Origin of the sequence: Anaerotignum sp. (assembly GCF_030625865.1) — a bacterium.
In the GTDB taxonomy this organism is placed as follows: domain Bacteria; phylum Bacillota; class Clostridia; order Lachnospirales; family Anaerotignaceae; genus Chakrabartyella.
Genome location: NZ_DAOUQB010000025.1, coordinates 1 through 48,062, shown reverse-complemented (window position 1 = coordinate 48,062; position 48,062 = coordinate 1). Strand labels below are relative to the sequence as shown.

At 38.9% G+C, this 48,062-nt stretch carries 44 protein-coding genes; 9 read left to right on the top strand and 35 right to left on the bottom strand.

Going from position 1 to position 48,062, the window contains the following annotated elements:
- Window positions 1-493: 493 nt before the first annotated feature.
- From P9Q65_RS08785 to P9Q65_RS08765, 5 genes are all read right to left on the bottom strand, one after another.
- Window positions 494-673: a hypothetical protein gene (locus P9Q65_RS08785; protein WP_304509024.1), complete on the bottom strand. Its 180-nt coding sequence runs from the start codon at window positions 671-673 to the stop codon at window positions 494-496.
- A gap of 57 nt (window positions 674-730) precedes the next feature.
- Window positions 731-1,558, bottom strand: a complete 828-nt coding sequence (locus P9Q65_RS08780; RefSeq protein WP_304509023.1) for an EcsC family protein — start codon at window positions 1,556-1,558, stop codon at window positions 731-733.
- A 222-nt stretch (window positions 1,559-1,780) separates the two neighbouring features.
- Window positions 1,781-2,788 carry a flotillin-like protein FloA gene (gene floA / locus P9Q65_RS08775; protein WP_304509022.1) on the bottom strand — a complete coding sequence of 336 codons (1,008 nt, stop codon included), beginning with the start codon at window positions 2,786-2,788 and terminating at the stop codon, window positions 1,781-1,783.
- A gap of 33 nt (window positions 2,789-2,821) precedes the next feature.
- Window positions 2,822-3,289, bottom strand: a complete 468-nt coding sequence (locus tag P9Q65_RS08770) for an NfeD family protein (protein WP_304509021.1) — start codon at window positions 3,287-3,289, stop codon at window positions 2,822-2,824.
- A 481-nt stretch (window positions 3,290-3,770) separates the two neighbouring features.
- Window positions 3,771-4,094 (bottom strand): LysM peptidoglycan-binding domain-containing protein, encoded by a 324-nt coding sequence (locus P9Q65_RS08765; RefSeq protein WP_304509020.1) that lies wholly within the window; start codon window positions 4,092-4,094, stop codon window positions 3,771-3,773.
- Between the two features lie 218 nt (window positions 4,095-4,312).
- On the opposite strand from P9Q65_RS08765, the gene lexA reads away from it, so the two are divergent.
- Window positions 4,313-4,924 carry a transcriptional repressor LexA gene (gene lexA, locus P9Q65_RS08760; RefSeq protein WP_304509018.1) on the top strand — a complete coding sequence of 204 codons (612 nt, stop codon included), beginning with the start codon at window positions 4,313-4,315 and terminating at the stop codon, window positions 4,922-4,924.
- A gap of 12 nt (window positions 4,925-4,936) precedes the next feature.
- Window positions 4,937-6,877: an NAD(+) synthase gene (locus tag P9Q65_RS08755; RefSeq protein WP_304509017.1), complete on the top strand. Its 1,941-nt coding sequence runs from the start codon at window positions 4,937-4,939 to the stop codon at window positions 6,875-6,877.
- Between the two features lie 70 nt (window positions 6,878-6,947).
- On the opposite strand, the gene P9Q65_RS08750 is transcribed toward P9Q65_RS08755, so the two are convergent.
- Window positions 6,948-8,363 (bottom strand): HAMP domain-containing sensor histidine kinase, encoded by a 1,416-nt coding sequence (locus P9Q65_RS08750; protein ID WP_304509015.1) that lies wholly within the window; start codon window positions 8,361-8,363, stop codon window positions 6,948-6,950.
- A 66-nt stretch (window positions 8,364-8,429) separates the two neighbouring features.
- Between P9Q65_RS08750 and P9Q65_RS08745 the strand changes: the two genes are divergently transcribed.
- A complete protein-coding gene (locus P9Q65_RS08745) occupies window positions 8,430-8,834 on the top strand; it encodes a hypothetical protein (RefSeq protein ID WP_304509014.1) in 405 nt (134 codons plus the stop codon).
- Between the two features lie 151 nt (window positions 8,835-8,985).
- On the opposite strand, the gene P9Q65_RS08740 is transcribed toward P9Q65_RS08745, so the two are convergent.
- The 4 genes from P9Q65_RS08740 to P9Q65_RS08725 form a co-directional block, all read right to left on the bottom strand.
- The gene (locus tag P9Q65_RS08740; protein ID WP_304509013.1) at window positions 8,986-9,672 is read right to left on the bottom strand and encodes a response regulator transcription factor; all 687 of its coding nucleotides are present in this window, start codon (window positions 9,670-9,672) and stop codon (window positions 8,986-8,988) included.
- A gap of 22 nt (window positions 9,673-9,694) precedes the next feature.
- Window positions 9,695-12,064 (bottom strand): endonuclease MutS2, encoded by a 2,370-nt coding sequence (locus P9Q65_RS08735; protein ID WP_304509012.1) that lies wholly within the window; start codon window positions 12,062-12,064, stop codon window positions 9,695-9,697.
- 312 nt (window positions 12,065-12,376) lie between these two features.
- Window positions 12,377-14,350, bottom strand: coding sequence for a fructose-1,6-bisphosphatase (locus P9Q65_RS08730; protein WP_304509011.1), 1,974 nt, complete (start codon window positions 14,348-14,350; stop codon window positions 12,377-12,379).
- A 347-nt stretch (window positions 14,351-14,697) separates the two neighbouring features.
- Window positions 14,698-15,528: a hypothetical protein gene (locus tag P9Q65_RS08725; protein WP_304509010.1), complete on the bottom strand. Its 831-nt coding sequence runs from the start codon at window positions 15,526-15,528 to the stop codon at window positions 14,698-14,700.
- A 142-nt stretch (window positions 15,529-15,670) separates the two neighbouring features.
- Here P9Q65_RS08725 and ymfI point away from each other — a divergent pair, with 142 nt between their 5' ends.
- Complete coding sequence (ymfI, locus tag P9Q65_RS08720) at window positions 15,671-16,402, top strand: elongation factor P 5-aminopentanone reductase (RefSeq protein ID WP_442870845.1); 732 nt, start codon at window positions 15,671-15,673, stop codon at window positions 16,400-16,402.
- Window positions 16,402-17,091, top strand: a complete 690-nt coding sequence (locus P9Q65_RS08715; RefSeq protein WP_304509008.1) for a YjjG family noncanonical pyrimidine nucleotidase — start codon at window positions 16,402-16,404, stop codon at window positions 17,089-17,091. The genes ymfI and P9Q65_RS08715 overlap by 1 nt, the downstream gene beginning before the upstream one ends.
- A gap of 154 nt (window positions 17,092-17,245) precedes the next feature.
- Here P9Q65_RS08715 and P9Q65_RS08710 read toward each other — a convergent pair whose 3' ends face one another.
- The 3 genes from P9Q65_RS08710 to P9Q65_RS08700 are packed head-to-tail and all read right to left on the bottom strand — an operon-like array spanning window position 17,246 to window position 19,751.
- Entirely contained in the window at window positions 17,246-17,773 is a 528-nt protein-coding gene (locus P9Q65_RS08710; RefSeq protein ID WP_304509007.1) for a GNAT family N-acetyltransferase, read from the bottom strand.
- 14 nt (window positions 17,774-17,787) lie between these two features.
- On the bottom strand, window positions 17,788-18,816 hold the full coding sequence (gene tsaD / locus P9Q65_RS08705; protein ID WP_304509027.1) for a tRNA (adenosine(37)-N6)-threonylcarbamoyltransferase complex transferase subunit TsaD: 1,029 nt from the start codon (window positions 18,814-18,816) through the stop codon (window positions 17,788-17,790).
- 17 nt (window positions 18,817-18,833) lie between these two features.
- Complete coding sequence (locus P9Q65_RS08700) at window positions 18,834-19,751, bottom strand: ribonuclease Z (RefSeq protein WP_304509006.1); 918 nt, start codon at window positions 19,749-19,751, stop codon at window positions 18,834-18,836.
- A gap of 280 nt (window positions 19,752-20,031) precedes the next feature.
- Between P9Q65_RS08700 and P9Q65_RS08695 the strand changes: the two genes are divergently transcribed.
- The gene (locus P9Q65_RS08695; RefSeq protein WP_304509005.1) at window positions 20,032-20,202 is read left to right on the top strand and encodes a hypothetical protein; all 171 of its coding nucleotides are present in this window, start codon (window positions 20,032-20,034) and stop codon (window positions 20,200-20,202) included.
- 68 nt (window positions 20,203-20,270) lie between these two features.
- On the opposite strand, the gene rpmB is transcribed toward P9Q65_RS08695, so the two are convergent.
- The 16 genes from rpmB to P9Q65_RS08615 form a co-directional block, all read right to left on the bottom strand.
- Entirely contained in the window at window positions 20,271-20,474 is a 204-nt protein-coding gene (gene rpmB, locus P9Q65_RS08690; RefSeq protein WP_304509004.1) for a 50S ribosomal protein L28, read from the bottom strand.
- 117 nt (window positions 20,475-20,591) lie between these two features.
- Complete coding sequence (locus tag P9Q65_RS08685) at window positions 20,592-21,230, bottom strand: thiamine diphosphokinase (protein ID WP_304509002.1); 639 nt, start codon at window positions 21,228-21,230, stop codon at window positions 20,592-20,594.
- A 1-nt stretch (window position 21,231) separates the two neighbouring features.
- Complete coding sequence (gene rpe, locus P9Q65_RS08680; protein ID WP_304509001.1) at window positions 21,232-21,897, bottom strand: ribulose-phosphate 3-epimerase; 666 nt, start codon at window positions 21,895-21,897, stop codon at window positions 21,232-21,234.
- 1 nt (window position 21,898) lies between these two features.
- Window positions 21,899-22,780: a ribosome small subunit-dependent GTPase A gene (gene rsgA, locus P9Q65_RS08675; RefSeq protein ID WP_304509000.1), complete on the bottom strand. Its 882-nt coding sequence runs from the start codon at window positions 22,778-22,780 to the stop codon at window positions 21,899-21,901.
- Window positions 22,781-22,792: 12 nt separating this feature from the next.
- Window positions 22,793-25,177, bottom strand: coding sequence for a protein kinase domain-containing protein (locus P9Q65_RS08670; protein ID WP_304508999.1), 2,385 nt, complete (start codon window positions 25,175-25,177; stop codon window positions 22,793-22,795).
- Window positions 25,177-25,920 carry a Stp1/IreP family PP2C-type Ser/Thr phosphatase gene (locus P9Q65_RS08665; protein ID WP_304508998.1) on the bottom strand — a complete coding sequence of 248 codons (744 nt, stop codon included), beginning with the start codon at window positions 25,918-25,920 and terminating at the stop codon, window positions 25,177-25,179. The genes P9Q65_RS08670 and P9Q65_RS08665 overlap by 1 nt, the downstream gene beginning before the upstream one ends.
- An 86-nt stretch (window positions 25,921-26,006) precedes the next feature.
- Window positions 26,007-27,044, bottom strand: coding sequence for a 23S rRNA (adenine(2503)-C(2))-methyltransferase RlmN (gene rlmN / locus P9Q65_RS08660; RefSeq protein WP_304508997.1), 1,038 nt, complete (start codon window positions 27,042-27,044; stop codon window positions 26,007-26,009).
- Window positions 27,045-27,046: 2 nt separating this feature from the next.
- Window positions 27,047-28,393 (bottom strand): 16S rRNA (cytosine(967)-C(5))-methyltransferase RsmB, encoded by a 1,347-nt coding sequence (gene rsmB / locus P9Q65_RS08655; RefSeq protein WP_304508996.1) that lies wholly within the window; start codon window positions 28,391-28,393, stop codon window positions 27,047-27,049.
- A 173-nt stretch (window positions 28,394-28,566) separates the two neighbouring features.
- A complete protein-coding gene (locus P9Q65_RS08650) occupies window positions 28,567-29,241 on the bottom strand; it encodes a zinc metallopeptidase (protein ID WP_304508995.1) in 675 nt (224 codons plus the stop codon).
- Between the two features lie 40 nt (window positions 29,242-29,281).
- Entirely contained in the window at window positions 29,282-30,211 is a 930-nt protein-coding gene (gene fmt, locus P9Q65_RS08645; RefSeq protein ID WP_304508994.1) for a methionyl-tRNA formyltransferase, read from the bottom strand.
- A gap of 13 nt (window positions 30,212-30,224) precedes the next feature.
- Complete coding sequence (def, locus tag P9Q65_RS08640; protein ID WP_304508993.1) at window positions 30,225-30,686, bottom strand: peptide deformylase; 462 nt, start codon at window positions 30,684-30,686, stop codon at window positions 30,225-30,227.
- Between the two features lie 204 nt (window positions 30,687-30,890).
- On the bottom strand, window positions 30,891-33,341 hold the full coding sequence (gene priA, locus P9Q65_RS08635; RefSeq protein WP_304508992.1) for a primosomal protein N': 2,451 nt from the start codon (window positions 33,339-33,341) through the stop codon (window positions 30,891-30,893).
- Between the two features lie 133 nt (window positions 33,342-33,474).
- Window positions 33,475-33,768, bottom strand: coding sequence for a DNA-directed RNA polymerase subunit omega (rpoZ, locus tag P9Q65_RS08630; RefSeq protein ID WP_304508991.1), 294 nt, complete (start codon window positions 33,766-33,768; stop codon window positions 33,475-33,477).
- Between the two features lies 1 nt (window position 33,769).
- A complete protein-coding gene (gmk, locus tag P9Q65_RS08625) occupies window positions 33,770-34,378 on the bottom strand; it encodes a guanylate kinase (protein ID WP_304508990.1) in 609 nt (202 codons plus the stop codon).
- Between the two features lie 2 nt (window positions 34,379-34,380).
- Window positions 34,381-34,638 carry a DUF370 domain-containing protein gene (locus P9Q65_RS08620; RefSeq protein ID WP_304508989.1) on the bottom strand — a complete coding sequence of 86 codons (258 nt, stop codon included), beginning with the start codon at window positions 34,636-34,638 and terminating at the stop codon, window positions 34,381-34,383.
- 14 nt (window positions 34,639-34,652) lie between these two features.
- Window positions 34,653-35,540: a YicC/YloC family endoribonuclease gene (locus tag P9Q65_RS08615; RefSeq protein ID WP_304508988.1), complete on the bottom strand. Its 888-nt coding sequence runs from the start codon at window positions 35,538-35,540 to the stop codon at window positions 34,653-34,655.
- Window positions 35,541-35,897: 357 nt separating this feature from the next.
- Here P9Q65_RS08615 and P9Q65_RS08610 point away from each other — a divergent pair, with 357 nt between their 5' ends.
- The gene (locus tag P9Q65_RS08610) at window positions 35,898-37,664 is read left to right on the top strand and encodes an Rqc2 family fibronectin-binding protein (RefSeq protein WP_304508987.1); all 1,767 of its coding nucleotides are present in this window, start codon (window positions 35,898-35,900) and stop codon (window positions 37,662-37,664) included.
- 142 nt (window positions 37,665-37,806) lie between these two features.
- Here P9Q65_RS08610 and P9Q65_RS08605 read toward each other — a convergent pair whose 3' ends face one another.
- The 6 genes from P9Q65_RS08605 to P9Q65_RS08580 form a co-directional block, all read right to left on the bottom strand.
- Window positions 37,807-38,175 carry a hypothetical protein gene (locus P9Q65_RS08605; protein WP_304508986.1) on the bottom strand — a complete coding sequence of 123 codons (369 nt, stop codon included), beginning with the start codon at window positions 38,173-38,175 and terminating at the stop codon, window positions 37,807-37,809.
- Window positions 38,176-38,288: 113 nt separating this feature from the next.
- Window positions 38,289-39,827, bottom strand: coding sequence for a ribonuclease Y (gene rny / locus P9Q65_RS08600; protein ID WP_304509026.1), 1,539 nt, complete (start codon window positions 39,825-39,827; stop codon window positions 38,289-38,291).
- Window positions 39,828-40,026: 199 nt separating this feature from the next.
- On the bottom strand, window positions 40,027-41,463 hold the full coding sequence (locus tag P9Q65_RS08595; RefSeq protein ID WP_304508985.1) for an Rne/Rng family ribonuclease: 1,437 nt from the start codon (window positions 41,461-41,463) through the stop codon (window positions 40,027-40,029).
- Window positions 41,464-41,491: 28 nt separating this feature from the next.
- Window positions 41,492-42,331 (bottom strand): hypothetical protein, encoded by an 840-nt coding sequence (locus P9Q65_RS08590; protein WP_304508984.1) that lies wholly within the window; start codon window positions 42,329-42,331, stop codon window positions 41,492-41,494.
- Window positions 42,328-42,804 carry a M23 family metallopeptidase gene (locus tag P9Q65_RS08585; RefSeq protein ID WP_304508983.1) on the bottom strand — a complete coding sequence of 159 codons (477 nt, stop codon included), beginning with the start codon at window positions 42,802-42,804 and terminating at the stop codon, window positions 42,328-42,330. The genes P9Q65_RS08590 and P9Q65_RS08585 overlap by 4 nt, the downstream gene beginning before the upstream one ends.
- A 1-nt stretch (window position 42,805) precedes the next feature.
- Window positions 42,806-43,171: a hypothetical protein gene (locus tag P9Q65_RS08580; protein WP_304508982.1), complete on the bottom strand. Its 366-nt coding sequence runs from the start codon at window positions 43,169-43,171 to the stop codon at window positions 42,806-42,808.
- Window positions 43,172-43,459: 288 nt separating this feature from the next.
- On the opposite strand from P9Q65_RS08580, the gene rsgA (P9Q65_RS08575) reads away from it, so the two are divergent.
- Together rsgA (P9Q65_RS08575) and P9Q65_RS08570 are read left to right on the top strand one after the other, a co-directional pair.
- Window positions 43,460-44,539 carry a ribosome small subunit-dependent GTPase A gene (gene rsgA / locus P9Q65_RS08575; RefSeq protein ID WP_330695314.1) on the top strand — a complete coding sequence of 360 codons (1,080 nt, stop codon included), beginning with the start codon at window positions 43,460-43,462 and terminating at the stop codon, window positions 44,537-44,539.
- A 717-nt stretch (window positions 44,540-45,256) separates the two neighbouring features.
- Window positions 45,257-48,062, top strand: a 2,806-nt coding sequence (locus P9Q65_RS08570; RefSeq protein ID WP_304508981.1) for an S-layer homology domain-containing protein, incomplete at its 3' end; no start/stop codon positions are given.

Below are 48,062 nucleotides of genomic sequence, written 5' to 3'. Positions count from 1 at the left end.
TCTCACCATGCCGCTCCCTCTTTCGCCTTACGGCGTTGGTCGGTCGCTTCATAATCGGTTCAAAGCTCACTAGCTGAATTGACTATGGGTTGTGTGTTTGTATCTCTACTGTTTAGTTTTCAAGGATCAAGTTGATACTTTGTCGCTGTCGTCTTGCGTTGTCAGCGAAGATTATTCTATCAGGTTTGTTTTTGTTTGTCAAGAACTTTTTTCAAAATTTTTAATTTCTACTTCAATTATTCTTTTTCAAAAACACAACTTTTTTTCTTACTTCGTCCTTGCCAATTGGCAGTGACAGTTATTCATTATACACGTTTTTCAAAACTTGTCAATGCTTTTTTCTCCTTTTTTCGAATTATTTTTTGAAATATCGACAAACCTTTTAAAAACAAGGGTTTATCCTTAAAATTTCAACTCAATACTCGGTCTTTACAAGAAAATCCCTTCAAAATTGAAGGGATTTTCCATCAAATTACCTAACACTTAAAACGCTTTACTTTGTATTATTTGTATTGTTTGTTTTATTCATCTTATTTGTTTTATTTACTTTATTTGTCTTGTCACATTTGTTGTTGGACTGAGAACCTGTATCAATGCTATATTCCTGAGCAAATTCAGTTCTGTTTACGTTCTTTTGTGTTCTTTCTGTGGTTTTGTTTGTCTTCTTATCCATACTCAATGCCCTCCCTGGTTTCTTATAGCTTAAATTGTTCGAGGAATTTCCTCGCAGTCATAGTATGGTTTTTCTTTCGTTTTTTATACTTAATCTTTTTTGAATTAAATATCTTTTTTTATACATCCTTGTTACATACCGCATAACCTTCTGATATATAATGGGATTTGCAATACCACCAGCCATACCCACAACAAATATTCCTTGAATAAACTTAGAGAGCAATAATGCCTGAGAAAGAGAATTTGAAGCTTTTTTAATCTCTTCATCTATATTGATAGTAATATCCTCATCTTCTATCAGGTTTATCCAATTTTCTACTTCGGCATCTGCTACGAGCCTTTTATCGGGTTCGCTTAAAGAAGCTGTAATCATTTTCAAAATCAAAACTTGTTCCTTCTCCTTTTTATAGTTATATCCATATCCTATTGCCGTTTCATAGATACCTTTTAATAGAATTGCAAGAAACAGAGGAATATCGGGCAAACCAATCCCCATAGCACCAAGACCGACTCCTTCAGCCATAGTTGCCAAAGTATTGAATCTATTCCCCTTTTTAACTTTCTTATCCAATAGTTTCAGCGATTTACTGTTTGGTCTTTGGTTTACTCGGAAATCATTAACTGCAAAGTCAAGAATTATTTCTTCTTTCTTAAATGTTCTCTCTATTGCATTTGTGCCTTTTGAAAAAATCAATCGAAACGCTTTTTGGAAGCCTTCATTTATTGTAATAATAAGTTTATCCGGAATTTTTTCAGAAATCCCCTGTTTTAATTCAGTGAATTTTGATAAATTTTCTTCTGCCGTTTTTCTTTTTATTTTGTCCAGATTTTTCTCTTCTTTCCTTAAAATCCTTTCCCATTCTTTTTCAAGACTTCTTGACATAAAAATCCCCCTTTTTAGGAAAATAATCTTTTATCAAAAATCATACCTTTCCGATTATATTTTCTATATGTTTTTCTTTTATTAATTTTTAAATAATTTTCCAAATTGCTTGTTATACTCGTGCTGATCGATTCTAAAAGCTATGGAAAATCAACTCCTACATTTAAAAATAAAGACCGCCAATTGGGACGGTCTTCATTCTCATATTTCCACGGACTTTAATTATGCTTTATCTGTGGGTTCAATTTTAGGTTTAATTATATTTGTCAAATCTGCTTTTCCTATATTATTTCTCATGCTGGTATCAGACTGAACATTTTGAATACGATAGTAATCCATTACTCCTAAATTACCGCTGCGTAATGCTTCTGAAAGAGCCATAGGTACTTCTGCCTCTGCTTCCACAACCTTTGCTTTCATATGTTCAACTTCAGCTTTCATTTCCTGCTCTTTTGCAATTGCTGTTGCACGGCGTTCTTCGGCCTTCGCTTGCGCAATTTGTTTGTCAGCCTCTGCCTGCTGAATTTGAAGGTGCGCACCAATATTTCTGCCGATATCTACATCGGCAATGTCAATAGATAAAATCTCAAACGCTGTTCCATTATCAAGACCTTTTGATAAAACAGTTCTAGAAATTAAATCCGGATTTTCCAAAACGCTCTTATGGCTTTGTGATGAACCAACTGTAGTAACAATACCCTCGCCTACTCTGGCAATAATTGTTTCTTCACCAGCACCACCGACCAATCTGGCAAGATTTGCACGAACAGTTACTTTTGCAACAACTTTTACCTCAATCCCATCTATAGCAACTGCAGAAATCCAAGGGGTTTCGATGATTTTTGGGGTTACACTCATCCGAACGGCTTCAAACACATTACGTCCTGCCAAATCAATTGCTGCCGCTCTCTCAAAGGAAAGGTCCAAATTCGCTCTGTGGGCAGCAATAAGTGCATCTACTACATTGTCCACACGCCCACCTGATAATAAATGAGACTCCAGCTGATTTGCATTTACATCCATCCCCGCTTTTTGCGCTTTGATAAGGGGACGAATAATCTTATCCGCACGAACACGACGCAAACGCATACCGATTAATGAGAAAATGCTAACTCTTACCCCAGATGATATAGCCGAAATCCATAAGCCCAATGGTACAAAGCTTAAGAATATCATCACAACAACAATAATAACAATGAGTGGCAGCACCACCGGTATTAAATCAAACATAAATAAATGCCTCCTTATTTCCTTATGATAGTATTACTCCTCATTCCACTCCTTAACTGTAACAATTTTTCCCGAAATTTGAATCACCTTGACTTTTTGATTTTTCTCAATAAAATCTCCCAAAGAACGAACATCAAAGTTTACCCCTTCGATTTCCGCAATACCAAAAGGTCTTAACGTTGTTTGTGTTATTCCAATTTTACCAATTAGACCTGCAAGTTTAGTTTCGTCAAAATCTTGCATCTCCTGCCGATCGTGCAGTACCACCTTATTATACAATCCGCTTTTTTTAGCAATTAAAAGCATGACAAAAAACAAAGCAATCAGCGACACAAGCATGATTAGAAATACAAATACACCATACATTTTGGCTGCTAGAATTGTTGAGCATAATAAAGAGATTATGCCAAAAACACCAAAAACGCCAAAACCGGGTATTAGCATCTCTGCAAAAACAAGCACCAAACCTAATATTGCCAATACTCCGATCCAAGGTAACATATTCTTCCCCTTTCTTATAGCTCTTTTGTTCCAAACAACAGAATCAGGCGGAGCCAAAATACTTTTTTAAATTTTTTTAATTTTACCATATTCAATACCATATAACAATAACTTTAAATAAAAGTAAAAAATGCTTAAGAAATTGACTGCTCATACCATTAAAATATAATAGCACACTGCACTTTAAACTTAATCCAAATTACATTTTACGTTATCATAAGGTTAATATATCTACTTATCGAGCAATCGTGCTTTAATTCAAACACACAAACGCAATAATGATTTTATAGACACATAAACCACCTTTTTCTAACATTTATATGACCTTTAATACCTACTGTTTTATTATGACCAATTTAATTAAAATCTTTGCATTCTCACGCTTCAGTCTCTCTATTTATTTTTATTTTTTTCCATGAGGCTTTATAATTCTCCCATCAAAAATATTTTCATCTTTTTCAAATTGGTTACTCTTGTTAAATTATATTTTTCCTTTTTTGACAGGAACGATCAAACTTTCACCAGCCTTTATGTTCTCAGAACACATTCCATTCACCTTCATAATATCGTAAACCATATGTTCTATATCCTGACTCTCCCCTTTATATTCTTGGGCAATCCCCCAAAGTGTATCACCGGAATGAATCAAAACACACTCATAATACACTTCCATCTCTCTCATGGACTGCGCCCCCATTGCAAAGGTTCCCACGCCTATTATGAATCCTAGTACCAAAAGCAAAAAAACTTTTTCACGAATTGCCTGTGACATTTTAACCAATTCTTTTTCTATATATTTGCCCACACAAAGCACCTCCATACCGAACAAACTTTCTTTTCTTTGTCTTAATAATAACCGAACTTACATTCCTTGTCAATATTATTCTTAATTTTTCCGAACGTAGGTTTGATTTTGTATGTGCTTTATGATATACTATAAAAAATGTAAGAATTTTCTTGTATCGTAATTGTTTTGAATAAATAATTGTTTTTCTACAAAATCTATAAAAAGGAGTGTTATTCATGGCCGATTTGTCATCAAAACAAAGACAAATTTTGGAATATATGAAATCTGAAGTTAGAAAAAAAGGTTATCCACCCTCAGTTAGAGAAATTTGCGAGGCTGTTGGTCTTAAGTCTACATCAACCGTTCATGGTCATCTTGCCAGACTGGAGAAAAAAGGGTTAATACGCCGTGATCCCACCAAGCCCCGTGCAATTGAAATTTTAGCTCCGGACTTTTGTGACTCCCCTCAAAAAGAATTGGTGCAAGTACCTATCATCGGAACGATTACAGCTGGTACACCTATTTTGGCTACGGAAAATATTGAAGATACCTTTCCCATTCCAGTAGAGTATATTCATAATGATACTGTTTTCATGCTTCGCGTAAGAGGAGAAAGCATGATAGAAGCCGGTATATTTGATAAAGACTTAATTCTTGTCCGCCAGCAGAATACCGCAAACAATGGGGATATCGTTGTTGCACTTATTGAAGATTTCGCCACTGTAAAAACCTTTTATAAGGAAAAAGATTTTATCCGTCTTCAGCCGGAAAATGCTTCCATGTCCCCCATTATCGTTCGGGATGTAACTATTTTGGGTAAAGTAATCGGTTTGTTCAGAAAATTCTAAGGAGTGAGAATCATGTTCAACTATGTAAAGGTCGCAGTTGCTGTTCCAAAGCTAAAAGTTGCCGACTGCGTTTTTAATAAAACCGAAATTATGGCAATAATTGACAAAGCCGTGGAGAAAAAAGTAAAAATTCTTACTTTTCCCGAACTTTGCATCACTGCATATACCTGTGCCGATCTCTTTTTTCAAAACCCTTTGTTGGTAGCCGCAGAAAAAACAGTAAGAGAAATTGCAGAAGAAACAAAGGAACTCGATATGCTAATTTTAATTGGCGTACCTGTTTTAACTGATAATCAAACCTTCAACTGTGCTGCTCTTTTACACAAGGGAAAAATTTTAGGTTTGGTTCCGAAAACACTGCTTCCCAACTATAGTGAATTTTATGAAGAAAGATGGTTTGCATCTGCTGACGATTTGATTCATGAAGAAATATCTTATGCAGGACAAGTTGTTCCAATTGGCTCAGATCTTATGTTTACAGCTGAAAATATACCATATCTTAAAGTGGGTGTAGAAATATGCGAAGACTTGTGGGGACCCGTGCCTCCAAGTTCCTATTTAAGCCTGTATGGCGCTACCGTTTTATTAAACCCTTCTGCCAGCAACGAGCTTGCGGCAAAACCGGGTTATCGCCATCAGCTTGTGGCACAACAGTCTTCCCGTTGCATAGCTGCCTATGCATATGCCTCTGCCGGCATTGGGGAGTCCACACAAGATACGGTTTTTAGCGGCCATAGTTTGATTTACGAAAATGGCGTTTTTCTAGGTCAATCAAAACCATTTGCCCGTGATAATCAGCTCATTTGTGCCGATGTGGATTTAGAACTGTTGGCAAGTGAACGACGTAAGCATACAACTTTTATGACTCAGCTCGCAAAATCTGATGCCCAAAGATTCTATCGTGAAATTAAATTTGACATGGCAGAAGGCGAAATGGGTGTATTTTCACGTCCCATTACTGCAAAACCCTTTACTCCCAAAGACGATGCTACTTTAAGCAAGCGTTGCCATGATATTTTTATGATCCAAACAACAGGCTTGGCTCGTCGTATGGAACATGTACATGCCAAAACTCTTGTAATTGGAATTTCCGGTGGCTTAGATTCTACTTTGGCTCTTTTGGTTTGCGTAAAAGCTTGTGATTTTTTAGGTGTCCCTAGAGACCATGTTTTAGGTGTCACCATGCCGGGCTTTGGCACAACTGATCGCACCTATCAAAATGCCCTAAATTTGATGAAGTCACTGGGTGTCAGCATTCGAGAAATTTCTATTCGTGATGCTTCCCTTCAACATTTTAAAGATATTGGTCACAATCCAGATGTCCACGACATTACTTACGAAAATACCCAAGCGAGAGAACGAACACAAATCCTCATGGATATTTCAAATCAAACGGGAGGCATCGTTGTTGGAACGGGTGACTTGTCAGAATTAGCCCTTGGCTGGGCAACCTATAATGGCGACCATATGTCAATGTATGGTATTAATGCCGGCATTCCCAAAACACTGGTTCGTGTTTTAGTTCATTGGGTTGCCAGCACAGGGGAACTGGATAAAGCAGCTTCGGAAATTCTTTTGGACGTTTTAGACACCCCTGTAAGCCCAGAATTGCTTCCTCCTGATGAAAACGGAAATATCAACCAAAAAACGGAGGATTTGGTAGGTCCCTATGAACTACATGACTTTTTCCTGTACCAGATTATCCGATTTGGTTTTTCACCTGCAAAGGTTCTATTCTTGGCAGAGCAGGCCTTTGGTAATAGCTACCCCAGAGAAACCCTTTTGAAATGGCTGAAAAACTTCTACCGTCGTTTCTTCATGCAGCAATTCAAACGTTCCTGCCTGCCCGATGGACCAAAAGTTGGTGCCTTGTGTCTGTCTCCCAGAAGTGATTGGCGTATGCCAACTGATGCTTCTAACCGTGTGTGGATGGATGAAGTAGAAAAACTATAAACAGATTTTCTTGGATTTTTACTATAAAAAAAACAGTGTCTACTGTAGAACTTACAATAGACACTGTTTTTTATTCCTCTGCCAACTTTAGTGAAAATATAAAGGTACTACCTTCCCCTTCCACACTTTTCACCGTGATTCCCTCGTCATGAGCTTGCAAAAATTCTCTTACAATAGCTAGCCCAATCCCACTTCCATGCATATCTTGATTTCTGGTTCTGTCCGCTTTATAAAAGCGATCAAAAATATATTTCTGATCCTCTTGTCTAATACCAATGCCATGATCTTTTATAGAAACCAATACCTTTTTCCGCTCAGTTTTTGTAGTTTCCACCTCTATCAGCCCCCCCACAGGTGAGAATTTCACCGCATTGCTGAGGAGATTTTGTATCACACGGGAAATCTTATCGACATCACCGTGAATAATAGTCACTTGGTCAGCAAAAATTGCTTTTATTACAGCATTTTTCTCATTTAACTGCGGCTCCAATAAATTAATATTATCTCGAATTAGCCCATTCAGGTCAAAGTCCGATTCATCTAAAATAATTTTACTGCTTTCCGCACGGCTTAAATCAACAATTCCCTCTGTTAACCGGGAAAGACGCATGGTTTCCTCCAAAACAATTTGCAAATACCTTTCCTGTTTTTCTATAGGTACGGTACCATCCAGCATTGCTGTTAAAAATCCCTGCATAGAAGTTAGAGGTGAACGCAAATCGTGGGATACATTAGCAATAAAATCTCGTCTTGTCTTATCGTTGTTTTGCAGACTTTCTGCCATATCGTTAAAACTTTTCGCCAGTTCCCCCAACTCGTCTTTGCTTATAATATCCACCCTGTGATCAAAATTCCCACTGGCAATAACCTTAGCTGCTTCGTTCATCTCTTTAATGGGTCGAGTCATTTTTTTTGAGGTAGCATAACTAACAACAATGGCAAAAAGAAATACAACAAAAATACTGACAACCCCCACCTGATACATTTGATATAGGGATTGTTCCATTTCTGGCATAGAGCGACACATAAAAATTCCGGCCATTTCTCCTACAGAAAGGGGATACCCCACTACCAGCATGGGAACATCAAACAATCCAGCGGCCTTGGTTTCCATGGAAACAATGTTGCCATCTTTTACACCTGCCACCAATTCATCATAGGCAAAGGACTGCCCAATCATCATTTCATCAAGTCCCGGGGATGCCAAAACAACAACTCCATTAGAATTGACCATTAAAATTCCTGCTCCCATATACTCCTCTAATACTTGAAGTTCATAGCTTAAATTGCTTAAGTTTCCCGTTCTGTAAGCATTGGAAAAAGCAGCGGAAACCTTTCGCCCTTGTTGGATAAGTTCATTCCGTTTTTCCTTCATATAATGCTGCGTATAGACAACAGAAAGTATTCCTCCTAATATCAGTACACAAATCACAATTGTACCTATGTACTGCAACATTTGTTTTTTTACAATTGACTCTTTCCGCATTATTTTACCTCCAAATAATACATCAAAAATACTTCCAAAATTCTGAAAAAATGTTATAATGAATGAATGTATGTATCCAATGAAGAAAGGAGAGAAACGGTACTACCGTTTTACAACCCCATGAATAAAAACTCAAATCAAAAACCAAACAAAAAAAAGCACGCTGTTACTGATATTATTTTAATGTGTCTTGGTCTTTTCATTTTAATTCGAACACCTTGGTCAAATATGAATAGCTTTTATTATCTTCTTTTTTTCCTCTACATTTTCTGTATTATGATGCGCCTTACAAACATTAGAAAGCAACACGCTAAAAAAATAGAAATGGAGCAAAAAAAAGCTGAAGCAGAAATCAAAGCTCTGGAAGAAAAAACCGATGATGCTCCATCCTCTAATAAAGAAGATGTTAAAGGGGATCCATCCGTAACGCCACAAGAAAATACTGACTCCCCAAAAGATTTACAACCCTAAAATTATCATTCTTGCATTACAAAAGATTCATTTATGTAAGGCGGCTATTGACATTAGCCGCCTTTTTGGTTCCCATAACCCCGTAGCATTAGCACTTACCATTTTTTGTTATTTCTATGGTTCTTTTGTGAAGTGTATAAAATTTTTCAAATCACTTCTTGCCAAATTTATATCCTACACTCCAAACGGTTAATATTCCCCACTCATCATCCTGATGAAGCTTCTCTCGGATTCGCTTTACATGCACATCAACCGTTCTTGTGTCTCCAACATATTCATAGCCCCAAATTTGATCCAAAAGCTGTTCTCTGGTAAATACACGGTTTGGGTGCTCTGCCAAATAATATAAAAGTTCAAATTCTTTTGGCGGAAATTCTAAGCTTTTCCCATGATAAGAAACGGAATAATTCGAAATATTAATCTCCAAATTAGGATACCTCAAAATATTGGCATCCCCAGGTTGCTTTGGCTCATACCGTCGTAAAACAGCCTTTACTCTGGCTACCAACTCTTTGGACTCAAAAGGCTTAACCATGTAATCATCTGCTCCAAGTTCAAGCCCAAGCACTTTATCAAATGTTTCTCCTTTTGCGGTCAGCATAATGATAGGCACATTGCTTGATTTCCGAATTTCAGTGCATACTTGATACCCATCCAAGCCGGGCAGCATCAAATCTAAAATGACTAAATCAGGCTTAATTTCTGCCGCTTCTTTCAGTGCTTCTTTGCCGTCATAAGCCTCCTTGGTATCATACCCCTCCTTCTCTAAATAAAGAGAAATCAGTTCTGCAATATGCTTATCATCATCCACAATCAATATCTTTTGTTTCCCACTCATGAAAATCCCCCCTGACACTTGTCTACTTCAATTCTACCACGGTAACACCCGCTTCGCCCTCGCCGTACACCCCAGGCCTTTGGCTTTTCACATGAGAATTTGTTCTAAGATAGCTTTGCACTCCGGCCCGTAATGCTCCTGTTCCCTTTCCGTGAATAATCACAATCTGCTTCAGTCCTGATAAATAGGCATCATCAATATACTTGTCTATGTTGGCCAATGCCTCGTCCACAAGTTGCCCCCTGCAATCAATTTCCGCTGAAATAAATTGACTCTTTGCAACTTTAGCCTTGGGTGCTTGTCTTTGCTTTTTTTCCATAGGTCTGGGCGTGTCATCCATCATCAGCTCTGCCAAAGGAATTTTTGCTTTCATGATCCCCATTTGTACCATAACTTCCTTGTTCTTATCCGGAGGTGAAATTACTTCTCCGTTTTGGTCAAAGGAAATTACATAAACCCGGTCCCCCGCCTGTAATTTTTCAGGCACTTTGTGGTTGGGTTTTACCTTCTTGGACTTTAAAAAATCTTCTTGCACAGAAGATAGCTTTTCCTTTAGCTTTGCTCTATTTTCATTCAGTTTTTGTTGATTTCCTTTTTCTTTTGCCTGTCTGTTCATTTCTTTAATGATACTGTCCGCTTCTTCCTTTGCTTGTGCATAAATTAGCTTTGCTTCTTCTCGTGCTTTTTGTAATATTTTTTCTTTCTGTTCTCTGGTTTTTTCTTTTTGCCGTTCTACTTCAAGCTTAAGACTTTCTGCCTCTTTGCGGTACTGCTCTGCTCGTTCTTGTTCAAATACCACAGATTTCTTGCTAATTTCCAAATCTGTAATCACGTCTTCAAACCGTGCTTCATCTTGGCTAATAAATTCCCTTGCACTTTCTAAAACATATTCCTGTAAACCCAATCGCTTGGAAATTGCAAAGGCATTGCTTTTTCCGGGAATCCCAATGAGTAAACGATAGGTTGGACGTAATGTTTCCACATCAAACTCGCAACAGGCATTCTCAACCCCCTCCGTAGAGAGAGCATAAACCTTGAGTTCACTGTAATGCGTGGTCACTGCTGTTCGTATTTTTCTTTCTTTTAAAGCTTGAATAATGGCAATTGCAAGGGCAGCCCCTTCCGTAGGATCCGTACCCGCACCCAATTCATCAAAAAGAACCAAGGAATCATCCGTTACTTCTTCCATAATCCTCACAATATTCGTCATATGCGCTGAAAAGGTACTCAAGCTTTGCTCAATACTTTGCTCATCTCCAATATCGGCAAAAACATTATCAAAAATTGCCAATTGGGAATGGTCAAAGGCAGGAATATGCAACCCCGCCTGACCCATCAGTGTAAATAAACCAAGAGTTTTTATGGCAACTGTCTTACCACCTGTATTGGGCCCAGTAATTAATAACGTTGTAAAATCTTTTCCCAAATAAATATTAATGGGGACAACTGCTTTTTCATCTAATAAAGGATGTCTTGCTTTTTGAATATTAATATATCCCCTTGTGTTAAATAAAGGTTGTGTGCCCCCCATGGAAATAGATAAAGCCCCTTTTGCAAAAATAAAATCCATTTGTGTCAAAAGTTCCAAATCCGCTTCCAAAATCAGTGTGTTTTCCGTAACCAAACTTGATAACTCAACTAGAATTTTACGAATTTCGTCCTTTTCCTTTGCTTGCAACTCTTTAATCTTATTATTTAATTGGATGACACTTAAAGGCTCCATAAATAGGGTTGCCCCTGTATTAGATTGATCATGAATCATACCCGGAAAGCTGTTTCTATATTCACTTTTTACAGGAACGCAGTAACGGTCATTTCGAATGGTTATTACAAAATCCTGCAACATATTTCTGTATGCCGAGGAAGAAATTACCCCATTCAGATGATCCCTTACCTTTTCATTGGAAGCTTTAATTTCCTTACGAATATTTCGAAGTTCACTGCTTGCATCATCAGAAATTTCTGTCTCCGAAAGAATACAACGGCTGATTTCATTTTCCAAAGACGGCAATGGTGCCAATAATTCAAAATATTCATCCATTCGCTCATAGGATTCCGTTTTATTTTCATGCTTTCCGTAATTCTTGATCTTACGGCATACATACAAAAACTCCCCAATGCCCATCAATTCTGAAATAGAGAGAACCCCTGCCATACTTGCTCGCTTTAACTGGGGTCTGATTTCACGAAAGCCACCAAAAGAAGGGGTCCCTTTCCGCAAAATCATGCCTGTGGCTTCCGAGGTTTCCTGCTGCCAAAGGGCTATGTCGCTCATTGTTGTTGCCGGGTGCAATTCCCTGGAACGTTCCTTGGCCATAGGGGAAACGGCAAGTCCCGCTAATTTTTCAATTATTTTGTCATACTCCAGTGTACGTAATACTTTTTTGTTCATCATAATACCTCGTTCGTTTCGTTAAGAATACTATTGTTTATTATATCCTTTATCCTTTAGTATACCATAAATAGAAAAAAGGAATGAAAAATTTCAAACTTTCTTCTATGCCAAACCCTAAGAATCTTTTAAAATCATTTTTAATTATATATTATATCATAGAAAAAAGGGCAAAAACAATTTTTTCGCCCCTATTTATAAAACCTTATGCTTTTTCTTAAATAGCTCTTTTTCGTGAGACAGGATAACACTTTAAAGAAATCCACAAGACCGCCTTTCCCAGTTTTCTAAGGATTGGCGGTCTTGTGATTCTTATTGTTCTTTGATTAAGCCGTTCTTGTATGCATAAAGCAGTTTTTCTAATTCTTCAATACTTTCTAATAATTTTTTACCAATATCTGTATCTCTTACTCGAATACGATCTTGGGTATACTGCAATGCAACCGTAGAGGAAAGAATATCTTTTTCCTCTGCAATAGCCACTTCCGTGGAAACAAAAGGTTCGTGAGAAACCAATACCAGACCATGGGAGTTATAAATCAAAGTATAACCGGCAATGCCTGTTACTTTCTGATATGCCTTGGCAAATCCACCATCAATCACAAAAAGTCTTCCGTTTGCTTTAATGGGGCTCTCTCCTTTTGATACCTTCACGGGCACATGACCATTGATAATATGGGAAGTATCGGGATCAAGACCAAAAGCCGATAGTACCATTTTGCAGACACTCTCTTCGTTTCGCAAAGAATAATATGGATTACTAACCTCTTTATGGGTTGTTTTATCATCAATAAAATACCGCTCAAAGGTTGTCATTTTTTTCTTTCCAAATAACGGAGAATCCTCCCCACACCATAAATACCAAATAATATCCATGCACTCCCGTTTGTTTGCACTATGGGGCTTGCTGAAGTACCCTTCTCTAACAGATCTTTCTACTTCATCCAAGTATTCTTTTCCGAAATACTTCTTACCACGGAAAGTCACAGTTTTTATGGTTCCATCTTCATTCATAGGAATCCCCCCATGGAACAAAAGGTTGGAATTAAAAATAGTATACATACTTCCTTTACTGTAAAGAACACGAATATGCTCCTGCAATTTTTGGCTGTTTACAAAAGAGGATTTTACTTTATCCATTACAAATTGTTCTTCCGGTGTCAACTTATAGGGATCCTTTGGATCAATGGTTGGAAAGTTCGTATCATTCATCTGATATTCTTTTCCCTCAATTTTGATCGTTCCCTTTTCAAAATTAATTTTATCCAATAACAAACGATTGTCCATCTTAAATTCAGGGTGACGCTTAATGATTTGTGCTTCCATTTTCCATTGCAATACAGAAATTGCTTTATGCATTTTGGCAATCATATTGAAATCCTTGTCGTTCAGTTCTTCCGTGCCTTTTGGCGCAAACTGCGTGCAAGGATCGTTTGCATAGTTCTCCATAGCAAAAGTTGCCAATGGGATCAAGTTAATCCCGTAATCCTCTTCAATGGTATCCAAATTTGCATATCTGGTTTGAATACGTAAGACGTTACAGATTAACGACTGACAGCCTGCCGCCGCTCCCATCCAAGCAATATCGTGGTTGCCCCACTGAATATCAACAGAATGATATTGAGCCAAGATATCCATAATCGTCGCAGCATTAGGTCCTCTGTCATAAATATCTCCGATTACGTGAAGCTGATCAATGGCCAGTCTTTGAATCAGGTTCGCCAATGCAATAATAAAACGATCCGCCTGATCCAGATCAATAATGGTGCGAATAATTTCGTTATAGTACATTTCCTTGTCCCGGCTTACGCTGTCTTCGTGAAGCAACTCTTCAATAATATAAGAAAACTCTTTGGGAAGTGCCTTTCTAACTTTGGAACGTGTGTATTTAGAAGAAACGACTTTACAAATACGAACCAGTCTATGTAACGTAATTTTATACCAGTCATTCAAATCTTCTTCCTGTTCCATCATCATTTCCAGCTTTTTTTCCGGATAATAAATCAAAGTTGCCAAAGCTTTCTTCTCACTTTCCAGCAAACTTGCACCGAAAATTGCACTGATATGGTTTTTAATAACCCCGGATGCATTTCGTAAAACATGACTAAAGGATTCCGCTTCTCCATGAATATCAGAAACAAAATGTTCTGTGCCCTTTGGCAAATTTAATATGGCTTTAAGGTTCATTACCTCTGTTGCCGCGCTATTAATATTTTTATACTGATTTGAAAGTAATTTTATATACTTCATTTCTTCCTGTGAAAAGGATTGCTCTATCGAATACATCTTTTGCCCACCATTCTTTCAAATATAAAGATTATCTAATTTATTATAGCAGAGGGTTTTTTCTTTTCCTAGACTTTTTTAAAAATATTTTTCCAAATCGGGACATTTTTCATCCCACGCAATTCTGATTCTTCGATTTTCGTTATATATTTACGGTAAAAATGCTTTTTTACTCTTATCAGGCGGTTTCAAAATCCCTTTTTGTTCTTGTGCCAGAATAACAACAAATCACCATAAATCGCCCATGGTATTTTTTATTTGACATCTGAGATAATGGCTACCTTCCTAAAAACTGCAAAAATAAAAGGCTTTTTCTCATATACTTAAGAAAAAAGCCTCAAATTTAACTAGTTTTTGTCCTCGTTAGATGCATCTTCCGTTGCATATTCCGTTGGCATATATCTATTTCCCAACAAAACCACTTCTCTGTTCATAAATAAAACCGTCATTGCAATAAAAGCAAAACTTCCTGATATGTATGTCAAAGTAAAATATAAAATATCAGTTCCGATATGCTCCGGCAAAAGCAGACATACATTGCTAATAATCCAGTCCCATCCGGCTGTAACAAAGGAAATTACAATAAGAAAAAGCAAGGTTTTCCAAAATTTACCTTGGGTCAATTTTCTGCTGTATTCCAGGGCCTTCCAGCCCTTTATTTCTTTTAAACCAATGGCATATATGTAAAACGTCCAAATTACACCAAGATATATACCTGGAATAATAAAAAATAAAGTTGCAGCAAAAATCAATAAACAACAAGGAATGCCAGTTATAATTACTTTCCAAAGACAGTTCAGCGCTTCTCCAATGGCATCTTTCACATGAATGGGCTCATTGTTTATATAGTTTTTTGTAATTTTCGCAACTGAAATAACCCCAATTGGCTCCAAAAACAACAGCACTGCCATCTGCAACGCATGATTTTCAAAAAAATCCAGAAACACAGAAGAATGCGCAGAAAAATTTTCAAAAGCCTCACCTGATTCAATAAGATTCATAACAATCGCTGTGCTGGTGCTTAGTTTATCCAAAATCATTGCATTCAAAATACTAATGGGGAAAAAAAGCATAATTACTACAACCATAATAGGTCTAAAATTTTTAATCAATAAGTTTATGGATATGGATAAAATTTCCATAATCCCCAATTCTCTGTTCTTTATCGCTTCTAACATACTTCCACCCTTTCTGACAAAAAGTCAATAGATTAAGTATACCTCATTCTTATAAAAATTCCAACTGCTTTGCGCCTTGTATTTCTTAAGAATTTCCGCTACAATATTAAAAACATTAGAAAGCAGTGATAATATGAGTTTAATGGGTAAAACCGTTTTTATAACCGGATCTTCCCGTGGCATTGGACAGGCAATTGCTTTTGCTTTTGCCGAAAAAGGCTGTAATATCGTCCTAAATGCGTCTCAAAGCAAAGAGGCTCTTTTTGCCACAGAACAAAAACTAAAACAAGCTAATGTTCCCGTTCTCCCTCTTCTTGGTGACATTTCTGAGTACGAAACTTGCGAAAAAATGTTTCATAAAATAGAAAGCACTTTTGGCAGTGTGGATATATTAATTAACAATGCGGGCATCTCCCACATAGGGCTTTTTACTGATATGACACCCCAAGAATGGCAAAGGCTTACCGCAGTTAACCTGTATTCCGTATTTAATTGTACCCATCTTGCCGTACCATCCATGGTACGAAAAAAAACCGGTACTATTATCAATATTTCATCCATGTGGGGAGAAATGGGTGCCTCCTGCGAAGCCGTCTACTCTGCCACAAAGGGTGGAATCAATAGCTTCACCAAGGCAATGGCAAAAGAGCTCGGGCCATCAGGAATTCGGGTAAATGCCCTAGCCTGTGGTGTTATAGAGACACAAATGAACGCTTGCTTTGATGAAGAGGAACGTACAGCCTTAACCGATGAAATCCCTTTAATGCGCTTTGGAACCACGGAAGAAGTAGCAAAAACGGCAATCTTTTTGGCTGATGAAGACGCCTCTTATCTAACGGGGCAAGTTATCACTTTAGACGGAGGTATGCACTAATGAAAAAGAAGTTTTTGCTGTTCGATATTGACCGTACCCTCTTAGACTTTTCAACATCCGAACAAAAGGCTCTGAAAAAAAGCTTTGACGCTTTGGGAATTCCTTTTACCCAAGAAATTCTTGACTGGTATCTTGTGCATAACCATATGCTTTGGACTAGCTATGAAAATGGTCTGATGCCTCGTGATGTGATTTTTCAAAATCGTTTTACCGAAACTTTTTCTCAATTTTCCATCGATGCAGATGGCCACTTGATGGAAAAGACATACCGCCAGGCTTTATCCGAAGGGATTGATTTAGTTGAAAATGCTCTGGATGTCATTACAAGACTGTCCAAAACCCACATTCTCTACATCGTAACCAACGGCCTTGCTTCTACTCAAGAAAAACGCTTAATCGGCTCTGGTCTTGCACCTTTCTTTCAAGGCTCTTTTGTATCGGAAATCATGGGATTTCAGAAACCAATGCTTGAGTATTTTGACTATTGTTTTGAACATATTCCAAACTTTCAGAAAAGTGAGGCTATCATCATTGGCGATTCCCTCTCCTCAGATATTCAAGGCGGCATTACAGCGGGCATTGATACCTGCTGGTTTAATCCAGCCCATCTTTCCAATGAAACCCCATTTCAGCCCACCTATGAAATTCATAATCTGCTGGAGCTATTGCCCCTTCTTGAAATTAATTAAAATAGAAGTACATAACGTATATGAAAACGGTAGCCGAAAATTCTCAGCTACCGTTCTTAACATATAAAAAATTACAAAAAGAGGAACCTAACTCCCATAAAATTCATATCTTATCTCTTCCCAATACTGATTTCTAAATTACATGAGCGCTCCGTTAGTCAATTACCCTTTTTTCCATACACACTAAGTTTTCCCATATAACATTTTGAAAATGGAAAAGACATTTCCCTGATAATCGAAACCCCAGTTTTGAATATAAGCCAATAGCAGGGGAATTGCCTTCATATGTATCAAGTCTGATGGTTTTACATTTTAAATGCTGGGCATATTTTTCTGTAAATGCAACAAATTCTCTCCCAAATCCTTTTCCATAACAATCAGGTCTGATGCAAAGGGTATGTATCACCAAAACTTCATGCACTTCTCCTGGAATTTCCCAAGAAATATTTTCGTATTCCTTTGGCTGAATATGGTTTAAGATTACGCATCCGAAAAGCCGCCCATCTTTATCTTCTCCAACAAAAAGCGTATCCTCTGCCAATGCCTTTTCTCCGTCTGCTCTGGTGGGATAAAGCCCCTTTTGCCAGTTGGTATAGCTAACAGATGCCGCTTCATAGTCCAAAACTTCATCATATATTGCTGCAACTTCATTTAAATCACGCCCCAACGCCTTACGAATCAAAGCATCACCCCCATTTATCTTTCCCCTAATTTCAAACTAGGATTTGCATTTAAATCCAAACCATCCCGTACACCGGCTAGATATTCGTAATACGCCGCACATCCAATCATCGCCGCATTATCAGTGCAAAGAATGGGAGACGGTATGCTTAGCTGAAACCCTTCCTTTTCACAAGCAAGTCTCATTTGATCTCGAAGGGCACTATTTGATGCTACACCTCCCGCCAAAGCAATCTTGCTAACATGCCTATCCTTAGCGGCTTTTATGGTCTTGCTCACTAAGACCTCTACAACAGATTGTTGAAAGCTTGCGGCAATATCCTCAGGGTTGATTTCCGCCTCCATCATCTTCTGTTTATTTACATAGTTTAAAACTGCTGATTTTAAACCACTAAAGCTGAAATCATAGCTGTCCTCTTCTAAAAATACCCGGGGGAATTTCACTGCCTCAGGATTTCCCTTTTTCGCCGCTGCATCAATTTTCGGTCCTCCGGGATAGCCCATTCCAATAGCCCTTGCAACTTTGTCGTAAGCCTCTCCTGCGGCATCGTCTCTTGTTCTACCTAAAATTTCATATTTTCCATAATCAGAAACGAAAACCAAATGAGAGTGTCCTCCGGAAACAACCAAAGCCATATATGGGGGTTCAAAATCTTTGTTCTCAATATAATTGGCGCAAATATGTCCCTCTATATGATGCACACCAATGAGAGGCTTATTTGCCGCAAAAGCAAGGGCCTTCGCTTCCGCCAAGCCAACCAATAAAGCACCTACCAAACCGGGACCGTAGGTGACACCAATGGCATCTACTTCATCTAAGGTAAGTCCTGCTTCCTGCAATGCCCGGGTAATTACACCATCTATTGCCTCAATATGCTTTCTTGATGCAATTTCCGGCACAACACCACCATATAGAGTATGCAAATCAATCTGAGACGAAATAATATTAGAAAGTACCTCGCGTCCATTTTTCACCACAGCCGCTGCCGTTTCGTCACAGGAGCTTTCAATTGCCAATATATAAATATCTTTTTTATCTTCCATCATTTTTTTCCTCCAATTCATCCTTCCTTTGGGAAAAGGATGGTCGTGCTTTTTCTTTCTTCTCCTAATGCAGTATTCGGAAAAATCTCCTGTGCAATTCCCAAGAATAATTCCGGTTCGTTTAAGGATGGACTGAAGTGCGTCAACCAAAGTTCCTCCGCATTTCCGTTCTTGGCAAGCTGCGCTGCTTCTGAAAACAGCATATGCTTATTTTCTCTTGCCTTTTGTTTCTTCTCTTCCTCACCGTACATGCCTTCACAAATGAAAAGCTGCACACCTTGAATCAAGTTGTTCACTCTGTCCACAGGTCTGGAATCCGTACAATAAGCCACCGCGATGCCTGCTCTGGCATCGCCCATTACCATGTCTGAAGTATAGGTCTCTCCATGAAATTCTACAGAACCTTCTTTTTGGATCATCCCCCACAAAGGTTTGGGAAGTCCTAATCTTTCTGCTTTTTTTATATCAAACTTTCCTTTTCGATGTATGTCAATACGATACGCATAACATCTCACCATATGTTCCGCCAAACAGTAGGATATAGAAAAATCACCTACTTGAATGGGGTTGGGCGTATCTTTGCCTATTTCAATAAATCTAATTGGAAAGGGCAATTCAGGGCAAATCCTGCATAATCCCTCTACAATGTATTCAAGCCCTTGAGGCCCCACAATTGTAAGGGGATCTTCTCTTCCCGCATTTCCAATGGTTAGCAGGAGACCTGGAAGTCCTGAAATATGATCCGCATGAAAATGGGTGATACAAATTACATCCATAGATTTAAAGCCCCATCCCTGCTTTTTCATCGTCACCTGCGTACCTTCGCCGCAGTCTATCAGCAAAAGCCGCCCATTCATTCTGGCCAGCATTGCCGTTAAAAACCGTCCTGGCATAGGCATCATTCCGCCTGTTCCCAGCAAACAAATATCAAGCATAACTTTCTCCTTTTATTTCAATAAATAACCAATATTTTTAATCATAGCGTATTCCCTGTTAAAATACAAGTTTTGCCGAAGAAAAGAAGCAATATACTCTCTTTCTTTTCTTAAACTAATTCACTATAGTTCATTTCTAGCCTTCCTCGCATAATGGATGCTAATTTCCTTACAACCTGACTTAATTTTCTTGTTCTTTTTTGAAAAAATCAATAAATTTGGTTTTCCTAGGTACATAAAACCTTTCTTCCGAATAAAGATACTACAGGGGGGTGTGCATATGCGCAGAAGAAATCAATATTTACAAATAAAATGGCTCTGTGGCATTGTTTTAATTTCTTTAGGCATAGGTATGCTTCTGGCCGTCTTCCTTCCCTATTGTATACCTTTACTAGCCATTCTATTTATCGGCGCAGGGATATGGCTCATCTTCAACTTTTGGCATTGCTAAAAACAAGATCAATACGAAAAAAAGCCTTTCTCCCAGTTATGGAAAAAGGCTTTTATACTTTCGGTCAATTAGATTGCACGTGTAATTTTATTTGCACGCATACATCTTGTGCAAACGTAAATAGATTTCACATTGCCATTATCTTCAACGATTTTAACTTTCTTTACGTTGGGTTTCCATTTTCTATTCGCACGTCTACTAACCTGACTACGGTTAATGCTGATTCTATGACCTTTAATCTGGCCCTTTTCGCAAATTTCACATTTAGCCATGTCTGCACCTCCTCTATTACTGCTTTATGTGACATAACAAAAATATTCTAGCAGAAAAGTCAAAGTTTTGCAAGAAGAAACGATGGATAAATTAAGATTTTTTTCTATTTCCCTAATTTAATCTTTAGAACGAATCACAAAAAGATATCCTTCTGTAAAATATATGGTTGCTTCTTCCTTTGCCAAAACATTACTAACTGCAATCAATTCATCATCTAAAGCAAGATCCCTGTTTGTTAAAGGGTATTCAAAGCCCGTAAGGGTAATCCCCTTAACCATCATAGACAAAGGGATAGTGGAAACAAAATCCCCTACTTTTCCATGTATCGTGATGGGTTTATCCACCAACTCTACACAGTTATTCTGATCCACCAATCTAGCCCGAATCCCTTTTTTCAATAGCCACAAAAGTAAATGGGCATTGGCAAGGCTATGATCAAAACGAGAACCAATTCCACCAAAAAGAATCAAATCCGTAGCGCCTTTTTCCAAGGCCAAACGAATCCCCAGCTGCATATCTGTTTCATCTTTTCGGGTAGGAAATTGGTAAATAGGGACTTTTTTTTCTTTATAAAACTCCAAAACCTCTCGGCTTACAGAATCAAAATCACCCACAATGTAATCAGGTGTCAACCCCAATGTTTTTGTATGATGTAACCCTCCGTCACAGCAAATAAGAATATCGGTATCTTCCAAATATTCTTTACAAAATCCGTAATCCGTAATTTTTGCCCCTGCAAAAATAACAGCCTTCATATTACTCATACTCCTTAAAAATTTCCATAAATCCCTTTGCTGCCTGCCCAATGTCTTCTTTTCCGAAGACAGCAGAGCCTGCAACAATCACATTTGCCCCTGCATCTAAAACAATTCTAACATTATCCTGAGTAATTCCGCCATCAACTTGAATATCATATCCCAAATTCAATTCTTTTTTCCATGAAGCCAGTTGACGAATTTTGAGCACTTGATCCTCCATAAATTTTTGTCCACCAAAGCCCGGTTCCACCGTCATAACCAAAACCATATCCACCTCAGCCAGATAGGGTTTTAAAGCCTCTACTGGGGTTTTGGGCTTAATGGTAATGCCCACCTTCGCCCCTGTACCACGAATCAAATCAATTACCTTTTTAGGATCTTCCGTTGCTTCCAAGTGAAAATTGATAATATCTGCACCGGCCTTACGAAACTCTTCAACATATTTTTCAGGCTCCACAATCATAAGGTGGGCATCAAAAACCATGTTACTCGCCTTACGAATTCCTTTAATTACAGGTATTCCAAAGGAAATATTGGGTACAAAAAGTCCATCCATCACATCCAGATGGATATAAGGGGTACCTGCCTTTTCAATGATTGCCAACTGCTCTCCGATTTTTGTAAAATCAATGGAAAGCATGGATGGGGAAAGATAAATAGCCATTTTATTTTTTCCTTTCTTCTTCATTCTTTAGATCTTGAAATATTGTTACATACCGTTCATAACGCAAAGGATGAATCGCCTTTCCAATTTCTTCCTTAATTGCGCAATCCGGTTCATTCACATGCATACATCCATTATAATAGCATTTGTGTACAAACGGCTCGAATTCTTTAAAATAGTATTGCAGTTTCTCCGATGGAATATGGTTTAAAAACAGTGAAGTAAAACCAGGGGAATCAACAATATAACTATTTTCAGAAATGCAAATCAACTCAGCGTGCCTGGTTGTGTGCCGTCCTCGCTGTATTTTCTCACTAATTTCTCCCGTATTTAATTCTAAACCCGGAAAAGCTGCATTAATTAAGCTGCTTTTTCCTACACCGGAGGGCCCTGCAAAAACAGAGATTTTATTTTCTAAAGCCTTTTTCAAATTTTCCACCCCAGTACCCGATTCTGCACAGGTACAGAACACAGGATACCCCGCCTGCTGGTACATGGCAGTAATCTCTTCATACTGTTTTTTCTTGTCCTTATCAATTTTATTGATCACAATGACAATTTCCAGCTCTTGTTCCTCAGCAAGAAGCAAAAATCGATCCAATAAATCTAAATTGATATTGGGACTTTTTGCCGCAAAAACAATAATGGCTTGATCCACATTACTCACTCTAGGACGAATCAATTCGTTTCTTCTTGGCAGTATCTCATCCAAACTACCTTTTTTATTTTTTTCGTCCAAAATAGAAATTTTAACATGATCCCCCACCGTTGGACGGATGCCTTCTTTCCTAAAAATTCCTCTTGCACGGGTTTCAAAAATGCCTCTTTCCGTGTCTATATAATAGAACCCACCGATTCCCTTCACTATTACGCCTTCCAGCATATATCCGCCACCTTATTCTGAAAAATTCACATTTTGTGTCCACTGTAACTCATCATCAATATAGCAACTTACCGTACCGCTTCCTCTGCCTGAGATGGTTACAGTATAGGGAAATTGGGTAGAATTTCTTGTCTCATCCACTGCAGGGAACAGTCCATCTGCATCATTTCTGACAACACGAACATAAAGATCACCGTCTGCACCGGCAGGCGCATTAATTGTAAAAGTTTTGGAGCCTGTTGTGGCTTCATTGCTATTAGTGCCGTTATTTGTTGTACCGTTATTTGTATTATTGTTATTCTCATTTGTAGCAGACTCATCCGCTTCGGGCTTTCCTAAGCTAATCACCAAATTTACAATACTTCCGCTGGGTACTTCCTGTCCGGCACTTACTGTCTGGGTCATGACCTTGCCTTTTTCCACTGTTGAACTCTCCGCCTGCGCTACGTTTCCAACCACCAAACCAACTGCAGTCAAATCATTTCTTGCCTGTTCTTCCGTCAATCCCGTAACTTTTGGTACAGCTACGTTTTGGTTTTCCTCTCCCTTGCTAACCTTTAACACAATTGTACTCTTCGCATTGATGCTCTGCCCAGCAGTAGGGGTTTGATCCAAAACAACGCCAACTTCTTTATCTTCATTGTATTCGTATTCGATTTGTGGTGTCGTTCCCACCAAAGAAACAATTTTTGCTGTAGCTGTCTTTTCTTCTTCTCCTACTACAGAAGGCATATCATGGGAAACCAATCCAAGGCTGGTTTTAATGCCAATTTTGGCTCCGCTGGAAACCATTGTCCCATCCTCAACAGACTGATAAATGATATATCCCTCATCATAGTAATCGCTATAATCTTGTCCTTCTTCAACCAATTCTATCCCCAACTGTTCTGCTGCAGAATTGGCATCGGTGAGGGGCACCCCAATAAAAGTAGGAACTTCAATATTTTTTTCCGATGAAACAATGCCGCCAAAACCGCCGCCTAAAAACTTCAAGCCAGCTACTGTAATAACCGCAATGATAATTAATGCAGTAACAATCGCTGCAATAATCACCTTTTTCTCTGAATTACGATCATGTTCGTTTCCGTAATCCCCCTCTTTTCTGGGGTTCCTGCGCATTTTCTGGGGCCTTTTACTTTGTTTCACGGGCTCCGCCTCCATATATTCTTTTTCGTAATCATCTTCTTTAGATAGTCGTAGTTTCTTACCATATTTTTCAAAACTTACCATTGGCTCCTGCACCGGCTTTGGTGCACTTCCATTTTCAACAGAAGGTTCCGCAAGGGAATTTTTGTTCCGTTTGATGAACTGAATTTCTTTTGGATCCGCTGCCTTTGTAGTATCCGCCAACTCCACTTTTTCCTCATTTGGTGAAATAGGATCATCAACTTTTTCATCTGTTTTCGTCTGTTTCTCTTGCTTTTCACGAAGTTCAGCTGCCACTTCCGCCCTCCTGGAGCGACGCATGCCGGAATTTGTACTCACCGCTGTACCTGCAAGGGTTGCAGCAGTAAGTGCTGCCTCAACTTCCTTCTTAACAGGTGCCTCCGTATGTAGAAATCCACCTGCCGTATCCGTTCTTGCCCGAATCAAATCCGCCAGCATCAACTCAACCGTAGCATAGCGCTCATCCGCTTTTTTCATAGTGGCTTTCTTAATAATCCCCTCAATTGCAGGCGTACAATTAGGATTATACTGCCTAATATCCGGGAGCTCTTCGCTGATATGCTTAAGCGCAATGGAAACGGAATTGTGTCCCTGAAAGGGTAAAACACCCGTAATCATCTCATACATAGTAATGCCCAGAGAATAAATATCGCTCTTTTCGTCCACATAACCGCCTCTGGCCTGCTCGGGGGAAAAATAGTGCACCGAACCCGCCGCATTGGCTGTTGTAGTCATGGTAGATGCCGTTGCCGCTCTGGCAATTCCAAAATCCGTAACCTTAATTACACCATCGGTACCAACTAAAATATTTTGCGGCTTAATATCTCTATGTATAATATGTGCCTTGTGGGCTTGCGCCAGTGCAGAGGCAATTTGAATAGACACATTTAATGTGGAGCGGGAATCAAAGGGAGCTTTTTGACGAATCGCTTGCTTTAACGTATCCCCGTGGATATATTCCATAACAATATAACTGATTTCCCCATCTTCTCCTACATCATAAACCCTAACAATATTCGGATGAGAAAGCCTGGCTGCAGAACAAGCTTCAGAACGGAATCGTTCAATAAATTCATCGTCCCCAATAAACTCTTCCCGCAAAACCTTAATCGTAACATATCTGTCTAATTTTTTATCCTTGCCCCGATAAACCATAGCCATACCACCGGAGCCAATTTTTTCTATAATCTCATATCTATCCCCAAGGACAGTTCCGGGATTCAACAACATTAGTTCTTACCTCCTACATCCACCAAAATCAAGGAAATATTGTCATATCCTCCTCGTTCGTTGGCCATTTCTACCAATCTCTGTGCTTTTTTTTCCAGGGCAATTCTCTTCCCTATAATATCCGCCATTTCTTTATCAGATAACATTCCGGATAAACCGTCTGTACAAAGTAGCAATATATCACCCCTCATAGCCTTTTCCACAATGGCATCTGTCTCAACAGCTTCTTTAATTCCCACAGCTCGGGTAATAATATTTCTTTTGGGATGATTCGCCGCTTCCTCTTTTGTAATGGAGCCCAGCCTGACCAGTTCCATCACATAAGAATGGTCTGTCGTCAAAGGATTTAACTCCTTTTTCCGAAATAAATATGCACGGCTATCCCCAACATAGGCAACATATATTTTTCCATCTTGAACCGCAGCTGCAACTAAAGTTGTGCCCATCTCTGCAAATTCTCGGGTAGAATTGGATTTTTCATATACTGCCTTATTGGATGCTGCCATAGCCTCAGCTAATAAGTCGGGAATATCTTCTTCACCGTGTGAAATTTGTTCCTGTCGAATATAGTCTAAAAAAGAGTCAATGGCATATCGACTCGCCACCTCTCCTGCATTACATCCACCCATACCATCGGCTATAATATATAGGTTTTGAATGTCGTCCGCAGGTGAAGGCACATAAAATGCATCCTCATTATTCTTTCTGCACTTCCCAATATCACTGATTCCTACTGCATTCAAACAATACACCTCCTCCGGTGTGCAAAATTCGTAAAAATCCCCCAAATTTAACCTTCTTTTGTAATCATATTTTTTAAACGAGGTTTCTACTTACTTTTTAAATGACTGCGCCTCAACTGACCACAAGCTGCATCAATATCGCTTCCCAATTTTCTGCGAATGGTAGTTTCCACACCACTTCTTTGCAAAATAGCTGCAAATCGTTTTACTCTTTCATCAGTGCTTTTCGTATAATCCCGCTCTTTTACATCGTTTATGGGAATTAAATTCACGTGGCAAAGCATATTTTGAAGCTTACCTGCCAACTCTCTTGCGCAATCATCACTATCGTTAACACCTTGCATCATTGCATACTCAAAGGTTATACGCCTCTTTGTTTTTTCTGTGTAATTAAAGCATGCAGCCAGCAAACGATCCATTGGATTTGCCCTAGCCACAGGCATGATTTTTTTTCTTATTTCATCATTGGGTGCGTGGAGAGATACCGCAAGGGTAATCTGAAAATGTTCTTGCTCCAAAAGATACATTTTTTCAATCAAACCGCAGGTAGAAAGGGTAATATGTCTTTGCCCCATATTTTGACCTTCAGGATGATTGATCAAGCGAATGAATTTCACAACATTTTCATAATTATCTAATGGTTCACCACTACCCATTAAGACAACGCCATGAATATGCGCCCCGCAATCTCTCTGTATTTCATATACCTGGGAAAGCATCTCCCCCGGGGATAAATTTCGCTCCACACCGTCTATGGTGGAAGCACAAAATCTGCACCCCATACGGCATCCCGCTTGGGTTGAAATGCAAACGGTATTTCCATGCTCATATTTCATCAATACGCTTTCAATCACCGAATCATTCTCTAAAGCAAAAAGATATTTTCTTGTTCCATCCATTTGAGATACTAGACGGCGAACCATTTCCACACCGCCAAGCGTCGCATTTTGCTGAAGCTTTTCCCTTAGACTTTTAGAAAGATTTGTCATCTCATCAAACGAGGTAACTTGTTTTTTATGAATCCACTCAAAAACCTGTTTCCCACGAAACCCGGGTTCATTCAATTCCGCCATAAAAAGCTGCAACTCCTCGAAATCCATTGATTTTAAATCTATTTTCGTCATGGCTATCCCTTTCTTTTCAATTTCGCAATAAAGAACCCATCTGTATTGGTTCTATGGGGTAACAACGTAAAATACCCCTCTTTAGCAGTCTCCTGGCAAATTTCATGGGGCAGAAATTCTGTCATATCCTCCCCAATAAAATCAGGATGATTTTTTAGAAACCATTCAATATTTTTCTCATTTTCTTTCTTACAAAGAGTGCAGGTGCTGTACACCAGTATTCCTCCCTGTTTCAGATATTTTGCCCCATTTTCTAATATTTGACGCTGAATGGGCACCAATTGATCGATTTCATCCCCATTCTTTTTCAAACGAATATCGGGCTTTTTTCCCATTAAACCTAAACCAGAGCAAGGAGCATCTACTAAAACCCGATCAAAAGCCCTGATGTAAGTCTTATCATACTGGGTAGCATCCTGCTGTCTGGGTTCAATTATACGAATCCCAAGGCGCTGTGCTCCTTGGGAAATCAATTCAATTTTGTGTTCATAAATATCTCCGCTGATTAACTTTCCATTGTTCTCCATTTTTTGTGCAATGGTAAAGCTCTTCCCCCCCGGAGCGGCACAAAGATCCAGAATTGTTTCCCCTTTTTGGGGATCTAAAACTTCAATGGCAAGCTGGGAGCTTTCATCCTGAACATGAAATAACCCCTCTGTAAAGGCGTCTAATCCACCAATATCCGCAGTCTTCTTTAGATGCAAGGCAAACGGAACAAGTCCTCCATCGGTAATAGCCACACCCTTTTTTTCCAACTTCTTTTTCAGCAAGGCTTTCTCCGTTTTTAAAGTATTCACCCGTATTGTTACATCCGGCGGGCAATTATTAGCTTGGCATAGCATTTGTGTTTCATCGTATCCAAAATATGCAATCCACATCTTTACTAACCAAAGTGGATGAGAATACTGAACGCTCAAAAACTCCGGCGTACCCATCTCTGGCAGTACAATATTACCCTTCTCCCTTGCAACCGTACGTAATACACCGTTCACAAAGCCCTTTAATGGTGCCAAACCTCTTTCCACAATCAGCTTTACTCCTTCGTTACAGGCGGCAGAATCTGGTATTTTCATAAAGTACATCTGATATACCGCTGTGCGTAAAACCGCCAAAACCCATGGCTTCATTTTTTCCGTTTTGGTTTTGGAAAATTGATTAATCACATGGTCGATATAATATAAATTTCTGAGAGTACCGTTTACAATTTCCGTCACCAGTGCCCTGTCCTTTGTTGGCATTGCACCGTTCTGACGTAACAGCCTGCGTAATGCCATATTGTTATATGCGCCTTCCTCCATGATTTCCACCATAGCCTGGGCTGCAATTTCTCTCGGGTTAATTTGTATCATTCTTTTTTCCCCTTTATCAGGAATCTCGTTTAAAATCTAATTCACTAAATTATTATTATAAAGTATTCTGTGACATAGAGCAACATTTTTCGCCATTATCCCATGATTTCATGCTTTCACAAGAAATGGCAAAAGGCCGATTTTCAATTTAAAAATCAGCCTTCTTTTTATACTTAATCGCTTCTTCTTCCAAAAATAGCAAGCAAACGTAATAATTGCATTACCGCTACAATTGCTGCTGCAACATAGGTTAACGCCGCCGCTTTTAATACCTTTTTCGCTCCGCCGATTTCATTTTCATCCAAAAAGCTTTGATCCACCAAAAGATCAATCGCTCTTGAAGAGGCATTAAATTCAACAGGCAAGGTAATCAAGGTAAATGCAACCGCTGCCGCAAAGAAAATAATCCCAAGTTCAATCATAAAATTTCCGGTACTTCCACGAAACAATATACCAATGAAAACTAATGGCATTGCCATTCTCGAGCCTAAATTTGCAACCGGAACAAAAATGCTTCGTAACGCTAGGGGCGCATAGCCTACGTCATGCTGGATGGCATGACCAGTTTCATGGGCCGCTATACCTAATGCCGCCACAGATGTACTGTCATGTACACCTTGGGAAAGGCGTAAGGTTTTAGTACGAGGGTCATAATGGTCGGTCAAATTTCCTGCAACTCTTTCGACACTAACATCATAGATTCCAGAATTTTGAAGCATCATTGTGGCAACCTGCGAGCCAGTATAACCTCGTCTGTTTTGTACCTTAGCGTATTTGTTATATGTTCCTGTTACATTCGACTGTGCATACAGCGAAAGTATAAATGCTAAAATCAATAAAAAAAACATATTGGTTCCTCCTTTATTTTTGCAAAGTCCAAATAGACCGTTACTGTAAAAGGACGCCCTTGTTCATTGCATGACCTCTTAAATACGCATCTGCCGCCATCCTTTTTTTGCCTCTGACCTGCAACTCCGTAATGATCAATGCACCATCGCCGCATTTTACGACGAACCCCTTCTTGGTAATATCAATAACTTCGCCTGTTTTCCCCTGAAGATAGTCTCCTTCTGCTTGCATTCCCTTGAAAATCTTCAAAGGCTCTTCCTCATAAACTGTATATGCCCCGGGCGTTGGATCCAGACCACGCATCAAATCAATGATTTCCTGAGCACTTTTTGTCCAATCAATATGACCGGTTTCCTTTGTAATCATGGGTGCATAGGTAGCTGCCTCATGATCTTGAGGAACCCTTTTCACCGTTCCCGCCTGCAAAGCAGACAGTGTGTCCAAAAGTAAATTTGCACCCGCTTCTGCCATTTTATCATGAACGGAAGAAAAATTGTCTTCCGGCGTAATTTCAACTTCCGTTGTTAAAAGCATATCCCCCGTATCCATACCTTTTGCCATAAACATGGTAGTAATTCCTGTAACCTTTTCCCCATTTATAATGGACCATTGCATTGGGGCTGCTCCACGGTATTGGGGCAACAAAGAACCGTGTACGTTGATACAGCCATACTTGGGAATATTTAATATGCTCTCAGGTAAAATCTGACCAAAAGCGGTCACGGCAATTACATCTGGAGCAAGTTCTTCTAATAATGTAACAAACTCCGGATCTCGTGCCTTTTCCGGCTGATAAACCTGAAGACCCTGTTCCAGAGCATATTCCTTCACCGGGGTAGGTACTAGTTTCTTACCTCTGCCTTTTGGCTTGTCAGGCTGGCTTACAACGGCAATCACTTCATGCTGTGTCAGCAAAGCCTTCAAAGAATACACCGCAAAATCGGGTGTACCCATAAAAATAACCCTCATGTGCTACGCCTCCTTAAACCTCTTCCACATCCTCTTCCGGAATGGCTTTGTCGATATACAATATCCCATCCAGATGATCAGTTTCGTGGCAAAGGGCCACAGCCATGAGTTCTTCCCCTTCCACTACAATCTTTTCTCCGTTACGATTTAAAGCTTCAACCCTTACATATTCTGGGCGCTCAACCAACTCACTTCTACCGGGAACACTTAAACACCCTTCATAATCAATTTGTGAACCTTTTTTTTCCACAACGACAGGGTTAATCAGTTCTACTAAGCCCTCACCTACATCTATGGTAACAACTCTCTTCAAAATACCTACCTGAGGCGCTGCAAGACCAACCCCATTGGCAGCATACATAGTTTCAGCCATATCATCTAATAAAATCAATGTTTTCTCGTTAATTTCCTTTACAGGCTTACATACTTTTCTCAAAACTTCATCCGTACTCAAACGAATCTCCCTTGTTGCCATTTATCTTACCTCCTAAAAGTACAATTCATGCAAAAATATTCCCAGCTTCTAAAAATTCACGAACGCCCTTAATTACAGCCAAATTCTATACTTATTACAAAAAGAATCTTATGCAAAATATTTTTTGGGCTTAAACACCTGACTGCCCACAATTTTATTGAACGCTAATGGTGTTTACCAGATATTTTAACATAAATTCCGCTGTTACACAATATTCAAGGGATTTAGGGTTAGATTAAAATATATATCCTTTTTTATAATTTTTTTCATTTTTTCAACACCCGCTGTCACAAATTGAACAAGCAACTCTTCCTCTTTTCCTTGAATCAATATCCTTTGTCGATACTCTCCCCTGAATTTTGGAAGTGCAGCAATCACAGGTCCCATTATGAAAAATTGTTCGTCTTGGTTGTTCTCATGTAACATTTTAACAAGTCCTTCCGCTGCCATAGCCACTTCATTCTCACTTTGCCCGCTAACCAGCACGGAGAAAAAAACACCAAAAGGAGGGTATCCCATCATCTGACGCAGTAAAATTTCCTCTTTGTAAAATCCCCTATAATCCTGTTTGGCGGCATGGGTAACGCAGTAATGCTTTGGCTGATAGGTTTGGATATAAACCCGCCCCATATCATTCACACGTCCCGCCCTTCCGCCTGCTTGAGTAATCAGCTGAAAGGTATTTTCCGCGGCATAAAATCCACCTGTATTTAAAGATGTATCTGCCGCCATAATGCCAACTAAGGATACATTTGGAAAGTCATGTCCTTTTGCAATCATCTGCGTGCCCACCAATATATCCGCTTCTCCATTACGAAAGGCCTCCAAAATACGGCTATGACTATCCTTTCGCAACGTGGTGTCCAAATCCATACGAAGAATTCTTGCCTTAGGAAATAACCGCCTAGCCTCCTCTTCAATCTTTTGAGTGCCTGTCCCGAAATAGCGGATATATTTTGAGCCGCAAACAGGGCAAACCCTTGGATTCTCTTCAGTTTTACCACAATAATGGCACATCAAAACATTTTCTTTTGCGTGATAGGTATAGGAAATGTTGCATTCAGGGCAACGCATCACGTGACCACAGCTACGGCAAGATACAAAACTTGCAAATCCCCTTCTGTTTAAAAATAACATGGTTTGCTCGCCTTTATCCAGATTTTTTCCAATTTCCTCTTGTAATACCCGACTAAAAGAGGATCGGTTACCCTCCTCCAATTCTCTGCACATATCCACAATATTCATTTCAGGGAGAGCACCGCCTCCTGTTCTTTCCTTTAGTTCCAGCAAAAGATATTCTCCCGTAACCGCTTTATGGTAGGTAACTAAATCGGGGGTGGCACTTCCCATGATTAAAATAGCACCTGTGTCCTTGGCTAACTCCTTTGCCGCCTCCCTCGCATCATATTTGGGGGTAATATCCGAAATATAGCTGTTTTCATGTGCCTCATCCAAAATAATCATTCCTAAATTGGAAAATGGCATAAATAAAGCAGACCGAGGGCCTATCATGACGGAAATCTCCCCATCTCTGGCCTTTTTCCACTGATCCAGCCTTTCTCCCGCAGAAAGCCTACTGTGGGTAACGGAAACAGCAGCACCAAAGCGAGAAATAAATCGTTCCATAATTTGAGGGGTCAAAGAGATTTCAGGAACCAAAACCACGGCTTGCTTCCCCATAGCCAGTGTTTTGGCAATGCTTTGCATATAAATTTCCGTTTTCCCGCTTCCCGTAATGCCATGAAGAAGAATTGGCTTTTTCTCCGTCTTTATCATTTGGACTTCAATTTGACACAATGCATTTGCCTGTTCTAAAGTAGGTCGAAAAGGGGTGGTTTTCTCATAATCCTCCAAAGAAAAAACTGCCCGTTTTTTTTCTTTTCGTTTTTCCAGCAAAATTCCCTTGGTCAGTAACGTTTTCATAGGGGACTCTGTGATGCCACTGCTCCGAATTTCCTCAATGGAGCATTCCCCTTTTTGCCTCAATAATTGAAAGAGCTTCCTCTGCCCCAAAAGCCGCTTATCCTGTTCCGCTTTTTGCATAGCCATTTCCAACAATGGAGAGCTTAAGTTTAAAGAATAAAAACGCTCTTCATTTTTATATTCTCCTCTACTAAGCTGCTGTTTTAGGAATATCATATTTTTATGTTGAAGTTGTTGTATCACTTTTTTCAGTCCATTGCCAAAAAGAGTTTCCAAATCCTTAAGCTCGGCAACCCCTCCGGACTCCTTCAACGCCTCCAAAACAGCCCGTTCCCCATCGCCATATTCTGGCATTTCATTCGTCTTAGACAGCGAAACATACCATGTGCTTTTCGTGCGAATTCCACTGGGCATAATTGCTTGCAAACATTGGCTTAGGGTGCAAAAATATTTTTCTTTCATCCATTCTGCAAGGTGCAACATTTGAGGGGTGAATGTTGGTTTACCATCATCCAAAAACTCAGTGATAGCTTTTAGTTTCTCTTTAGGTATTTCACTTTCATTGGATAATGAAAGAATATATCCTTCTGTTTTGGTATTTTTCCTTCCGAAAGGTACAATAACACGAACTCCTTGAACGGCTTTCTGTGCAAAATTTTCAGGAATAAGGTAGTCAAAAACCCGATCCGTTTCCGGACTGTTCATTCCAATAATCACCCGGGCAAACTTCATTTTTCTTTCCCCCTCCCTCTATTAAAAATATTTTATACTAACAAAAGGACGATAAACAAAAATTCTACGCAAAAACCCTTCCCATGCGTAAAATAAATTTTGATTATCGCCCTCACTTCTCTAATATCCTTGTTTATTCCTCATTTGCTCCGAAATCTTCTTCTATATCCTCAATCATGAACATTTCATCACTAGCATTCATATTTCCAGCTTGACGAACCTTAATTTTACCTTCATAAAGCTCATTTACTGCAATTGAAACAGGCTTATCAACCTTGATATTATCAATCAAAGGTTTTGCATGATCAACAAGTTGTCTCGCCCTTTTTGCTGCGGCAATTACAATGGTATATCTGCTGCCAATGGTAATATCACTGGTTTCTTGATTGATTACTTCCAACAAATCTGTATAAGAAGGTCTTAACATTCTAAATCTCTCCTTTAAATATTTTCTTTATATTGGGATTTCTGCTACACTTCATTCTTTCTGCCTGAACAATGGCCAGTAAATCTTCTGTAGCTTGTTCAACTGTGTCGTTTACCACTACATAATCATATTCCTGAACCAATTCCATTTCTTCCAAAGCTCTATGAATTCTACGGTTAATTGTTTCCTTATCTTCTGTCCCTCTATTGGTTAATCGTCTGCCTAATTCCTCTAAATTGGGAGGCATCAGGAACACCAAAACGCCGTCGGGATAAATTTTTTTCACCTGCAACGCACCTTGTACTTCAATTTCAAGGATTACGTTTTTTCCCTGAGCCAATTGTTCCACAACATATTTACGCGGTGTGCCATAATAATTTCCGCAAAATTCAGCCCACTCTAAAAGCTCTTTATGCTCTTGCATATACAAAAATTCTTCTCTTGTATGAAAAAAATAATGAACCCCATCTTTTTCATACTCTCTAGGTGCCCTTGTTGTTGCGGAAATTGAAAGTGAAAAATCATCTTTTTTGCAAAGCTGCTCAACCACAGTTCCTTTGCCCGAACCGGAAGGACCGGAAATAATTAGCAATACTCCTTGTTTCTTCATTGTTAATTCCCCTTCTGTTCTGCTGCAAGCCTGCCACCGACTGTTTCAGGCATATTGGGTGATAAAACCAAATGCCCATTATCCATAATAATCACGCAACGGGTTTTTCTGCCATAGGTTGCATCGATTAAACTTCCTTTTTCCTTTCCCTCTTGCACAATACGTTTGATGGGGGCAGAATCCGGGCTTACAATGGCAATCACCCGATTTGCGGATACTACATTTCCATACCCGATATTTAAAAACTGTATTTTTTCCATGCCACCACTCCCAATTACTCTAAGTTTTGAACCTGTTCACGAATTTTCTCAATCTCGCTTTTCAATTCAATGGTTGCCTGAACAATCTTTATATCATTTGCTTTTGAGGCAATGGTATTGGACTCTCTGTTCATCTCCTGTACCAGAAAATCTAGTTTTCTGCCTACCTGTCCGCCCTTTTCCAAAATATCGGCCAGCTGAACCAAATGGCTTTCCAAACGGGTAATTTCCTCATCCACACAGCCCCTGTCGGCAAAAATTGCAACCTCTGTTGCAACACGCTGGGGATCAACATCCACGCCGTCCAATAGATCCTTCAAACGGTTGTTAAGCTTATCTCTATATTCTTCCACAACCAAAGGTGAACGCTCCTTAACTTTTGCAACCAAAGTTTTGATCCGTTCTCCCTTTGTTAAAATATCTTTTTTCAAAGCTTCCCCTTCCGTTTGGCGCATTGCCACAAAACGTGCTACCCCCTCATCTAAAGCAGGCAATAGGGCTTCCCAAATAACTTGTTCATCCTTTTGGGGCTTTTCTATGGTAATTACATCAGGAAATTTTGCTGTTAACTCCAAAAAGCTTCCACCCTCTAAACCTAACTTTTCCTGCAAGACTTTCAATTTTCCGGCATATGCCTGTGCCAACGCATCATTAAGCTTAACCTCAACATCATCTAAAGAAAAAGATTCAAACCCAATGTAAACATCAGTTTTTCCCCGAAAAACCTGACGCATAATGTGTTTTTTAATTTTGTCCTCCAAACTAATCAAGGACCGAGGCAGTTTAATATTAATATCATTATATCTATGATTTACGGATTTTAGTTCAATGGTAAACTTTCTATCCGCTGCAATATGCTCACCTCGACCATACCCAGTCATACTTCTTACGCTTGATTCCATACTTTTTTCCTCTCTCTTACTCTCTGTGTGCTTTCATTGCATAAGCGACGCATCACATATTTTTCCAAATCATCGCTTTCTTACTCAAAAATATTTTTATTGTTTTTCAATATGAATCATTTTAGTAGAACTTCGAAAAGCACCCTAAAAAATAAAGCCCCTAAGTGCACAATAACTATACTACTACTTTTGTACACATTGCACCCCATTATAGCCTATTGCCTAAGAAATATCAAGAAAAAACAAAAAATTAGTGTACTTTTTTTAATGGAATTTTAATTTTTGTCATAGATGAATTATTTTTCTTACTATGTTATACTATATCGGCATATAATCATGAAAAAGGAGGAACGCCTAATGGCTTTGGACGGCATCACCACAGCAGCTATCGTGCAAGAACTGAAAACAAATTTAATTGGTGGCAGAATTGATAAAATCCATCAACCGATGGCGGATGAAATTCGTTTTACGGTAAGAGGTATAGGCGTTGTCCGCAAAATATTGGTATCCGCAAATTCAAGCACCCCTAGAATCCATATCACTGAAACAGCGAAAGAAAACCCAATGACTGCCCCTTTGTTCTGTATGGTTTTACGCAAATACCTTGCAGGGGGTAGAATTATAGATATCTGTCAGCCCGATTTTGAACGCATTATCATCATAAAAGTAGAGTCTGCAAATGAAATGGGTGACTTGACAGTCAAAAATTTGATTTTGGAAATCATGGGTAAGCACAGTAATCTTATTTTAACCGACGAAAACGGACGCATTTTAGATTCTATAAAACGAATTTCCCACGAAAAAAGCTCAGTTAGAGAAGTATTGCCCGGGAAAGAATATGTTTTTCCACCCTCGCAAAACAAAAAAAATCCTCTTCTTGCAGAAAAGTCAGATTTTTTATTTTCCCTTCAATTGCAGGCTGGTCAAAAACTTCAGGATTTTTTATATAAAAATCACACAGGCATCAGCCCTATTATGGCGGGAGAAATTTGTTTCCGTGCTGATTTAGAGCCCTCTGACACTTGTCAGCAAATAAGCACAGAGGGAGGGGAAGCCTTATTTATTGCTTTTCAAAACGTTATGACAGAAGTTAAAAAGGGGGATTTTACACCAAAAATCTACTATCATCCCAATTCTCATCGTGTTTTGGATTTTTCTGTTGTGGAAATGACGGAATTTCAAAATCTTGAGCAAAAATCGTTTCCCACCACCTCTTCATTATTGGAAAATTTTTATCAAGAACGGGATAATGCCTATCATATCCGCCAAAAAGCACACGATATGCACCGTTTGGTAGTCTCAAATATTGAACGTTGTATCAAGAAAAAGGAAATTCAATTAAAAACACGGATTGATGTAGCAGATATGGAAAGTTGGAGAAAAAAAGGTGAGCTCCTAACCGCAAATATTTATGCCGTTCCGCAGGGTGTCACAACCTTTCGAACCCAAGATTTTTATGATGAAAATATGGGCGAAATTGAAATTGCCCTTGACCCCACAAAAACTCCGGCAGAAAATGCACAAAAATACTTTTCTCGCTACAACAAGGCAAAAAGAACCCTTGCCGCATTGGAAGTACAAGAAAAACAAAACGATGAAGAACTTCTTTATTTGGAAAGCGTGCTGAATGCTTTGGAAAATGCCTCTGACGAAGGGGATTTGGCTGAAATCAGAACAGAATTGGCTGAAAGCGGATTTGTTCGTCGCCAAACATCAAAAAAAGGTGCATCCAAACCGAAAAAGGCAAAGCCTTTGCATTTTATATCCTCAGATGGTTATGAAATATTCGTAGGAAAAAGCAACTTGCAAAACGACGAACTGACATTACGCTTTGCAGATAGTAACGACCTCTGGCTGCATACCAAAGAAATACCCGGTTCTCATGTAATTATCAGAACCAACGGCACGGGTACAACCAGCGATACAGCCCTAGCAGAAGCGGCAAATTTGGCTGCATACTATAGTAAAGCAAAAAACAGCAGTATGGTTCCCGTGGACTACACACTTCGCAAAAATGTGAAAAAGCCCAACGGCGCGAAGCCCGGTATGGTTATTTATCTTACCAATCGTACTCTTTATGTAACACCCAATGAAAATAAGGTGCAGTCAATGAAATCAGTTTAAAGCATTATTTTTCTCTTTCAGAGAACAAAGATGACGTAAATATAAAAAAGCCCTATTGCAAAGCAAATCTTTATGCCAGTGCAATACGGGCTTTTTTTCCGGAAAGATTAATATTCAAAAAACTCATTATTTCCCAAAATATTCAATTCAAAAACTTATCAAACAATATTTCGATCCCTTTTACGCCTGCTTCAAACCCTTTTGGATAAGCAGAGTGCCCCATTGCATGTACCTCTTGTCCATAGCTGTACGATATGTGAAGCACCCAGGAATCTCCGCTGCAAAGACATGCATCAATATCACGAAATCCGTTCCATTCAGCCATACCTAATACTTTTATTTTTTCCTCAAGTGCTTTCAAAAAACCATTCTCCACTTCACCATGATAGGCGTACTCTTTCTCATCCCACTTATCAATGTGCATAAAAAAAGCACCTTTCTCTTCTTCAACCCGATACCATTCCATTTTTCCCGAATGGGTTCCATAACGAAATGAAAAAGATTGAATCATATCCATCCCTCCAATTAAAAATAGCCAAAATTTCTCCTCGCCTTTGTTTCTTTTTTAAAAAAAGTACTTTATCCAAATAAATAAAGTCCACCAAAAAGGTGGACTTAGTTTTCTTATTTTGCGTATTCAATCGCTCTTGTTTCTCGAATCAGATTTACTTTAATCTGACCGGGGTATTCAAGTTCTTCTTCTATTCTCTTTGCAATATCTCGCGCAAGTAGAGCCATACCATCGTCATTTACATCTTCCGGTATTATTACAATCCGCAATTCACGACCCGCCTGAATTGCGAAGGATTTTTCAACGCCTTTAAAGTTGTCAGCAATTTCCTCCAACTTTTGTAATCTTTTAATATAAGACTCTAAAGTTTCACGTCTAGCACCAGGTCTTGCTGCTGAAATAGCATCTGCCGCCTGTACCAAAACTGCCACAATACTCTGGGGTTCCACATCTCCGTGGTGCGCCTCAACAGCATTAATAATCAGCTGGTTTTCTTTGTAGCGTTTTAATAACCCTACACCGATGCTAACGTGAGAGCCTTCCATTTCATGATCCACGCTTTTACCGATATCATGAAGCAAACCTGCTCTTTTCGCCAAAGTTTCATCTACCCCAAGTTCGGCGGCCATAAGCCCTGCCAACTGGGCAACCTCTATGGAATGCTTCAAAACATTTTGCCCATAGCTGGTTCTATACTTCAATTTACCCAATAGCCTTACAAGTTCAGGATGCAAACCGTTTACGCCTGTTTCAAAAGTAGCAGTCTCGCCCTCATCTCTTACGATAACCTCTACTTCTTTTCTAGCCTTTTCTACCATCTCTTCGATACGAGATGGATGAACACGCCCATCAACAATGAGCTTTTCCAAAGCAATTCTTGCAATTTCCCTACGGATAGGATCAAAACCGGAAAGAATAACTGCTTCCGGAGTATCGTCAATAATCAAGTCAATACCCGTCAAAGTTTCCAATGCACGAATATTTCTGCCTTCACGACCGATAATACGCCCCTTCATTTCATCGTTTGGAAGTTGAACAACAGAAACTGTCGTTTCCGCCACATGATCAACCGCACATCTTTGGATTGCATTGGCAACAATTTCTCTGGAGCGTCTGTCCGCCTCCATTTTTGCCTTGCTTTCAATTTCCTTAATCATCAATGTTGCCTCGTGCTTCACATCATTTTCTACCATAGCAAGAATATAGTTCTTTGCTTCCTCAGTAGTCAAACCGGAAATACGTTCCAACTCTTGAAGTTGTTTCTCATGAAGAGCTTTTGACTCTTCCTTCTGCTTTTCCAAATCTTCCAGCTTTTTCGCCATCTGCTCATCTTTTCTTTCCAGAGCTTCTGTCTTTCTATCCAGTGTTTCTTCTTTCTGGAATAATCTTCTTTCATTTCTTTGAAGTTCATTTCTTCTGTCACGAACTTCCTTTTCCAATTCGTTTTTTGTTCTGATACTGTCTTCCTTGGCCTCTAACATGATTTCCTTCTTACGTGCCTCTGCTTCCTTCGCCGCATCTGCAACGATCTTTTGGGCTCTTTCTTCCGCCACTCCAACCTTTGCTTCTGCGATACGTTTGCGATAAAAGACACCTAAGGCTACACCAATCAAAATGCCAACCACAGCACAGATTATACTTATCGGCTCTATGAAAAACACCTCCCCTTATTCAGTTTTCAAAGTTCTATTTTTTGTTTTCACATACCATTAAGCTGTGCCATAAACACTTTATTATTTTATTACTTTTTACCAGACGTGTCAAGAAACAATTCAACTCGTTAAAGCGACAATAATAAAAAAGAACCGAAAAAATGATTTTTTATCGTGTTTTCAGTTCAAATTATCCAAATTATTTGCATTTTTCTTTTACGATTTGAAATTGGGAAAACCCCATGGCATCCTTATTTTCACAAATTACAGTTCCTCCAAATTCCCTAGAAATTTTATCTAAATACACATTATCATATCCGAGGAAAGCTGACAAAAGTCTAGCATCTGCCTGCACTGTAACCTTATTATAAATCGTATTTGCCAAAATACTCTCCACTTCCCGGCGCATCCGGGTTACCGTCCAATCAATGGATGGCATTCGCCCACTCCCCTGGCATTGGCGACATTTCGTAGTCATTTGTTTTGATAAGCTTGGACGTATTTTTTTTCTTGTCAATTGCATTAATCCCAACTCTGTCATACCAACGACAACCGTCTTAATACGGTCTTTTTCCACAGCTTTTTCCAACGTTTTGGTTACAATATTTCGATTTTCTTCACTTGTCATATCAATAAAATCCACAATAATAATTCCAGAAAGATTTCGAAGACGCAATTGCTTGGCCACCTCTTGTGCCGCCTCCAAGTTAGTCTTTAAAACTGCCTTTTCCAAATCTCCCCTTCCTGCCGCCTTGCCTGAATTCACATCAATGACAACGCAGGCTTCCGTTTCCTGTATCACCAAAAATCCGCCATTTTTAAGCCAAACCTTCTCATCTAAAGCCTTTTGACTTTGACTTTCAACAAAAAACTCTTCAAAAATGGGTAGTTTCTCTTGATACCATTGCAATATAGGTTGATTTTCTCGATTAAAATCTCCCGTTCCCAGCAAATGTTCATATGCTTCCTCACTGTTTACAACAAATTCATCTATATCCTCACTATAAAAATCTCGAACCGCCTTTTCCACAGGTATGCTTTGTCGAAGCAACAAAGCGGGTGCTTTTCTGAATTGACCATTTGCTACAATTTTCGCTTTTTCCAATAATAAACCGATTTCTTTTTGGAAGTCCGCCTCTGTTTTCCCCTCGCCATTTGTACGAATCACCGCCCCATATCCTTGGGGTAAAAATCCCGCTGCCATTCGGCGAATTCGTTCTCGCTCCTCCTTATCCGTTATCTTGCGAGAAATACCAATTTCACCATCCTCCTCTATCAAAACAAGAAATTTACCGGGAAAAGATATATTTGGGGTTAAAACTGCACCCTTTGTTCCAACGGCATCCTTTTCCACCTGCACAATCACAGTATCCCCCGATTTTGGTCTGGCGGGATTTTTCTCCTTGTCAGAAACAGCCCGTCGATTGCCATAATAAAGGTATCCTTTTTTCTCACTGCCTATTTCTACAAAGCAAGCCTGTAAATTCGGTATTACATTGTCAATCCGACCAATATAGACGTTCCCAACCAAACTTTCCTCACGCTTTGTTTCATAATATAATTCAACCAGCTTGCCATCTTCAACCAAGGCAACCCTAGTAATTCCTTCTTCGATATCCAATAAAACCCGTTTCATGCAAACACCTACTTTTTCGTTAAACTTTCTATTCCATATCATCATACCCGAAACAATAGTTTTTTGCACGATATTCTTTTTTGTTTGCTACTTTCCATACCCAACGGTTATCTTTCCCCCAAAACAAAGCCAGCATAACCCGTTCCTGAGAGACACCGTTTTCATTTTTTTGAAAAAAGAAAGTATCTTCGTAGGGATTCAAATATAAAGCCAATTCCAATGGTGTTTCGTTTCCAGATACAATCACCTCTCGTAAAGGCTTTTCTTCCCGCTCAAGCATAGAAAAATATAAATTTCTGGCAATCTGTAAAAACTCATGCTTGTTGGCATAAATCATATAAAGCCCTATAGGTAAAAACAAAAAGGCATGAGGGAATAATATAGAAAAAATCACTCCGAAAGTACATATTCCATAACCAACACCACTCCCCACCTTTGTGAGCCACCCCGCCGCCCGCAGTGTCCCTTTCCATCTACCCAAAATTTCAAGCCAAACTCGTCCACCCTCCAGAGGCAAAACAGGAAAAAGACGAACGCCTGCCAATAAAAAGGAAAGCAGAGCAAAGCTTCTTTGTTCCAATGCAAACAAAATGATACTAAGTAAAATGCCAATGCCACTACCTATAAAATGCAACATTATCTTTTCTTCAAAGGAAGGAATTTTGTTCATAAAATCTACCCGAATACCCAAGGGGGTGAAAAGCCACCACCGAACATTTAATCCCTTGCGCATACAAAAAAAAGCATATCCCCCTTCTTGAACTGCCCAGCAAAACAGCATGTCCCAAAATAGAGTTGCCTTCCCAAAAATAAACAAGGCAACCCCTAGTAATAAAAATAACGGATGAATTTTAATTTGCTTTATCATATGGAATCCCCCCGTGCAGCATATTCAGCAGCAACTTCCTGCGTATATTTCAGATCCACATATCCCATTGGATCTAAGAGTTTTCCGTCCTTCCAAAGGCTGTAATGCAAATGAGGTCCAGTGGATAACCCTGTGTTTCCCGATTTTGCTACAATATCCCCTTGCTTTATCTTATCGCCTTTTTTCACTAAAATTTCCGAAAGATGGGCATACATAATTTTATACCCATCCTCCGTTTCAAACTCCAGAACCTTTCCAAAAGTTGGAGACGTGCGGATTTCGGTAACAACACCGCTGCGAACCGCTGCAACGCCAGTACCCGTAACAACCCCAATATCTATGCCATTGTGAAACTCCGTTTTTTTTAAAATAGGATTTTCCCTTATGCCACAGGAAGAGGTAATTGTTCCTTCAGCAGGATTAATCCAACCTTCTTGTTTTTTTTCCCAATTGAGAAAAGACCATGCCAACACACTAGGGCGACTCCTCTAAATCGGGCTTATAAACCTTTTCTTTTTTCTGAGATTCTTCTTCCTCAAAAGCAGGCAAGGAAATGTTTTTGTCTTTCCAAAATACCATTAATTTGTCTTTTGCCGTTGCAACCTCTTCCATGGGAATCTGATATGCAATGGTTTCTTTTAATCGACGACATACTTCCTCTGATGTATCTGTATGAAATGCGGAAACAAGTATAAAAGCTCCCGCCAAAATAACGGTTACATATGTACGAAAAACTAGAAGTCCACCGGAAGAGCTTTCTGTGGTATGTCGTCCGCCCTGCCTTTCTCTCATTCTTTTTTCCATTTCCATTCTGCGTCGTTTTCGCTCTTTATCCGTCATACCGCATCCCTCCTGATTTCAAATATATGCCATAACTTTTGAAATATGAACGAGCATGATAAACAAAGAAAAACTCCCTAAAAATCTTGTTCTTTATTTGCTTATTTCTTTTTTGTTTGGTAAAATTATAAGATAAAATATTAAACGAAAGGGGATTGTAATTATGAATTGCAATTTAAATAGAATGGATATTGTAAGAAACAAGGAGGTTTTTAGAATATAAATCTTCGAGACCTCCTTGCCGTATGCGAAACGAAAAGTATACAAATTCTTACGGAGGTAATTAAATTGAATTATTTAGAAAACTATGGCGTGCAGCAGCGTTTTATGAATGAAGCTACCCTTTATCCCGAATATTCCTTGGCCCGCGTGATCGCGCAACATAAGGGCATGTATCGAATTATTACTGCTGAAGGGGAACGATTTGCAGTAATCTCAGGGAAACTTTCTTATGAAATCGAAACACTTTCCCATTATCCTGCGGTAGGTGACTTTGTCATGATAAGCATAGGCAATATCAATAGTCCGTCTATCATTCATGCTGTATTAACAAGAAAAAGTGTTTTTCAGCGCACTGCTTTGGGTCCTGCAAATCAAACCCAGGTAATTGCGGCAAATATTGATATTGTTTTTATTTGTATGTCTCTAAACCACAACTATAATTTAAGCCGTTTGGAGCGATATTTGTCAATTGCATGGGATAGTGGTGCAACTCCGGTCATTATCCTCACAAAAAGTGACCTCTGCGAAAACGTCCCCCAAATTTTATCTGAAATTGAAACAGTTGCCCTTGGTTGTGATGTGATGGTAACATCATCTTCTAATGCATCCACTGTAAAAAATCTGTACTCCTTTCTAAAAAAAGGAATCACCGCCTCTTTCATTGGCTCCTCGGGTGTTGGAAAATCAACATTAATTAACTTGTTGGCTGAAAAACAGCTTTTATCAACAAACGAAATTGACCAATATGACAAGGGACGCCATACAACAACGGGACGCGAAATGCTTCTCTTACCAAATGGAGCCATCGTGATCGATACCCCAGGAATGAGGGAATTGGGCGTTACCCATGCTGATGTGGGAAAAACCTTTTCAGATATTGAAAAATTGGCCAAACAATGCAAATTCAGAAATTGCTCTCATACCAACGAACCAGGGTGCGCTGTGCAAAAAGCCATTTTAGACGGCGAATTGGATGAACGAAGGTTACGAAGCTATGATAAACTGAAACGAGAAGCGAAATATGATGGTCTATCATCAAAAGAAATTGAAGAAGAAAAGCTAAACGAAATGTTTCGTGAAATTGGTGGCATGAAAAAAGCCAAGCATCATATCAAAAACCTAAAGAAAAGCAAACCTCGCTATTGATAGTTATAATAGTGCAAGGATAAATACTGCAAAATAAAAAAATATATTTTTTCTAACCTTAAGGGCTTGTTGTGTGTATAATACCCATAACAAGCCTTTCTGCTATTTATTTTAAATTTTTCAGTTTTAATCAATAGAAAAAATGCATAAATCCACTTTCTTTTTACCCCAATCAAATCAATAAAACCTTCAAACTCGATTATACAATTAATAATAATATTTTCCACCAAAGTTACAAAAAATAAAATTTATTTCTTTATATGACTATAAAATCAATAAATAAGCCAATATTTCATGAATCTTAAAATTACTTATTATTAAAAACAATCTAACTGATTTTTATCATTTGGGAAAATTTTCTAAAAATTAATTTTATTGTAAAAACGCATGTTTTTTACATGATTATAACATAAAAACCTTTTTTTATGCTAAATTTTAGTGTATTTTTTACACATTTCCAATATTTTATTTTTTTAAATCAGAAAAATAAAATATTTTTCGCTTAAATCCACCAATAACTTTTATGTACTTTTTACCAAGGAAAACCATGTAAATAAATTCTAATAATGTTATAATACTATCATGGGTAAAGATTCCAAAAATCTATACCTTTTTTCAAAAGTACGTATGGGGGTGGGGGTGTTTTATAGAGAGTTTATGTAAACAAATAAAGCAATTGATTTACGGTAAGGGAAGTTAAAAGGAGGAATGCACATCGTGAAGCGTATAACAAAAAATAACAAAAAGGCATTATCTATGGCTTTGGCCGCTGCTATGGCCATTGCGCCGGTTAATGCTTTTGCTGCTTCCAGTGATATTCATGGTCATTGGGCAGAAAAAACAATCACCGCATGGCAAGATAAAGGTCTCATTAGTGGTTATCAAGATGGTACCTTTAAGCCAAATAAACCTACAACAAGAGCTGAATTTGCTCGTATTATGAACCAAGCTTTAGGCTTAAGCAATAAAGGGAACGTTTCTTTTTCCGACGTTTCCGCCAGTGACTGGTTCTATAATGATGTAGCAGTTGCTCTGGGAGAGAAGTATACTGCTGGTTATCCCGACGGCACTTTTAAACCAAACGAGACCATAACCAGAGCTCAGGCAGCGGTATTTATTGCAAAGGCAATTGATGCATCAGGGGGTTCTGTTGCTGCTTTTACAGATTCCAATGATATTCCCAATTGGGCAAAAGACTCCGTAGGGGCAATCGTCGCAAAAGGTTACATGAGCGGTTATCCAGATGGATCATTTAAGCCTAATGCAGTTTTAACCAGAGCTGAAGCTGTTTCAACTTTAAATAGAATCATGGGAATAACTACTCCCGAAGAGGAAGAAACAACAGATAAAGATGTTGTCATCGATAAGGATGATACCAAGCTTAAAGATCAAACCATCGAAGGTAACTTAATCATTTCCGAAAAAGTTGGCGATGGTGAAGTTTACTTGGATAATGTTGAAATTAAAGGCGACTTAATTATTCAAGGCGGCGGGGATGACTCTATTTATGTAGAAGACACTATTGTCAATGGTAAGACAGTATTGGAAAAGAAAAACGTACGCCTACAAGTTTCAGGAAAAACAGAGCTATCTACTGTAGAAATTAAAAAAGCATGTAAATTCAACTCAAACAATTTTTCCGGTAATGTAGGAAAAATCTACATCACAACAGCAATTTCAGATAAAATAACAGTAAGTGTAGAAGCTGATAAATTGTATGTTGATGAAAAAGCAAACCTTTTGATTACAAAAGATATTGATGATGTAATCATTGATAAAGATGCAGCTGGTACAAAATTAGAGGTCGATGAAGATGCGAAAGTATCCACTGTAACCGCTGATGGTGAAGTTGCACTGAGTGGTAAAGGTAAAATCTCCACATTGGAAGCAAATGTAGATGATATTACCTATACATCCGGTCTTACCATCTCTAAAACAGAAACAGCAAAAGGTGTGGATGAGCCTACCAAAGCATCTTCAAGCGGCAGCAGCTCTTCTTCCAGCAGCTCCTCTAAGAAAAGAACCAAAAGCGTTGATACTGTTGACGAATTTGAAGAAGCAGTAGCAAGCAACAGTATTTCAACCATTTATGTAACAGGTGACATCTCCGGTGCTATTAATGCAACTCGTACCGGAACCAGAAGCCTAACCATTAGTTTTGCTAAGCACACCATGGGTAATGTAACTATTACTGCGCCTGAGGTAACATCAATTTATTTAAATGACAGTGGTGCGGAAGATGCAGGCGCGAGCATTACAAACCTTACCATTGATGCTCCTAAAGCTCATGTTGAAAATAGTGTAGAGGTTACTGGCGATATTATCATCAAAGCAGTATCCAGCAGCACACTTAAAGTAAAAGATGCAGCGCAGGGCATTAAAATGCAAGGTCCCGGTAGATTGGAAGTAATCTCTAGCCTACCAACACCTCCCCCTGTATCTGTTGAAACAGCTGATAATGTTCAGTTAGCAGGTACTTTAGGAACTGTTAACGTAAATACAACAGGTGCAAATGTTGAAGTAGTCAATGGTGCAGCAGTTAATCAGATTTCAGTACCATTTACATCAACAGGCGCAACAATTACAACAAAGGGTACTGTTGCACAGATTCAGACAGCTGCAAGCGTTGCTATTGCAGGTAGCGGAACTGTTGCCAATGTTGATGCTACAGAAAATGGCATTAAAATTACAGTAAATGGTACAGCAACTGTTTCAAACGTTAATGCCGTAGGTGTTACAGGTATAATAATTGATGGTACATCTACACATAAACCTGCAACAGCTACTTCAAAGGCTGCAGCCCCTACAAGCTTAGTAGGCGTAGCACCCACAACCTCTGCTAACAATGATGGTAGGATTACTGGTGTTGATAATACCATGGAATACAAACTTTCAACCGATTCGGACTATTCTGCAATCACAGGAACAGAAATTACTGGTTTGGTACCTGGAACTTATTATGTAAGAGTAAAAGCAGTAGAAGGTGCTGACCCTGTTTTAGCAAGTAATCCTGTGAAAGTTGTTGTGAATGATTATGAAACTCCCGATACCACAGCACCAGTAATCACAGCATCAGATGTAACAGTAGTAGTTGCTGATTTATCAGCATGGACTGAAACAGTATCTGCAAGTGATGATGTTGATGGAAATATTTCAAGTAGTGTTGTGGCAACATATTTTGAATCAAATGGAACTACATCACTTGCGGACTTGGCAGCAGCAAAAACATACATTGGCGATGCATCAGTTAATACATCTTTTGTAATCAAATACAATGTAAGTGATGCAGCTGGCAACGCAGCAACAGAAAAAATTGTGACAATCACAGTAACACCAGCAGATACCACAGCACCAGTAATCACAGCATCAGATGCAACAGTCGCAGTTGCTGATTTATCAGCATGGACTGAAACAGTATCTGCAAGTGATGATGTTGATGGAAATATTTCAAGTAGTGTTGTGGCAACATATTTTGAATCAAATGGAACTACATCACTTGCGGACTTGGCAGCAGCAAAAACAT

Bases quoted from the DNA above. Each gene is read 5' to 3' on its own strand.
- P9Q65_RS08785 (WP_304509024.1), bottom strand. From the start codon at position 673: ATGGATAAGAAGACAAACAAAACCACAGAAAGAACACAAAAGAACGTA.
- P9Q65_RS08780 (WP_304509023.1), bottom strand. From the start codon at position 1,558: ATGTCAAGAAGTCTTGAAAAAGAATGGGAAAGGATTTTAAGGAAAGAA.
- floA (WP_304509022.1), bottom strand. From the start codon at position 2,788: ATGTTTGATTTAATACCGGTGGTGCTGCCACTCATTGTTATTATTGTT.
- P9Q65_RS08770 (WP_304509021.1), bottom strand. From the start codon at position 3,289: ATGTTACCTTGGATCGGAGTATTGGCAATATTAGGTTTGGTGCTTGTT.
- lexA (WP_304509018.1), top strand. From the start codon at position 4,313: ATGGCCGATTTGTCATCAAAACAAAGACAAATTTTGGAATATATGAAA.
- P9Q65_RS08755 (WP_304509017.1), top strand. From the start codon at position 4,937: ATGTTCAACTATGTAAAGGTCGCAGTTGCTGTTCCAAAGCTAAAAGTT.
- P9Q65_RS08750 (WP_304509015.1), bottom strand. From the start codon at position 8,363: ATGCGGAAAGAGTCAATTGTAAAAAAACAAATGTTGCAGTACATAGGT.
- P9Q65_RS08745 (WP_304509014.1), top strand. From the start codon at position 8,430: ATGTATGTATCCAATGAAGAAAGGAGAGAAACGGTACTACCGTTTTAC.
- P9Q65_RS08740 (WP_304509013.1), bottom strand. From the start codon at position 9,672: ATGAGTGGGAAACAAAAGATATTGATTGTGGATGATGATAAGCATATT.
- P9Q65_RS08735 (WP_304509012.1), bottom strand. From the start codon at position 12,064: ATGAACAAAAAAGTATTACGTACACTGGAGTATGACAAAATAATTGAA.
- P9Q65_RS08730 (WP_304509011.1), bottom strand. From the start codon at position 14,350: ATGTATTCGATAGAGCAATCCTTTTCACAGGAAGAAATGAAGTATATA.
- P9Q65_RS08725 (WP_304509010.1), bottom strand. From the start codon at position 15,528: ATGTTAGAAGCGATAAAGAACAGAGAATTGGGGATTATGGAAATTTTA.
- ymfI (WP_442870845.1), top strand. From the start codon at position 15,671: ATGGGTAAAACCGTTTTTATAACCGGATCTTCCCGTGGCATTGGACAG.
- P9Q65_RS08715 (WP_304509008.1), top strand. From the start codon at position 16,402: ATGAAAAAGAAGTTTTTGCTGTTCGATATTGACCGTACCCTCTTAGAC.
- tsaD (WP_304509027.1), bottom strand. From the start codon at position 18,816: ATGGAAGATAAAAAAGATATTTATATATTGGCAATTGAAAGCTCCTGT.
- P9Q65_RS08700 (WP_304509006.1), bottom strand. From the start codon at position 19,751: ATGCTTGATATTTGTTTGCTGGGAACAGGCGGAATGATGCCTATGCCA.
- P9Q65_RS08695 (WP_304509005.1), top strand. From the start codon at position 20,032: ATGCGCAGAAGAAATCAATATTTACAAATAAAATGGCTCTGTGGCATT.
- rpmB (WP_304509004.1), bottom strand. From the start codon at position 20,474: ATGGCTAAATGTGAAATTTGCGAAAAGGGCCAGATTAAAGGTCATAGA.
- P9Q65_RS08685 (WP_304509002.1), bottom strand. From the start codon at position 21,230: ATGAAGGCTGTTATTTTTGCAGGGGCAAAAATTACGGATTACGGATTT.
- rpe (WP_304509001.1), bottom strand. From the start codon at position 21,897: ATGGCTATTTATCTTTCCCCATCCATGCTTTCCATTGATTTTACAAAA.
- rsgA (WP_304509000.1), bottom strand. From the start codon at position 22,780: ATGCTGGAAGGCGTAATAGTGAAGGGAATCGGTGGGTTCTATTATATA.
- P9Q65_RS08670 (WP_304508999.1), bottom strand. From the start codon at position 25,177: ATGTTGTTGAATCCCGGAACTGTCCTTGGGGATAGATATGAGATTATA.
- rlmN (WP_304508997.1), bottom strand. From the start codon at position 27,044: ATGACGAAAATAGATTTAAAATCAATGGATTTCGAGGAGTTGCAGCTT.
- rsmB (WP_304508996.1), bottom strand. From the start codon at position 28,393: ATGATACAAATTAACCCGAGAGAAATTGCAGCCCAGGCTATGGTGGAA.
- P9Q65_RS08650 (WP_304508995.1), bottom strand. From the start codon at position 29,241: ATGTTTTTTTTATTGATTTTAGCATTTATACTTTCGCTGTATGCACAG.
- fmt (WP_304508994.1), bottom strand. From the start codon at position 30,211: ATGAGGGTTATTTTTATGGGTACACCCGATTTTGCGGTGTATTCTTTG.
- def (WP_304508993.1), bottom strand. From the start codon at position 30,686: ATGGCAACAAGGGAGATTCGTTTGAGTACGGATGAAGTTTTGAGAAAA.
- priA (WP_304508992.1), bottom strand. From the start codon at position 33,341: ATGAAGTTTGCCCGGGTGATTATTGGAATGAACAGTCCGGAAACGGAT.
- rpoZ (WP_304508991.1), bottom strand. From the start codon at position 33,768: ATGTTAAGACCTTCTTATACAGATTTGTTGGAAGTAATCAATCAAGAA.
- gmk (WP_304508990.1), bottom strand. From the start codon at position 34,378: ATGAAGAAACAAGGAGTATTGCTAATTATTTCCGGTCCTTCCGGTTCG.
- P9Q65_RS08620 (WP_304508989.1), bottom strand. From the start codon at position 34,638: ATGGAAAAAATACAGTTTTTAAATATCGGGTATGGAAATGTAGTATCC.
- P9Q65_RS08615 (WP_304508988.1), bottom strand. From the start codon at position 35,540: ATGGAATCAAGCGTAAGAAGTATGACTGGGTATGGTCGAGGTGAGCAT.
- P9Q65_RS08610 (WP_304508987.1), top strand. From the start codon at position 35,898: ATGGCTTTGGACGGCATCACCACAGCAGCTATCGTGCAAGAACTGAAA.
- P9Q65_RS08605 (WP_304508986.1), bottom strand. From the start codon at position 38,175: ATGATTCAATCTTTTTCATTTCGTTATGGAACCCATTCGGGAAAAATG.
- P9Q65_RS08595 (WP_304508985.1), bottom strand. From the start codon at position 41,463: ATGAAACGGGTTTTATTGGATATCGAAGAAGGAATTACTAGGGTTGCC.
- P9Q65_RS08590 (WP_304508984.1), bottom strand. From the start codon at position 42,331: ATGATAAAGCAAATTAAAATTCATCCGTTATTTTTATTACTAGGGGTT.
- P9Q65_RS08580 (WP_304508982.1), bottom strand. From the start codon at position 43,171: ATGACGGATAAAGAGCGAAAACGACGCAGAATGGAAATGGAAAAAAGA.